Origin of the sequence: Mammaliicoccus vitulinus (assembly GCF_029024305.1) — a bacterium.
GTDB lineage: Bacteria > Bacillota > Bacilli > Staphylococcales > Staphylococcaceae > Mammaliicoccus > Mammaliicoccus vitulinus.
Genome location: NZ_CP118974.1, coordinates 2,421,738 through 2,479,408, shown reverse-complemented (window position 1 = coordinate 2,479,408; position 57,671 = coordinate 2,421,738). Strand labels below are relative to the sequence as shown.

Here is a 57,671-nt window from a genome sequence, read left to right as displayed (position 1 = left end):
ATCAAGAATCTGTAGTAACAAAACACTTATCAGAAATAGAAACAAAAACACCTAGAAACAGATTGGACTTGCCAGATGAAGTTCTGCAGCAATTTGAAAAATGGAGAAGAAATAACAAATAAACATTATTTTTTGAAGTTTGATTAAAAAGTACTGTGCTCTGTAAAATATGTTCATCACTAATACGAGGAATGGACATCATGTATGACATAATTACAGAGCAACAACTTTTAAAATGGATTCATGCTATACAACAAGGTGAAAAAGAAACATTTAATCAACTATTAAATGTTTTTGAAAAAGACATCATAAAAAGATTGAACGCTTTAAGGTTATCTATTGAAGATAAAGAAGATATTGCACAGGTGATTAGATATAAATTATATAAGCAAGCGCTGACTTTTGATTTTCAAAAGGAGGAGTCTTTTGCTCATTGTGTGAACGTTATTATTAAAAATGCTAAAATTGATTATATACGTAAAACAAAAAGCGAGAAATATAAACTGCATACAGAATCGTTGCGTATAGATGAGCTAAGTAGTGAATCGTATAGTTTAGCGGAACGTATCTATGATATCAATGCTCCGTCGTTTGAAGATGCTATGTTAATAGAAAGTTTTCTATTATATTTATTTAAATGTAAAAAGTTAACTACTATGGAAGCAAACGTAGTAAAATTAACTTTGCAAGGAAAAACAAAAAAAGAAATATCGACAGAATTAAATATCCCAGTGAAGCATATATATAACGCACAATACCAATTAAAAAAGAAACTCAATAAAGCTGAAATTACTTCAGCTCTGTTTGACAATTAGGTGTTTTGTTTTGTATATTAATCTAGGATTAGAATGAATTAGGTGATAAGATGAGAAAAGTCCCTTTAAATTGCGAGAAATGCGGAGCTAGGAATTATACAGTCCCTAAAAAAGATACAGATGAACGATTAGAGCTAAAAAAGTTTTGTAAAACTTGTAATACGCATACATTGCATAAAGAATCCATCTAAAAGGAGGAAAATCAATGGCTAAAAAAGAAAACTTCTTTCAAGGCGTAAAATCCGAAATGCAAAAAACAAGTTGGCCAACAGGCAAAGAACTTGTTAAATATACAACGATAGTGGTGTGTACAGTAATCTTTTTCTTAATCTTTTTCTATGCATTAGATTTAGGAATTACAGAATTAATTAATTTTATTAGATAGTAAGGAGTGGCAAAATGTCAGAAGATATAGGCGCTAAACGATGGTACGCAGTCCACACTTATTCAGGTTATGAAAATAAAGTTAAAACTAACCTTGAAAAGCGTGTAGATACAATGAATATGCAAGAACAAATCTTTAGAGTTGTAATTCCAGAAGAAGAAGAAACTTCTATTAAAGATGGTAAAGCGAAAACAACAATTAAAAAGACATTTCCAGGTTATGTATTAGTAGAATTAATCATGACAGATGAATCATGGTATATTGTCAGAAATACACCTGGTGTTACAGGATTTGTTGGATCTGCAGGTGCAGGTTCTAAACCTAACCCACTATTACCTGATGAAGCGAAATTTATTTTGAAACAAATGGGTATGTCAGAAAAAACAGTCGATGTTAAAGTTGAACTAGGTGAGCAAGTTCGTGTAACAAGTGGTCCGTTTAGTAACCAAGTTGGCGAAATTAAAGAAATAGATGTTGAGAAGTATAAATTAACTGTACTTGTAGATATGTTTGGTAGAGAAACACCGGTTGAAGTAGAATTCGACCAAATTGAAAAGTTGTAAAAAAACACTTGAAATTTTAAAATTTCAATGTTATTATTTAAAGGTCGCGCTCGGACTATGCGCAACCATTTCATTACGAAATGAAGAGTGGGAGGGTAAAATATCATTACCCCATGACCACATCACGATATCAAGGAGGTGCACATCGTGGCTAAAAAAGTAGTTAAAGTAGTTAAATTGCAAATTCCTGCAGGTAAAGCGAATCCAGCACCACCAGTTGGTCCTGCATTAGGTCAAGCCGGTGTGAATATTATGGGATTCTGTAAAGAATTCAACGCTCGTACACAAGAGCAAGCAGGTTTAATCATTCCAGTTGAAATTACAGTATTTGAAGATCGTTCATTTACTTTCATCACTAAGACACCACCTGCAGCAGTATTACTTAAAAAAGCAGCTAAAGTAGAAAAAGGTTCAGGTGAACCTAACAAAACTAAAGTTGCAACAGTAACTCAAGACCAAGTACGTGAAATTGCTAACACTAAAATGCCTGACTTAAATGCAGCATCTGAAGAAGCAGCTATACGTATCGTTGAAGGTACTGCACGTAGTATGGGTATTGTCGTAGAATAATTGAAATTTTAAGTTTAAGCAGGCGGCTGTTTCGCTGTCTGCTATTGCATTGTCTTTATAGCAATGCACGTGGGAGGTAACATTCCGCTAAAACCACTAAAGGAGGAAAAACAATATGGCTAAAAAAGGTAAAAAGTATCAAGAAGCAATTGCTAAAGTTGACCGTAATTCAACATATGAAATAGAAGAAGCGATCAAATTAGCAAAAGAAACAAGTACTGTTAACTTTGATGCATCTGTAGAAGTTGCATTTCGTTTAGGTATTGATACTCGTAAAAATGACCAACAAATCCGTGGTGCTGTAGTATTACCACACGGTACTGGTAAAACACAACGTGTATTAGTATTCGCTAAAGGCGATAAAATTAAAGAAGCAGAAGAAGCTGGAGCAGACTATGTAGGTGAAGAATACATTAATAAAATCAACCAAGGTTGGTTCGAATTTGATGTAATCGTAGCTACACCTGATATGATGGGTGAAGTTGGTAAACTTGGTCGTGTATTAGGACCTAAAGGTTTAATGCCAAACCCTAAAACTGGTACAGTTACTATGGATATCCAAAAGGCAGTCGGAGAAATTAAAGCAGGTAAAGTAGAATACCGTGCTGAAAAATCTGGTATTGTTCATGCATCTATTGGTAAAGTATCATTTGAAGAGCAACAATTAGTTGAAAACTTCAAAACAATCAAAGATACATTAACAAAAGCTAAACCATCATCATCTAAAGGTACTTACTTCAAGTCTGTTGCTGTTACAACAACAATGGGCCCTGGTATCAAAGTTGATACTTCAAGCTTCAAACTTTAAAATATAAATATATTGACTTCACGTCCGAAACGCGTTATAGTTTTTGATGTGTAATATTTAACCTAAGACAGTAGGAGTTCATTTTGGGACTTAAAAGTTAATCCTACCGAGGCCTAAATTGACTTGAACGTATAAATTTCAAGCACTTTTTGCCGTAGGTAAAAAGTGCTTTTTTGTTGAGAAACCTCATCATAAAAGCACGTGATAAATAATATGGAGGTGTAAAGATGTCTAATTCAAAAATCGTTGAAGTGAAACAACAAAAAGTTGATCTAATTACAGAACAATTTAAAAATTCTGTTTCAACAATTCTTGTGGATTACCGTGGTTTAACAGTTGCGCAAGTTACTGAATTACGTAAACAATTACGTGAAGCTGGTATCGAATATAAAGTTTACAAAAATACTTTAGTTCGTCGTGCTGCTGAAGCTGCTGGAATCGAAGGTTTAGAAGAGTCATTAACTGGTCCTAACGCAATTGCTTTTTCAAATGAAGAAGTTGTTGAGCCAGCGAAAATTCTTGCTGACTTTGCTAAAGCAAACGAAGCATTAGAAATCAAAGCAGGTGTTATTGAAGGACGAGTTGTTTCTGCAGAAGAAGTTAACACAATCGGTTCATTACCATCAAAAGATGGTCTTGTATCAATGTTACTATCTGTATTACAAGCTCCAGTTCGTAACTTTGCTTATGCAGTTAAAGCTGTCGGAGAACAAAAAGAAGAAAGTGCTGAATAATTCAGCAACAAATAAAATCAATTAATGGAGGATATATATCATGACTAATGAAAAAATTATCGAAGAAATCAAAGAAATGTCAGTATTAGAATTAAACGACTTAGTAAAAGCTATTGAAGAAGAATTTGGTGTAACAGCAGCAGCTCCAGTAGCATCAGCTGGCGCAGCTGGTGCAGACGCAGCAGCTGAACAAACTGAATTCAACGTTGAATTAACTTCAGCTGGAGATTCAAAAATTAAAGTTGTTAAAGCAGTTAAAGAAATAACTGGTTTAGGCTTAAAAGAAGCTAAAGAAATCGTAGACAACGCTCCTAAAGTTGTTAAAGAAGGTTTATCTAAAGAAGACGCTGAAGCTTTAAAAGAAAAATTAGAAGAAGTTGGCGCATCTGTAGAAGTAAAATAATCTCCGTATTAAATCAAAAACCCGTTATTATCATGATAACGGGTTTTTCTTTACTCATTAAATGCAATAAAGAGGTGGCGTAATGAGTCATTATTTTGATAATGATCCAAATGTGAAGTCGGAACGAGAAAATTTCGATTATTTCTACCGCGACATCAAACTCTCCCTTCAGACAGATCATGGTGTTTTCTCAAAAGGGAAAATAGATTTTGGATCTGATTTATTAGTTTCTACTTTTTTAAATGCTAACCCCCCTGGTCCTAAAAAGAAAATATTGGATGTAGGTTGCGGATACGGTCCTATAGGTTTAATGTGTGCAAAAGTACTTCCTCATAGTGAAATAACATTAGTGGATGTTAACGAACGCGCATTGGACTTAGCGAAAGAGAATAAAAAGATTAATCAAATTAGCAATGCAGACATAAAAACGAGCAATTGTTTAGATGCTGTATTAGATTTGAAATTTGATTATGTACTAACAAATCCACCTATAAGAGCTGGAAAAGAAGTTGTACATCGAATAATTGAACAAAGTGATGATGTATTAACTAGTGGTGGAGAGCTTTGGGTCGTAATTCAAAAGAAACAAGGAATGCCTTCTGCGAAGAAGAAAATGCAAGCCCTTTATGGCAATGCAGAAACAATAGAAAAAAGCAAGGGTTATTACATTTTAAAAAGTGTAAAAGCTTGATTTTGGTGTTTTGTTCTGATATAGTAATAGAATGTTAAAAATTATATTCAATAAGTGTGTACTTTTGCGTCGCCCTTAATTGAATGTTAGGAATAAGTCGTACGAAATAGAAAATGGAATCATTGACTTTCCGTTTTCTTTTTGTCTTATTATATTTATTTTGTAAGGCGCAAAGTTATATTCACAATATTTGAGGGGTGAATCTGTTGACAGGTCAACTTATCCAGTATGGAAGACATCGTGTTCGTAGAAGTTATGCGAGAATTTCCGAAATTTTAGAACTACCTAACTTAATCGAGATTCAAACGAAATCATATCAATGGTTTCTTAAAGAAGGTTTACTTGAAATGTTCCGAGACATTTCTCCAATTGATGACTTTACAGGTAACTTATCTTTAGAATTCGTAGATTACCGTTTAGGTGAACCGAAGTATGATTTAGAGGAGTCTAAAAACCGTGATGCGACATATTCCGCGCCATTACGCGTTAAAGTCCGTTTAATCAATAAAGAAACAGGCGAAGTAAAAGACCAAGAAGTATTTATGGGTGATTTCCCATTAATGACTGACACTGGTACTTTCGTAATTAATGGTGCAGAACGTGTTATTGTATCTCAACTTGTACGTTCACCATCCGTTTATTTCAATGAAAAAGTTGATAAAAACGGTAAAGTGAGTTTTGGAACAACTGTAATTCCTAACCGTGGTGCATGGTTAGAGTATGAAACAGATGCGAAAGATGTTCCTTACGTAAGAATAGATAGAACTCGTAAATTACCAATTTCAGTATTAGTCCGTGCACTAGGTTTCTCATCTGATCAAGAAATCATTGATTTACTTGGTGATAACGAATACCTTAGAAACGCATTAGACAAAGATAATACTGAAACAACAGATCAAGCATTGCTTGAAATCTATGAGCGTTTACGTCCGGGAGAACCACCAACAGTAGAGAACGCTAAAAGTTTATTATATTCACGTTTCTTCGACCCAAAACGTTATGATTTAGCAAGCGTAGGTCGTTATAAAATGAATAAAAAATTACATCTTAAACACCGTTTATTCAACCAAACGTTAGCTGAACCTATCGTTGATGTTGAAACAGGTGAAATTGCAGCTGAAGAAGGTACTGTACTAGATCGTCGTAATTTAGATAAAATTATTGACGTATTAGAATCTAACGCTAATATTCATGTATATGAATTAAATAGTGGTGTATTAGATGAACCAGTTGAAGTACAAGCAGTTAAAATTTACATTCCTGGTGATGAAGAAAAACGTACAACAACAGTGATTGGTAATGCGTTCCCTGATGAAGCAGTGAAATGCATTACGCCAGCAGATATTATTTCTTCATTATCATATTTCTTTAACTTGTTACATGGTGTAGGTTATACAGATGATATTGACCACTTAGGTAATCGTCGTTTACGTTCAGTAGGCGAATTATTACAAAACCAATTTAGAATTGGTTTATCACGTATGGAACGTGTCGTACGTGAACGTATGTCAATTCAAGATACTGAATCAATCACACCTCAACAATTAATTAATATTCGTCCAGTTATTGCGTCTATTAAAGAATTCTTTGGTAGTTCTCAATTATCTCAATTCATGGACCAAGCAAACCCATTAGCTGAGTTAACTCATAAACGTCGTCTATCTGCATTAGGACCCGGCGGTTTAACTCGTGAACGTGCTGGTATGGAAGTACGTGACGTTCACTATTCTCACTATGGTCGTATGTGTCCAATTGAAACACCTGAGGGACCAAACATCGGTTTAATTAACTCTTTATCAAGTTATGCGAGAGTTAATGAATTTGGTTTTATTGAAACGCCTTATCGTAAGGTTAATATCGAAACAAACCAAGTTACTGACAGAATTGACTATTTAACAGCTGACGAAGAAGACAGCTATGTTGTAGCGCAAGCAAACTCAGTACTTGATGAAACAGGTAAATTCGTTGATGATGAAGTACTTTGTCGTTTCCGTGGGGATAATACTACGAAACCTAAAGAACGTATGGATTACATGGATGTATCACCTAAACAGGTTGTTTCTGCTGCGACAGCATGTATTCCTTTCTTAGAAAACGATGACTCTAACCGTGCGCTTATGGGTGCAAACATGCAACGTCAAGCAGTGCCTTTAATGAATCCTGAAGCGCCATTTGTTGGTACAGGTATGGAACATGTGACTGCACGTGATTCAGGAGCAGCTGTAGTTGCGAAATTTAAAGGTAGAGTTGAACACGTTGAAGCTAAAGAAATTTTAGTTAGACGTATTGTTGAAGAAAATGGTAAAGAAATCGAAACGGAATTAGACCGTTACCCATTATCTAAATTCAAGCGTAGTAACTCTGGTACTTGTTATAATCAACGTCCAATCATTTCGAGTGGTGACATTGTGGATAAAGGTGAAATTTTAGCTGATGGTCCTTCAATGGAATTAGGTGAAATGGCACTTGGTCGTAACGTAGTTGTTGGTTTCATGACATGGGACGGTTATAACTACGAGGATGCTGTAATCATGAGTGAACGTTTAGTTAAAGATGACGTTTACACTTCAATTCACGTTGAAGAGTATGAATCAGAAGCTCGTGATACTAAATTAGGACCTGAAGAAATCACACGTGATATTCCTAACGTTTCTGATAATGCACTTAAAAACTTAGATGATCGTGGTATTGTTTACGTTGGTGCAGAAGTTAAAGACGGGGATATTCTTGTTGGTAAAGTAACGCCTAAAGGTGTAACTGAACTAACTGCTGAAGAAAGATTATTACATGCAATCTTTGGTGAAAAAGCTCGTGAAGTTCGTGATACATCATTACGTGTACCTCATGGTGCAGGTGGTATTGTATTAGATGTTAAAGTATTTAATAGAGAAGAAGGCGATGATTCATTATCTCCAGGTGTTAACCAATTAGTACGTGTATATATCGTTCAAAAACGTAAAATACATGTCGGAGATAAAATGTGTGGACGTCATGGTAACAAAGGTGTTATTTCTCGTATTTTACCAGAAGAAGATATGCCTTACTTACCAGATGGCACACCAATTGATATCATGTTAAACCCACTAGGTGTACCTTCTCGTATGAATATCGGACAAGTATTAGAACTTCATCTTGGAATGGCAGCTAAGAATTTAGGTATTCATGTTGCTTCACCAGTATTTGATGGTGCAAACGATGATGATGTTTGGTCAACTATTGAAGAAGCAGGTATGGCCCGTGATGGTAAAACTGTACTTTACGATGGTCGTACTGGTGAACCGTTTGACAACCGTGTATCTGTAGGTGTTATGTATATGCTTAAACTTGCACACATGGTAGATGACAAATTGCACGCACGTTCTACTGGACCATACTCACTTGTTACACAACAACCACTGGGCGGTAAAGCACAGTTTGGTGGACAACGTTTCGGTGAGATGGAGGTATGGGCACTTGAAGCTTATGGTGCTGCATATACTTTACAAGAGATTTTAACTTATAAATCTGATGATACTGTAGGTCGTGTTAAAACTTACGAAGCCATCGTAAAAGGTGAAAACATCCCTAAACCGGGTGTTCCTGAATCATTCCGCGTGTTAATGAAAGAGTTACAAAGTTTAGGTCTAGACGTTAAAGTTATGGACGAACATGATAACGAAATCGAAATGCGTGATTTAGAAGATGAAGAAATGATGGACAAGAAAGTTGAGTTAGGTGTTTCACAAGATGCAGCAATAGAAGGACAACAAGTAACTGATTAAAAGTTAATAAAGCGCATTTGGTAAGACATTTGCGCTTTTCATTTGTTATACATTATCAATCAACCGGCACAACTAATTTAAATTGAAGGAGGTAGGCTCCTTGATTGATGTAAATAATTTCCATTACATGAAAATAGGACTTGCTTCACCTGAGAAGATCCGTTCTTGGTCATTTGGTGAAGTGAAAAAACCAGAAACAATTAACTACCGTACGTTAAAACCAGAAAGAGATGGCTTATTCTGTGAGAAAATTTTCGGTCCAACTAAGGACTGGGAATGTAGTTGTGGTAAATATAAAAGAGTACGTTATAAAGGCATGGTTTGTGACAGATGTGGTGTAGAAGTTACGAAATCAAAAGTGCGTCGCGAAAGAATGGGGCACATTGAATTAGCAGCACCAGTTTCTCATATATGGTACTTCAAAGGTATCCCAAGTCGTATGGGACTATTACTTGATATGTCACCACGTTCACTTGAAGAAGTTATATACTTTGCTTCTTATACTGTAATCGATCCAGGTCCAACTGGGCTAGATAAGAAACAACTATTAACTGAAGGCGAATATCGTGAATACTACGATAAATATCCTGGTAAATTCTCAGCAAAAATGGGTGCAGAAGCCATCCGTGATTTATTAAATAATATTGATTTAGAAAAAGAATTAAAATCATTACGTGAAGAATTAGAATCAGCAACTGGACAAAGATTAACTAGAGCAATCAAACGTTTAGAAGTTGTTGAATCATTCCGTCACTCAGGTAACGAACCATCATGGATGATTTTAGATGTGTTACCAATTATCCCACCTGAAATCCGTCCAATGGTTCAATTAGATGGTGGCCGTTTCGCAACAAGTGATTTAAATGATTTATACCGTCGTGTTATTAACCGTAATAATCGTTTGAAACGTTTATTAGACTTAGGTGCACCTGGTATTATCGTTCAAAATGAAAAACGTATGTTACAAGAAGCTGTAGATGCGTTAATCGACAATGGTCGTCGTGGTCGTCCTGTTACAGGACCTGGTAACCGTCCATTGAAATCACTATCACATATGTTAAAAGGTAAACAAGGTCGTTTCCGTCAAAACTTACTTGGTAAGCGTGTCGACTATTCAGGTCGTTCAGTTATCGTAGTTGGTCCTAACCTTAAAATGTACCAATGTGGTTTACCGAAAGAAATGGCGCTTGAATTGTTCAAACCTTTCATCATGAAAGAGCTTGTTGAACGAGAAATAGCGACTAACATCAAGAATGCAAAAGGCAAAATTGATAGAATGGAAGAAGAAGTTTGGGACGTACTAGAAGATGTTATCAAAGAACATCCGGTATTACTAAACCGTGCACCAACGCTTCACCGTCTAGGTATCCAAGCGTTTGAACCTACATTAGTAGAAGGTCGTGCGATAAGACTTCATCCACTTGTTACAACTGCTTATAACGCTGACTTTGATGGTGACCAAATGGCTGTCCATGTTCCTTTATCTAAAGAAGCACAAGCAGAAGCGCGTATGTTAATGCTTGCAGCACAAAACATTTTAAACCCTAAAGATGGTAAACCAGTTGTTACACCTTCTCAAGATATGGTACTAGGTAACTATTACTTAACACTTGAACGTAAAGGTGCAATGGGAGCTGGAGATATCTTTAGTGAAACAAATGAAGTTATTAAAGCTTACGCAAATGGATATGTACATTTACATTCACGTATAGCAATTCAAGCAAAATCATTAAAAAATCCAACATTCACTGAAGATCAAAATAACAAACTATTACTTACATCTGTTGGTAAAGTTATCTTTAATGAAATTATGCCGGAATCATTCCCATATTTAAATGAACCGACTAATTTCAATCTAGAAAAATCAACACCAGATAAATATTTTGTTTCACCTACTGATTTACCAGAAGGTGGCTTGATTGAATACTTAGAAGATGTTGAACTTGTTAAACCATTCAACAAAAAATTCTTAGGTGAAATCATTGCTGAAATCTTCAATAAATTCCATATTACAGATACTTCAATGATGCTAGATAAGATGAAAGATTTAGGATTTAAATATTCATCTCGTGCTGGTATTACAGTTGGTGTTTCTGATATCGTGGTTCTTCCTGAGAAAGAAGAAATTATCGGAGAAGCAGATCTTAAAGTTGAAAAAGTACAAAAACAATTTGGCCGTGGTTTAATCACTGAAAGCGAACGTTATGCAGCAATTATTGAAATTTGGACTAAAGCGAAAGATGATATTCAAGCTAAATTAATGATGTCATTAGACAGCTTAAACCCAATCTTCATGATGAGTGACTCAGGAGCGCGTGGTAACGCATCTAACTTCACTCAGCTAGCTGGTATGCGTGGTTTGATGGCTAACCCATCTGGTAAAATTATCGAGTTACCGATTAAATCTTCATTCAGAGAAGGTTTAACAGTACTTGAATACTTCATCTCAACTCACGGTGCTCGTAAAGGTCTTGCCGATACAGCACTGAAAACTGCCGATTCAGGTTACTTAACACGTCGTCTAGTTGACGTAGCACAAGATGTTATCGTCAGAGAAGAAGACTGTGGTACTGACCGAGGATTATTAGTTTCTGATATAAGAGAAGGTTCAGAATTAATTGAGCCATTTATTGAACGTATAGAAGGTCGTTACTCTAAAGAAACATTACGTCATCCAGAAACAGACGAAGTGATCATTAAAGTTAACGAACTTATAACAGCAGAAATTGCTAAAATAATCATTGATGCTGGTATTACTGAAATGCATATCCGTTCAGCATTCACTTGTAACACACGTCATGGTGTATGTGAAAAATGTTATGGTAAGAACTTAGCAACTGGTGAACAAGTTGAAGTTGGTGAAGCAGTTGGTACAATTGCTGCACAATCAATTGGTGAACCAGGTACTCAGCTTACAATGCGTACATTCCATACCGGCGGTGTTGCAGGAGCCGATATTACCCAAGGTTTACCTCGTATTCAAGAGTTATTTGAAGCGCGTAATCCTAAAGGTCAAGCGGTAATTTCTGAAATTAACGGTGAAGTAACTGAAATTACTATCGTTAAAGATCGTCAACAAGAAATTAAAGTTAAAGGCGAAAATGAAATCCGTACTTATAACGCTCCTGGTACTTCTCGACTTAAAGTTGAAGAAGGACAATACGTTGAACGTGGTGAAGTAATGACAGAAGGTTCAATTGAACCTAAAGGATTACTAGCAGTAGCAGGATTAAATGCTACACAGAAATACTTACTTAAAGAAGTGCAAAAAGTTTACCGTATGCAAGGTGTTGAAATTTCAGATAAACACGTTGAAGTTATGGTTAGACAAATGCTTCGTAAAGTAAGAATTATCGAAGCTGGAGATACTAAATTATTACCAGGTGCATTAGTTGATATTCATACATTTACTGATGCTAACAGAGAAGTATTCGCTACACGTAAACGTCCGGCGACTGCAAAACCTGTATTACTTGGTATTACTAAAGCATCTCTTGAAACTGAAAGTTTCTTATCAGCAGCTTCATTCCAAGAAACAACAAGAGTTCTTACAGATGCTGCCATTAAAGGTAAGCGTGATAACTTACTTGGACTTAAAGAAAATGTTATCATCGGTAAATTGATTCCTGCTGGTACAGGCATGAGAAGATATACTGGCGTTGACTTTGAAAAAGTTGAGAAAAAAGTTTCACCTCAAGAACCAGTCGTTACTGACTAATATATATAGCTGTTCTAGTATCTAGAACAGCTTATATTTTATTATAAAAACACCTTGAAATATATTGACTTTACGACTGTACGATGTTATTATTGTTAAGGTTGATGAAAGCAGACGCTTTGGAGGATATCAAATGTCTAATGAAAAAGCCTTAAGCTTAAATCAAGACAGTTATGTCATTGGTTTAAAACAGACCACTAAAGCATTATTGAAGCATGAAGTACGTAAAGTAATCATTGCTCAAGATGTAAATATTCATATTTTGTCTAAAGTGTTAACTGTAGCATTTGAGACAGACGTTCCAATAAGTTATAGTCCTAGTAGACAAGAACTTGGATCGCACTATGGAATAGAAGTAAATGCGACAGTTGTTGCATTGCTCAAATAAATTTGTAAGCTGTGCTTACTATTTTTATTTACCTTTAAATGAACCACCTGGATGTGTGGAATTAAGAAATGAAGAGAGGAGGACATTAAAGATGCCTACTATTAACCAATTAGTACGTAAACCTCGTACTAGTAAATCACAAAAATCAAACTCACCAGCGTTAAACAGAGGTTACAATAGCATGAAGAAAAAAATGACTACTGTATACTCTCCACAAAAACGTGGTGTATGTACTCGTGTGGGAACTATGACACCTAAGAAACCTAACTCAGCTTTACGTAAATATGCTCGTGTTCGTTTATCAAACAACATCGAAGTTAACGCGTATATCCCTGGTATTGGCCACAACTTACAAGAACACAGTGTTGTACTTATTCGTGGTGGACGTGTAAAAGATTTACCTGGTGTGCGTTATCATATCGTACGTGGTGCTTTAGATACTTCTGGTGTTGATGGACGTATGCAAAGTCGTTCACATTATGGTACTAAAAAACCAAAAGCTGCAAAAAAATAATCTAACGTTAAATTTCTGTAAATAACAGTTTTTTAAATGACGATAAATCAAATAAACTTTATAATAAGGAAGGAGGATTACGATTATGCCTCGTAAAGGTCCAGTTGCAAAAAGAGATGTATTACCAGATCCAATTCACAACTCAAAATTAGTAACTAAATTAATCAACAAAATCATGCTTGATGGGAAACGTGGTACTGCTCAAAGAATTCTTTATTCAGCATTTGAACTTGTTCAAGAACGTTCAGGTAAAGATGCAATCGAAGTATTCGATGAAGCTATCAACAACATTATGCCTGTACTTGAAGTAAAAGCTCGCCGTGTAGGTGGTTCAAACTATCAAGTACCTGTAGAAGTACGTCCAGAGCGCCGTACAACTTTAGGTTTACGTTGGTTAGTTAACTATGCTCGTCTTCGTGGTGAAAAAACTATGGAAGAGCGTTTAGCTAATGAAATCTTAGATGCTGCCAACAATACTGGTGGCGCAGTTAAGAAACGTGAAGATACTCATAAAATGGCAGAAGCTAACAAAGCATTTGCTCATTATCGTTGGTAAGATAGAACTTAGGACCCTAAGCGTTAAAATCATAAAGATCCCTTTACTAAGGTCATCTCTAGTTTTTTAAACTCTTAGGGTATCAAAGTATCTATACAAGCAACAACCAAATATCCAATGTTTTGGAAGGAGTAAGAATACTATGGCAAGAGATTTTTCTTTGAAAAACACTCGTAATATCGGTATCATGGCACACATCGATGCTGGTAAAACAACGACTACTGAACGTATTCTTTATTACACAGGCCGTATCCATAAAATTGGTGAAACACATGAAGGTGCTTCACAAATGGACTGGATGGAACAAGAGCAAGAGCGTGGTATTACAATCACTTCTGCTGCGACTACTGCACAATGGGATGGTCACCGTGTAAACATCATCGATACACCAGGACACGTAGACTTCACAGTTGAAGTTGAACGTTCATTACGTGTACTTGATGGTGCTGTAACTGTACTTGATGCGCAATCAGGTGTTGAACCTCAAACAGAAACTGTTTGGCGCCAAGCTACAACTTACGGAGTACCACGTATTGTATTCATTAATAAAATGGATAAAATGGGTGCGAACTTTGAATATTCAGTTGGTACATTACATGATCGTTTACAAGCAAACGCTCACCCAATTCAATTACCTATCGGTGCGGAAGATGATTTCAGCGCTATTATTGACTTAGTAGAAATGAAATGTTTCCAATACAATAACGATTTAGGTACTGAAATTGAAGAAGTTGAGATTCCAGAATCTCATAAACAACAAGCAGAAGAAGCTCGTGAAGCTTTAATCGAAGCTGTTGCTGAATCAAATGACGAATTAATGGAAAAATATTTAGCTGGAGAAGAAATTTCGGTCGAAGAGCTTAAAGCGGCTATCCGTCAAGCTACTTGTGACATTGAATTCTACCCAGTACTTTGTGGTACAGCATTCAAAAACAAAGGTGTTCAATTAATGTTGAACGCAGTTATTGATTACCTACCATCTCCATTAGATGTTAAACCAATTGTTGGACATAGAACTGACGGAGACGAAGAAGTAATTGCTAAACCTGATGACTCAGCACCTTTCGCTGCATTAGCGTTCAAAGTAATGACTGACCCATTCGTAGGTAAATTAACATTCTTCCGTGTATATTCAGGAACAATGGAATCAGGTTCATACATTAAAAACTCTACTAAAGGTAAACGTGAACGTGTAGGTCGTATCCTACAAATGCACGCTAACTCTCGTGAAGAGATTTCTACTGTATATTCTGGTGACATTGCTGGTGCTGTTGGTCTTAAGGATACTTCAACTGGTGATACTTTATGTGATGAAAAAGATGACATCATCTTAGAATCAATGGAGTTCCCAGAACCAGTTATCCACTTGTCAGTTGAACCTAAATCTAAAGCTGACCAAGATAAAATGACTAATGCATTAGTTAAATTACAAGAAGAAGATCCAACATTCCATGCACACACTGACCATGAAACTGGACAAGTTATCATCGGTGGTATGGGTGAATTACATCTTGATATTTTAGTAGACCGTATGAAACGTGAATTCAAAGTTGAATGTACTGTTGGTGCTCCAATGGTATCATACCGCGAAACGTTCAAAACATCTGCTCAAGTACAAGGTAAATTCTCTCGTCAATCAGGTGGACGTGGACAATATGGTGATGTTCATATTGAATTCACACCTAACGAACAAGGTGGCGGTTTCGAATTCGAAAACGCTATTGTCGGTGGTGTAGTTCCTCGTGAATACATTCCATCAGTTGAAGCTGGTCTTAAAGATTCAATGGAAAACGGTGTATTAGCTGGTTATCCATTAGTTGATGTTAAAGCTAAACTTTATGACGGTTCATATCATGATGTCGATTCATCAGAAATGGCCTTCAAAGTAGCTGCATCATTAGCACTTAAAGAAGCAGCTAAAAAATGTGATCCAGTAATCTTAGAGCCAATGATGAAAGTTGAAATCGTTATGCCTGAAGAATACATGGGTGACATCATGGGTGACGTAACAAGTCGTCGTGGACGTGTTGAAGGTATGGAAGCACGCGGTAACGCTCAAGTTGTTCGTGCATTTGTTCCACTATCTGAAATGTTCGGTTACGCTACAAACTTACGTTCTAACACTCAAGGTCGTGGTACTTATACTATGGTATTTGATCACTACGAAGAAGTACCAAAATCAATTTCAGAAGAAATTATCAAGAAAAACAAAGGTGAATAATTAATTCATTTTAATAAATTGATTTTTTCATCGAAATGATTTATAAATTAGATATAAGTTTCCTCATGATGGTGAGTAACCATCATGAGGCTTAAATAAAAAATAATTTTAATATGAATAGGAGAGATTTCATAATGGCTAAAGAAAAATTTGATCGCTCAAAAACACATGCCAATATTGGTACTATCGGTCACGTTGACCATGGTAAAACTACTTTAACAGCTGCTATTGCAACTGTATTAGCAAAACGTTCTGGTGACGGGGAAGCTCGTTCATACGCTCAAATCGATAACGCTCCAGAAGAAAAAGAACGTGGTATTACAATTAATACTTCACATATCGAATATGAAACTGAAAAACGTCACTATGCTCACGTTGACTGCCCAGGACACGCTGACTATGTTAAAAACATGATCACTGGTGCTGCTCAAATGGACGGCGGTATCTTAGTAGTATCTGCTGCTGACGGCCCAATGCCTCAAACTCGTGAACACATTCTTTTATCACGTAACGTAGGTGTTCCTGCATTAGTAGTATTCTTAAACAAAGTTGACATGGTTGACGACGAAGAATTATTAGAATTAGTTGAAATGGAAGTTCGTGATTTATTATCTGAATATGACTTCCCAGGCGACGACGTTCCTGTAATCGCTGGTTCAGCATTAAAAGCTTTAGAAGGCGAAGAAGCTTACGAAGACAAAATTATGGAATTAATGGATGCAGTAGATTCATTCATCCCAACTCCAGAACGTGATTCTGACAAACCATTCATGATGCCAGTTGAGGACGTATTCTCAATCACTGGTCGTGGTACTGTTGCTACAGGCCGTGTTGAACGTGGTCAAATCAAAGTTGGTGAAGAGATTGAAATCATCGGTTTAACTGAAGAATCTTCTAAAACAACTGTAACTGGTGTTGAAATGTTCCGTAAATTATTAGACTTCGCTGAAGCTGGAGATAACATCGGTGCTTTATTACGTGGTGTTGCTCGTGAAGACGTTAACCGTGGTCAAGTATTAGCTAAACCAGGTTCAATCACACCTCACACTAAATTTAAAGCTGAAGTTTATGTATTATCAAAAGAAGAAGGTGGACGTCATACTCCATTCTTCACAAACTACCGCCCACAATTCTATTTCCGTACTACAGACGTAACTGGTGTAGTTAACTTACCAGAAGGCGTTGAAATGGTTATGCCTGGCGACAACATCGAAATGAATGTTGAATTAATTTCACCAATCGCTATTGAAGACGGTACTCGTTTCTCAATCCGTGAAGGTGGACGTACAGTTGGATCAGGTGTTGTTTCAGTTATCGAAGCTTAATTCGATATTGAACAATCTTGATTAAACAAATAAAAGCTTGCTATGAGTTTTCTCATAGCAAGCTTTTTTTATTGTTCTAATTCTGAACTATGTTCAATTATTGATAAAAAGAGTTTAACGCTATTTTGTAGAGCTTGTTCATCTAGATCAAACTTAGGATGGTGGTGAGGATAATTTGCTTTAAGTGTTTCATTTCCAACACCTGTGAAGAAATAAGTTCCCGGTACATGTTGTAAGAAATAACCAACATCTTCTCCGCCGAGTGATGGAGGGAAATCATAAGCTTCTTCAACAGTATCAATTTCAGCTGCAAGGCTTTTAGCCCACTCTGTTTCTTTTTTATGGTTAATAACAGGTGGATAACCATCATGATAATTCAAATGACATTTAACACCATAGCTTGATTCGATGCCGTTTAATATACCATTCAATCGTTCTTTAATTTGTTCTTTCACGCTAGGTAAGTATGTTCTAATTGTGCCTGTCAGTTGTACTTTATCAGCGATAACATTGAATGCATTACCACCTTTAAATGTACCAAATGTGACAACGGCAGACTCTAAAGGATCTATCGTTCTAGATACAATGCTTTGTGCTTGAACGATAAGTGAAGACGCTGCAACAATTGGGTCTTTAGCTAGCTGTGGCATGGCACCATGACCACCTAAACCTTGGATATCGATTTCAAATGAATCAGCCGCTGCATATGCTGGTCCTGAACAAAAACCAACTTTATTTGCCTCTATATGACTTGCAGTGTGCGTACCAAAGATATAATCTACACCATTAAGCGCACCAGCTTCTATCATAGATTTTGCGCCACCTGGAAGTGACTCTTCGGCATGTTGATGGATTAAGACGACATTACCGTGAATGTCTTTTTCATGATTTTTAAGAATTTTAGCAGTTATTAATAAACTTGCTGTATGTGCATCGTGACCACAAGCATGCATGACACCGTCAACTGTCGATTTATACGGTACGTCTTTTTCATCTTGAATAGGTAACGCATCAAAGTCAGCTCTTAAAGCGATAGTCGGACCTTCATGGCCACCTTTAATATATCCTAAAAGGCCATTACCACCTACATCTTTTTTAACTTCAATACCTAAATTCTCAAGGTAATCAGCGATATATTTTTTTGTGTTTTCTTCTTGAAAAGATAATTCAGGATGTTGATGCAAATGTCTTCTAATATCTATTAATTCATCCATATATTCTGTAACTTCAGACGTTAAATTCATTTTGATAATTCCTTTCCATAAACTTAAATGTAGTTAATAAAAATACTCGTACGGCATTAATGAGTCCTTGTTCATCAATATCGAACTTAGGGTGATGGTGTGGATAGTCCGCTTTAAAATGTTCGTTTCGTGTTCCTGTATAGAAAAATGCACCAGGTACACGCTGTTGATAATAAGAAAAATCTTCTCCACCTAAACTTGCTTCCAATTCCACTAATTCTTGAACACTGGCTATTTCTTTAGTAGCTTCTAATATTAAATCAGTTTCTCTTTCAGTATTTACAACAGGCGGGTAACCTTTACTATATTTTAAATCGTATGTGACATCTGTAGAAGTTGCGATACCTTCGAGTACTTTTTTAAATCCTTCAATCACGCTCGTTTGAGTATTGGCGTCGAAAGTTCTAATCGTACCACCAATCTTACAAGTATCAGGTATGACATTATTTGTTTCTCCAGCATTAAACATTGTGATAGATAATACAGCAGGGGACAAAGCACTTGTTTTACGTGAAACAATATATTGTAAATCATTACATAATTGGATACCTGCAGCTAATGGATCAATAAGTTGATCAGGGTGAGCGGCATGTCCACCTCTACCTTTTAAAGTAATCCAAAAGTCATCTGGGATACCTGTCGTTGTACCATATTTATAGCCTATTTTCCCGACATCTAAGCTACTTGATACATGTTGTCCAATGATGGCATCAACGCCTGTTAAACAGCCGTCAGCGATCATTTGGATGGCACCACCAGGATCTACTTCTTCAGCATGTTGATGAAGAAATACGACACGGCCATTAATTTCATCTTTATGTTCAGATAATATTTTAGCGGTCATCAAGAGCACTGCAGTGTGTGCGTCATGACCACAAGCATGCATGACGCCATCAACGGTAGATTTGTATGGTGCGTCTTTTTCATCTTGTATAGGTAGAGCATCAAAATCAGCGCGCAAGGCTAATGTTGGACCTTCTTTATCTTTGTTGAGCGTGCCAACTACACCTCGGCCACCAACACCTTCTCGTACATCGATACCTAAATCTCGTAAATAGTTAGCGATATAAGCAGGTGTTTTAACTTCTTCAAAAGATAGTTCTGGATACATATGTAAATGTCTCCTGATTTCTATCATTTCATCATAATAATCTTCAACTTTTTGTAATAGTATATTTCTCATGATTATAGAACACCTTCTATCTCAAGAACTTTGATAAACATTTCAGTTGTGGTCTTCATTGCTTCTTCATCTAAATCAAACATAGGGTGATGATGAGGTGCTAATGAAGCTTTGTCCTCATTACCGCTACCAGTTAAGAAGAAACAGCCTGGACGATTGAGCAGATAATAGGAGAAGTCTTCGCCAATCATCATGGGTGAAATATCTTCGTAAGTTAAATTTAACGATGATGCTGCTTCTTTTACGACATTATATTGAGCATCGTGGTTTACAACTGTAGGATAACCTCTGCGATAATTAAATTCATACGTGGCGTTATTGGCTATACATAAACCTTTTAATAAGCGTTCAAGATCTTTTTCAATCGTGTCTTTAACTTCAGGTTTAAAAGTTCTAACGGTACCTTCAATTGTAGCTGTATCACTTATTACGTTAAAAGCACTTCCTGCGTCTATTTTACCAACAGTTATAACGCCTCTATCAATCGGATCGATATGACGAGATATGATTTTTTGTATGCTAGAAATATATTCAGCTACAATAACAATTGGATCAATTGAAGTATGTGGTTTGGCACCATGTCCGCCTTTACCTTTAATCGTTATTTCGAAAAAGTCAGGAGAAGCCATCATTTCAGCAGGCTTTGTCTTGATTGATGATGTTTCATGACCACTCCAAAAATGGTTTCCATAAATTTTATCCACGCCATCTAGTGCGCCATCATCCACCATTGCTTTTGCACCACCGGGATTTAATTCTTCAGCATATTGAAAAATAAAGACAACATTACCTTTAAGTAAATGTTGATGTTCATGAAGTAATTCGCAAAATGTTAAAAGTGTTGCCGTGTGACCGTCGTGACCACAAGCATGCATAACACCGTCGACAGTTGATTTATATGGAACGTCTTTTTCGTCCTGTATCGGTAAAGCATCAAAATCAGCTCGGAATGCGATTGTTTGACCAGGTTGATTCCCTTCTAACTTGGCGACAATACCACGCTCTCCAACGCGCTCTCTAATAGATAATTTATCTAACTTTTTTAGTTCAGATAAAAGAAAATCATGAGTTTTTTCCTCATGAAATGATAGTTCTGGATTCTTATGCATATATCGTCTGATGTCGACTAAACGATCGAATTTATTTTCTACTTTTTCTTTCCAATTTACCATGAATAAACCTTCTTTCAATTCCATCAAAATATAGTATGCCTATTGTAGCAAAGTTTATAGAAAATTTAAACAATTCAATTTGCAATGATAACGCTTAATTCTTTGATTTTGATGTGTTATGATTGATGAAAAGTGCTAAAGGAGACAGTGAAAATGGTCCAAACATTAAATACATTCTTAACAACTAACTTAAATGAATTGAAGGACAATGGTTTATATAATGAAATTGATATCGTTGAAGGTGCGAACGGTGCTGAAATTACAATCGGCGGTAAAAGTTATATCAACTTATCATCAAATAACTATCTTGGATTAGCTACAGACGAAGATTTGAAAAAAGCTGCTAAAGCTGCTATTGATACACATGGTGTAGGTGCCGGTGCAGTTCGTACTATTAATGGAACATTAGATTTGCATAGAGAATTAGAAGAAACGTTAGCGCAATTTAAAGGTACGGAAAGTGCGATTGCATATCAATCAGGATTTAACTGTAACATGGCTGCTATTTCAGCTGTCATGAATAAAAACGATGCAATACTATCTGATGAATTGAATCACGCGTCAATTATTGATGGGTGTCGTTTATCTAAAGCGAAAATCATTCGTGTGAATCATTCAGATATGGAAGATTTAAGAGCTAAAGCGAAAGAAGCCGTTGAATCTGGACAGTATAATAAAGTAATGTATATCACAGACGGTGTATTCTCAATGGATGGGGACGTTGCTAAGTTACCTGAAATTGTTGAAATAGCTGAAGAATTTGGCTTAATCACATATGTAGATGATGCGCATGGTTCAGGTGTAATGGGTAAAGGTGCCGGAACTGTTAAACATTTTGGTTTACAAGATAAAATAGACTTCCAAATTGGTACACTTTCTAAAGCTATTGGTGTAGTAGGGGGCTATGTAGCAGGTACTAAAGATTTAATTGATTGGTTAAAAGTTGCATCAAGACCATTCTTATTCTCTACTTCTTTAGCTCCTGGAGATACGAAAGCAATTACAGAGTCAGTTAAAAAATTAATGGCTTCAACTGAATTGCATGATAAATTATGGGATAATGCTCATTACTTAAAAGAAGGCTTAAAAACAAAAGGCTTTGATATTGGTCATTCTGAAACACCTATCACGCCAGTTATTATTGGTGAAGAGAAGGAAGCTCAAACATTTAGTAAACGATTAATGGATGAAGGCGTATATGCGAAAGCAATTGTATTCCCAACAGTTCCAAAAGGTACTGGCCGTGTGAGAAACATGCCAACTGCTGCACATACTAAAGAACAACTTGATCAAGCCATTGAAACTTACGAAAAAATTGGTAAAGAATTAGGATTAATATAAATTTAATTTTTAACAAAGGGATGGGATATTAACATCCTAGATTAATGTAAAAGAGCGTAAATTCTTGATTTTAAGAATTTGCGCTCTTTTTAGTTTATCTTCTGAGTCTTCGTGCGATTTGGCTGTGAATTTATCAAGTCACGTCCCACATGATAAATAGCAAAAATTCTTTATAATATTCCTCACGATTTTGTGAAGTGCTGACGCCCAGGGGAATAGTATGTGAGAGAGACTACAGGCTCGAACCATACCCCTAGGCAAGCATGCACGAACAAAATCGTAAAATTTTTAAAACATATCACACTATATACTAAAAACAGTATCGTGATCTGTTGTTTTTATGTATTAAGTAACTTTTTTATCTTCGTTGTGTACTTCTGAAGTATACAAAATCGTTAAAATAATGTAGAATGACATTAAAGAAAGCGCTTTTGTTTTTCTTGGGAGTACAAATGAACATTCCAACAATACAGGAGGATTTTAAAATGAAAAAGATCATAATCACTGGAGCGTTAGGGCAAATCGGGACTGAATTAGTGATAAAACTAAGAAAGAAATATGGTAACGATAATGTTCTAGCAACAGATATTAGAGAACCAGAAAGTGATAGTGAAATAAATAACGGTCCGTTTGAAATATTAGATGTAACCGACCATGATAGATTTCAAGTATTGGTAAAGGAATTTGAAGGAGATACTTTAATGCATATGGCTGCATTACTTTCAGCTACAGCAGAAAAGAATCCATTATTTGCATGGAACTTAAATATGGGTGGATTAGTAAATGCACTTGAAATAGCACGTGAATTCGATATGCAATTCTTCACACCAAGTTCAATTGGTGCATTCGGACCTAATACACCTAAAGATATGACACCTCAAGTTACCATACAAAGACCAACATCTATGTATGGTGTAAATAAAGTATCAGGTGAATTATTATGTGATTATTACTTCACTAAATTTGGCGTAGATACAAGAAGTATGAGGTTCCCTGGCTTAATCTCTTATGTAAAAGAACCAGGTGGAGGTACAACGGATTACGCAGTTGAAATTTATTTCAAAGCGATACGTGAAGGCAGATACGACAGTTACATTGCGCAAGATACGTATATGGATATGATGTTTATGGATGATGCAATCGATGCAATTATTCAGTTGATGGAAGCGGACAGTGAGCGATTAATCAATCGTAATGCATATAACGTTAGTGCGATGAGCGTTGATCCGGAAACAATCAAAGCATCTATTCAAAAGAAAATGCCTGAATTTGAATTAGGTTATGATGTTGATCCAGAACGCCAAGCAATTGCTGATAGCTGGCCAAACGCTATTGATTCAACTTGTGCTAAAGAAGAGTGGGGATTTTCACCAAATTATGACTTAGATAGTATGACTGAATTAATGCTAAAAGCGATTAAAGAAAAAGATAATTTAGCAAGAAGCTAACTTTATCGTGTTTATTTTTTAAATTTTCCAAAAATTCATTGAATAACGCCTCCATGACTGATATACTTGTTAACATTAATTATTAATTAGCCTAGGAGGAATCATTATGTCAGAAACATTTTACGTAGAAAAGCGTGAACAGCTCAAAGAAAAACCGGACTTTCAAAATTTGGTCTTTGGCGAAATCTTTACTGATTATATGCTATCTATGTCATATAAACAGGGTGAAGGCTGGTCAGAGCCTAAAATTATTCCATACGGGCCGATTACTTTATCACCAAGTGCGCAAGGTCTTCACTATGGCCAAACAGTATTTGAAGGTATGAAAGCATATAAAGACGGCGATGATGTTACATTATTTAGACCGGATCAAAATTTCAAGAGAATTAATTTATCTTTAAAAAGACTTGAAATGCCTCAAATCGATGAAGAAAAAGTGCTGAATGGTTTATTACAACTTGTAGATTTAGAGCGTGATTGGATTCCAAGTGGAGAAGGACAATCTTTATATGTTAGACCATTTGTATACGCTACAGAACCTTACTTAGGTGTGCGTTCTTCTACGGACTATGAATTTTTAGTGATTCTTTCTCCAGTAGGCGCTTATTATGGTGCTGAGCAAATGAAACCAACAAGCATTTATGTAGAAGACGAATTTGTGCGCGCAGTAAGAGGTGGCGTTGGCTTTGCTAAATGTGGAGGTAACTATGCGGCTAGTTTAATTGCACAAACACGTGCTAATGAATTAGGTTTCGACCAAGTATTGTGGTTAGATGGTGTTGAACAAAAATATATCGAAGAAGTGGGAAGTATGAATATATTCTTCGTTATTGACGGTAAAGTTGTAACACCTGAATTAAATGGCAGTATTTTACCAGGTATTACTCGCAAAACTGTACTGGAACTTGCTCAAGAAATGGGCTATGAAACTGAAGAGAAACGATTATCTATCGATGATATTATTAATGCACATCAAGACGGTCGTTTAACAGAAATTTTCGGTACAGGAACAGCAGCAGTTATTTCTCCAGTTGGATTTTTAAAATACGACGATGTAGAAATTACGATTAATAATAATGAGACTGGTCCAATTACTCAAACGTTATTTGATGAATATACAGCAATTCAAACAGGTAAAAAAGAAGATAAACATGGTTGGAGAGTTGTAGTAGGAAAAGAAAGTCATATCGAAACAGTATAAGAGCTGAATAATCTTGAGCGGCCTACTAAATGTAGTGTCGCTCTTTTTAAAGGAGAAAAAAAGATGATTAAATGGTTATTGTTTGATAAAGACGGTACATTGCTTGAATTTGATGAAACGTGGTCAGAAATTTCATTAGTTATGATAGACCGATTTGTAGAAAAATATCACATTGATCATAAGCAATCTTTACAAGAAGAACTAGGTTATGTAAATGATAGATTTTTATCAAGTGGCATACTAGCATCAGGCACATTATCAGATATCATTAATGTGTTTACGAAATATGCACAAGAAAACGACAAACAAGAACTTGAAAAATGGACGGTTCAATTAAGTAAAGACTTAATAAGTGAATATGAACCTGAAACAATTGTTATTGAAGGATTGTTGGATACATTAAAAGCTTTTAAAGACAAACAATATAATATTGCAATCATTACAAGTGATGACATAGACGGTACAGAAAGATTCATTAAAGATGCAGGTGTCGAACATTTAATTGATGAAAAAATCACAGCATCCATAAATGGCTATCAAAAGCCAAATCCTAAAATGGTAGAAGACTTTTATAAAAAATGGGACGTATCACCAAATGAAATTGCGATTATAGGAGACACACCAACTGATATTCAAATGGGTAAAAACGCACACTTCAGAGCAGTTGTCGGTGTCCTTAGCGGTACGGGGAATAAAGAAGATTTAGCAGACGCAGATTATATTTATCAAGATATTAATGAATTTTATAAGCAAGAAGCGGAATGGAATAAATAACATGTCTTTCTTTATAAAAAGATCTCTTCACTAGCCTTAACTAATGAAGAGATCTTTTATTTTGAGAAAGGGATTGATGTCCCAAGCTTTATTTTATTTTACTCGTGTATCAATTGAACGATGAGTTTCAATGACATGAGCGATTTTATCTATAATGTGATTGATTGAATCTGGATCTTCGTATAAATCATAGTCATTAATATTTACACGAACGACGGGACATTCTGTGAAATTGTTAATCCAGTTATCATAGCGTGAGAATAGTTTTTTCCAATATTCTTCATCTGTTTCAATTTCCATTTGTCGACCGCGATTTTGTATACGTTGTATTACATCGTTATAATCACATTCTAAGTATATTAAGGCATCCGGTTTAGGGAAATATGGTGTCATAACCATTGCTTCAAACAAATCTCTATAAGTCGCATAGTCTTCTTTAGTCATTGTTCCTTGTTCTTCATGCATTTTTGCGAATATATCAACGTCTTCGTAAATTGAGCGGTCTTGTATAAACCCTCCACCGTATTCAAACATTCTTTTTTGTTCTTTAAAACGTTCAGCTAAAAAGTATATTTGTAAGTGAAAACTCCAACGTTCAAAGTCGTGGTAAAATTTTTCTAAATAGGGGTTGTTATCGACTTTTTCAAATGATGTTTTAAAGTTTAGTCGTTCGCTAAGTGCTTGTGTTAAAGATGATTTTCCAACACCAACAGTACCAGCAATTGTGATAATAGCATCACTAGGTATGACTTTATTTGTCATGTGTAATCTCTCCAATCAAAGGTTGTAATAATGTTAATACTTGTTGATAATCTGTGGTGTTATTGACGAAATCTAAGTGAGATGTATCTATTTGAATAGTATCAATTTCACTTTTTACTTCTTCATAGAATTGATTATAATCACTTTTGAGTTGTGCTAAGTAATTATTTTCAATTTGTGTTTCATAAGATCTATTTCGATGAGCAATGCGTTGTTGAAGGACTTCTAATGATGCATCGAGAAAGATAATTTGGTCAGGCATGCGAATATCTTCAGTTAAGATATCATAAATTCTACTAAATTTATCAAATTCAGTATCGTTTAAAGTGTTTTTTGCGAAAATTTTATTTTTGAAAATGTGATAGTCACTAACGATACCATTAATATTTTCTAAATCAGTTAACTGTTTGTAGCGATGGCATAAGAAGAACATCTCTGTTTGAAAACTCCATTTAGAAATATCTTCATAGAAATTACTTAAGTATGGATTTTCATCAACAATTTCAAATTCTTCAGTGTAATTTAGAGCTTTAGCAAGCTTTTTAGTTAAGGAGCTTTTCCCGACTCCTATTGGTCCTTCTATTGCGATAAAGGTTTTTTTCATATATATCTCTCCAGATGTTAAAATAGACATACTTATTCTATCACAAATTAAACGGAGTGAAATGTAGCGTGCATGAAAATTATATGAAACTTGCAATTCAAGAAGCGAAAAAAGCTTGGGAAATGGATGAAGTGCCAATTGGTGCGATTGTCGTATATAAAGGTGAAGTGATTGGTAAAGGACATAATTTAAGAGAAAATGATCAAAGTCCGATTGCACATGCTGAAATGATTGCGATACAAGAGGCGGCGAAATATCTTAATTCATGGCGATTAGAAGAAACGACATTATATGCTACTTTAGAGCCTTGTGTCATGTGTTCAGGTGCAATTGTAATGAGTAGAATACCTCATGTTGTCTATGGTGCAACTGACCCTAAAGGTGGCTGTAGTGGTAGCCTTATGAATTTAATAGAAGATACGCGCTTTAATCATCGCGCTACGGTTGAAAGAGGGATACTTGAACAAGAATGTGGTGACATGCTTCGAAACTTTTTTAGAGAAAAAAGGAACTTAAAAAAACAAATTAAACAGAATAATACAGATTCATAGAGATTATTACTTTTATTTGTTAAAATTTATGTTGAATATAAAGAAAAGAGGTTACTTTCATGATAAGGTTAATCGCAACAGATATGGATGGTACTTTATTGAACGCAGCACATGAAGTTTCTAATGAAAATTACGAAGCGATAAAATATGCACAGTCTAAAGGTATAACTGTAGTTATTGCTACTGGTAGAGCGTTTTACGAGGCAAATGGCCCGATTGAAAAAACAGACTTATCGTTACCATATATTTGTTTAAATGGAGCAGAAGTAAGGGATGAGGAATTTAATATCGTCCATACTTCTAAATTAACACGTCCTTTAATCAATAAAATCACGGGAGTTTTGAAAAAAGAAGATATTTATTATCAAGTTTATACGAACTTTGGTATCTACACTGAAGATCCAGAGAAAGACTTGGAAATATATGTAGATATAGCTGAAAAAGCTGGTCAAAAAGCTGACGTTAAAAAGATTCGAGCAAACATTCAAAGTAGAATTGATAATGGCACGTTAAAAACAGTGGATAGTTATGATGAAATCGAAAATCGTCCAGGAGAGATTATCTTGAAAATATTAGCCTTTTCAAGTGATTTATCTAAAATTGATAGAGCTAAATCGGAAATTTCAGAATCTCAAAGTTTAGCCGTTTCATCATCTTCAAGAGGGAATATTGAAATTACACATTCTGATGCACAAAAGGGTATCGCATTAGAAGAAATTGCTGATCAATTAAACATTCCAATGTCAGATGTCATGGCAATCGGGGATAACTTGAATGATGTATCAATGTTAGAAAAAGCAGGTTATGCTGTTGCAATGGAAAACGGAGCACCTGAAGTAAAAGAAATGGCTGATTATATTACCGACAGTAACGAACATAGTGGTGTAGGGAATGCGATTATACATGCATTAAAAGATTATGATCGTTAATACATCCTCCATAAGAATGATTTTTCTTGAAAATCAAATTCTTAGTTTTTTAGTATGTTATAATGATACGTAATGAAATATCATTAAAATTTTGAGGTGACAACAGTGAAAGTATTACTTATTGTAGGTAGCGCAAAACAATATTCACATACACATGCCCTTGCACAATTTGTTCGAGGAAACTTAGAAGACGAAGGTGCAGAAGTAACTTTGTTTGATTTATATGACAAGCCAATACCGTTCTTAGATGTATCAGGTCGACATTTAAATGATGAACGTATTAAAATTAATGTGAATGAATTACGACAACAAGCTGAAGAAGCAGATGCAATTATCATTGGTACACCGAATTACCACGGTTCATATTCGGGTGTTTTGAAAAATGCATTAGATCATTTAACAATGGATCAATTTAAAATGAAACCTGTTGGCTTAATATGTAATAGTGGTGGTATGCGCAGCACAGAACCGTTATCACATTTGCGAATCATTATGAGAAACTTATTAGGGATTGCAGTTCCAGTTCAAATCTCTACACAAGATGCTGATTTCGGTAAAACTGAAAGTGGCACATATTATATTGATGTAGATGACATTAAATTGCGTGTTAAATTATTTACAGAGCAAATTACGAAACTGGTTAAAAATAATCCGTGGGCTGAAGCAGAAGAAGAAGAAGTGAATTTATAAATACACAAAAAGGCAACAGCGAGCGCTGTTGCCTTTTTTGTATGATTTTATACTATTTCGTATATTTTAATCTTGCAAATGCATCGTGTTGATGTATGGATTCTTCGTTACGACATTCTATTTCGAATCCTTTTATCCAGTCGAGTTCTACTAAATCAGCAGCTACTAATCTAATTAAGTCTTCAACGAATCTTGGATTTTCATATGCTCTTTCTGTTACGGCTTTTTCGTCTGTACGTTTCAATATTGGGTATAACATTGAACTTGCGTTAGCCTCCATACCGTCTAATACGATATCTTTGTAATTATCAGGTAAGTCTATCTCAGGGTTCAAATCAATTAGGACTGTGATAATTCCGCGTTGGTTATGAGCGGAGTATTCACTAATTTCTTTAGAACATGGACATAAAGTTGTGACTGGCACTTCAATGCCTAAAGATTTTTGAGTCACTTTATCATCTGAAACAGAAAGGATATATCTGATATCTGCATGACCGACTGCTTTTTGGTTAGTGATAGGGCTATAACGATTGAAGAACCATTTAGCTGTAACATCTAATGAAGCAGTATTTTGGAGCATAACAGATTGAAGGGTATTTAATAATGTAGTTAAATAATCGAACTCTAATTTCACACCGTTATCATAATGTTTTTCAACACTTTCTATAATACGGCTCATATTAATACCTTTTTCATCTTGGTTTAAACTTGTTGAAAATTCAAAGTTCCCAACAGTTTGAAAATCATCTATTCTGACAGGGTAAATTAAGTTTTTAATACCAACATGTTCAATCTCGAAAAGGAAATCTTTCTTAGAGCTCTGTAAGTCAGGCATTTTTTCTTTTTCAGTTGGTTTATTGCCTTTGATAGGGTCAACTGAACCAAAGTGTTTCCATCGCGCTTCACGTGTTGATAAATCTAATTGTGTCATTCACATTGCCTCCACTATCTATTCAATATGATATGTCCAGAAATGTTCTGTCTTCAACCACATATCTTTAGCCGCTTCACCCTCTTGTGTATTTGAAGCGAGGTTTTGTAACATTGGACCGGTTTGAGACGCATGAGCTTGAAGGACCTTCATCTTGCGCTCTTCATAACCAGTAATATCTATATTTATATCCGGTTCTCCTAAATCACGATATGTGTCATTGCTAAATGCTACTAAATGTAATTTAGGTCTAGCTGATTCATCCATACGACTGACCGTTCTTATAACTGAATCTGCAGTTGCTTCATGGTCAGGATGAACAGAATAACCAGGATAGAACGAAATAATAAGTGATGGATTAAGTTCATCTATTAATGATTTTACCATACTATCTAATTCATCTTTAGGTTCAAATTCAATTGTTTTATCTCTGTAACCCATTTTTCTTAAATCTGTAATACCAATTGCTGCTGCCGCTGCATCCAATTCACGTTCTCTAATATGTGGTAAAGATTCACGTGTAGCAAAAGGTGGATTACCAAGATTACGTCCCATTTGTCCTAAAGTTAAGCATGCATAAGTTACAGGCGTCCCATTATCTACAAATTTACTGAGCGTACCAGATGTACCAAATGCTTCGTCATCAGGATGTGGAAAAATAACTAATACTTGTCTTTCATCATTCATTGTATTCACCTCTTAATCCTTGAAAGGATTGCTACTTATTTCTAATGTTGCAGCAAGCTGTCCTTCATAATTTAGTCCTGCTAATAATAGTTCTTTATCTTCAGTTACCTCATAATGTGTTAAACCTTGTACATAGACCCAACCATTGTTGTCTAATTTTAATCCAACACGATAAGGTTCTTTATTCCCACCAGTTAAATGAGCATGTGTAAATGTAACTTGGATGTTTCTCAAAAATGTGCCAGCATTAAATACTTTGTTATCAAAATGGTTAGCGTAAGCACCATTTGTTGTTTCTACATGGAGATATACTGGCTTATTTTCATACTCTGATATTAGCGTTTGTACTTGATCTACTTGAATTAATTCCATGCCTTTCACTCCTCATAGTATATACTTTACTATTCTACTAAATTCTCGAGTAAATTTATATACAATCTGCTCACAACACTAAGATTTATTATCTTTTAATATAACTTCTCTAGTGTGTTGATAACGATTCATATTATTTGGACGTTCTAACAACATATAACTCACAACATCAATCAGAAAATGTGCGGAAATTTGAGTGTTAATAAACTGTTTGTCGTTTACTCTTGTTTGATCAATTGTCATGATGACAATATCAGAATTTGCGGTAAGTTCACTACCAGCATAGTTTGTAATAGCGATGACAGTAGCATTTTGTGACTTTGCAATTTTTGCAGCACTAATCAGTTCCTCAGTCTTCCCGCTATTAGAAAATGCGATAAGTGCGTCGTTCTCTGATAGTAATGATGCACCTATTTTCATTTGATGAGCATCTGTTACGGCACTACCATTTAAGCCCATTCTCATTGTTCGATAGTAAAACTCTGTTGCAGTTAAGCCAGAACTTCCTAAACCAGCAAACAGCGTTTGTTCGCTATTGGATAGAATATCGATCAATTGATTAATTTTTTGATTGGATATGAATTCGCCCGTTTGTTGAATGAGCGTTTGGTGATATTCGTGAATTCTTTTGATAAGTGGAACATTTTGAATATCAGATTTTTCATAAGTGTGTTGTATATTAAACTTCATATCTTGGAAGTGTTGATAGTTCAATTTATGGCTAAATCTTGTGATGCTAGAAGTAGACACTTCGATTGCATGTGCCAATGATGTGATTGTAGAAAAATGGTCTCCTACAGGATGATCAAGAATATAACTTGCTATTTTTTCATCAGCTTTTGTGAAAAGGTATGAAAATTGTTGAATACGATTTTCAAAATTCATGTATTACACCTCAATTTATATAATAATGATTAGTATAATTGAAAAGGTTTTTCAAAACAAATAATAATATTGACTATGTTTTTCACGGTGTTATATTTAGGCTAAACAGGGAGGTAGGTGTTCACATGAGTAAAGTTTTTGATAAAGCACAACAATTCGGGAAATCATTTATGTTACCAATCGCTATTTTACCAGCAGCAGGTCTGCTATTAGGTATTGGTGGCGCTTTGAGCAATCCAAACACAATAAAGGCATATCCAGTTTTAGATATTGATTTGTTGCAATATATATTTATATTAATGTCGTCAGCAGGTAATATCGTTTTCGCTAACTTACCAGTATTATTTGCAATCGGGGTAGCAATAGGTTTAGCGAGAAGTGATAAAGGAACAGCAGGTTTAGCCGCTATGCTCGGTTTCTTAATTATGAATGCTACTATGAACGCTTTATTAACCATTACGGACAATGTCGCGGCACAAGAAGGATTAGCTAAAGCTGGTCAAGGGATGGTGTTAGGCATTCAAACTGTTGAAACAGGTGTGTTTGGCGGAATTATTGTAGGTATTATGACGGCAATGCTACATAATAAGTACAACAAAATTTCATTGCCACCGTTTTTAGGTTTCTTCGGCGGGTCAAGATTTGTACCTATTGTCACTTCTGTTGCTTCTATAGGACTAGGTGTCATTTTATTCTTTGTTTGGCCAACGATTCAAGGTTGGATATTCAATGCGGGTGGTCTAGTTAATAAAACAGGTGTTGTCGGTACATTTATTTATGGATTTATTCTACGTATGCTTGGACCATTTGGTTTACACCACATATTCTATTTACCATTCTGGCAAACTGCATTAGGTGGCACGATGGAGATTAATGGGAAGGTCGTACAAGGTACTCAAAACATCTTCTTCGCACAATTGGGAGATGCTAATTTAACGCATTATTATTCAGGTATTTCTAGATATATGTCTGGTCGATTTATTACAATGATGTTCGGACTACTAGGGGCGGCGCTAGCAATTTATCACACGGCTAAACCAGAAAAGAAAAAAGTCGTTGGTGGTTTAATGCTTTCAGCAGCTTTGACGTCATTTTTAACTGGAATTACAGAGCCATTAGAATTTAGTTTCTTATTTATAGCGCCAGTTTTATATGTGATTCATGCAATATTTGATGGATTAGCATTCATGATGGCGGATATATTTAACATAACTATAGGACAAACATTTAGTGGTGGCTTTATTGATTACATTCTATTTGGTGTGCTACAAGGCAATAGTAAGACCAACTTCTTACTTGTTATTCCAATTGGTATTGTTTGGTTCTTATTATACTATGTGACATTTAGATTCTTAATTACGAAGTTTAATTTTAAGACACCTGGACGTGAAGATGAAGATGCTATACAGTCTGTTGATGCAAGCGATCGTGCAAAGACAATTATCAAAGGTTTAGGCGGAAAAGAAAATATAGATATTGTGGATTGTTGTGCAACAAGACTTAGAGTAACCATTCATGATGAGAAGCTTTTCGATGAAGATGTGATTAAATCAACTGAATCGAGAGGTGTTGTGAGAAAAGGGACAGGTGTACAAATTATATACGGTCCACATGTTACGACAATAAAAAATGAAGTAGAAGAAGCTTTAGAAGAATAAAGAAGGAGTGTTATATAAATGTTACCTCAAGGATTAATTGTTTCATGCCAAGCTTTACCGGGAGAACCATTGCATTCATCATTTATAATGAGTAAGATGGCATTAGCAGCATATCAAGCTGGTGCTAAAGGTATCCGAGCAAATACGAAAGAAGATATTATAGCAATAAAAGAAGAAGTGGATTTACCTGTGATCGGCATTGTAAAGCGTGATTATAAAGACTCTAAAGTTTTTATTACAGCTACTTCAAAAGAAATTGATGAATTAATTGCAAGTGGTTGTGACGTGATAGCTTTAGATGCAACAAAACAAGAAAGACCTAAAGAATCACTAGAAGAGCTTGTTTCATATATTAGAGAACATGCACCAAATGTAGAAATCATGGCAGACGTATCAGATTTAGAAGAAGCGGTTTATGCTGATAAGCTTGGGTTTGATTACGTTGGTACGACATTAAGAGGTTATACGGATTATACTAAAGGACATGTTCTATACGAAAATGATTTTCAATTTTTAAAAGATGTGCTAAGCCATGTGGATGCAAAAGTCATAGCTGAAGGCAATGTTATGACACCAGAAATGTTTAAACGTGTTACAGATTTAGGTGTGCACTGTACAGTAGTTGGAGGCGCAATCACAAGACCTTTAGAAATAGCAAAGCGATTTATTAAAGAAATAGAGGGATAATAATGCAAATCATTAATTTAGGTTCTAAAGAGGAAGCGTGTCATTATGTTGCTAATGAGTTATTAAAGCAAATTATTTCAAATAAAAAAAGTGTTCTAGGTTTAGCGACTGGTGGAACGATGGTTCGTGTATACGAACAGCTCGTTAACTTAATTAGAATTAATGAGCTTGATTTAAATGAAATCACAACTTTTAACTTAGATGAATATATTGGAATAGATTATGACCATTCTGAAAGTTATTATACGTATATGCACGATGTTCTGTTTAATCACTTATCAACTTGGAATGAAGAACGTATTCATTTACCAAATGGTTCAGCTGAAGATCTTCAACAAGAAACAAAACATTATGAAAGTTTGTTAGATAAAGAAGGTCCGATTGATGTTCAAATACTTGGAATTGGTGAAAATGGACATATCGGCTTTAATGAACCAGGAACATCGTTTGAAAGTTTAACAAGTATTGTAGATTTAACAGAGTCTACAATTGAAGCAAACAGCAGATACTTTGAAGCGATTGAAGAAGTGCCTAAACAAGCTATATCAATGGGTATTCAATCAATATTAAAAGCAAAACGTATTATTCTATTAGCTTATGGACCTAAAAAGGCTGATGCCATTCGCAAATTAATGACTGGTGAAATTACAACGGATTTACCAGCATCAGCTTTGTATAATCATCCTAATGTGGAAATTATATTGGATAATAACGCATACTTGAGCGAAGATGATGAATAGCCGTTATTAAAATTCTCTTGAATGATTATAAGCTTTAAAGTACAATTACTACTGAGATTAGCCTTAAGAAATGGCGGGTGGAAGTAGTGGAAACAATGCGTATTTCATTTAATGATGAAGCGGTATTGGATTATTGTAATATTATGGGGTATCAGTATTATGAAGAAGTACCGGTACAATATTTGTTAAGTATTCTTCGAGAATTCAATAGTTTCAAGCCGTTTATGGGCAATAATACGAAACTCAAACAGATTAAAAGTGAATTCGAACAAACTGAGCGTATTATGACATTAGAAAATTACACTGCAGAATTAGCATGCCTTAAAGAAACTAAGCATGAAGACAATGCATTTTATCAATACCAAATGACATTATTTAAGAGTCGTAAAGTTGTAGCCAAAGTTACAGCAGAATTTAGCATAATGAATTAATAATGAAGCTGGGATAGAAATTCTAGCTAAAAAGAGAGCCGATTGAACAATGCAAATTCAATCAGCTCTCTTTTTTTATATTTTTTTTGTTTGTTTTATAAGTACATGCTCTATGTTGCAAGACTGGGGAAACAAGCAACATAGGAGGTCCGAATGTTGCAAGACTGAACGAACAAGCAACATAGAAAGTCCGAATGTTGCAAGACTGACGAAACAAGCAACATAGGAGGTCTGAATGTTGCAAGACTGATCAAACAAGCAACATAGAAGCTCTGAAAGTTGCAAGACTGACCAAACAAGCAACATAGAAGCTCTGAAAGTTGCAAGACTGACCAAACAAGCAACATAGAAGCTCTGAAAGTTGCAAGACTGACCAAACAAGCAACATAGAAGCTCTGAAAGTTGCAAGACTGGCCAAACAAGCAACATAGAAGGTCCGAATGTTGCAAGACTGACGAAACAAGCAACATTCAGATTCCAATCTGCTCCTACCCGTTCCTGCCACACACCAACCTCATCCAATTATAAAATAGATAGTTATAACGATTTTGTAAAGTGCTGACGCCCGGGGGAATAGTATGACGCGCGCGACTACAGTATCGAACCATATTTATAAAGCAACCACAGGCAAGCATGCACTTTCAAAATCGTAAGATTTTATAAAAAAAATAACAACTCATTTCTAGCTGAATAAATCAGTGAAATGAGTTGTTATTGATTTTGAGCTGAGAACGATGTTCCAGTCTCTCTTATTACACTTCTTCAGTGTATACTTCGATTTTTTCAATGCGATTTGAAGCACCGTGATCGACTGGTCCTACAAAGTCATTCATTTTCCAACCGTTTTTAATTGCAGATGCAACGAACGCTTTAGCGTGTTTAATGGCTTCTTCTGGTGTTTCACCATTTGCTAAATTAGCTGTTGTTGCTGCTGCGAATGTACATCCTGCACCATGATTATAACTAGATTGGAATTTGTCAGTAGAGAGCAGTATATGCTTTTGACCGTCATAGTATAAGTCATAAGCTTTATCTGATTCTAATGCTTTTCCACCTTTAATAACAATATATTGAGCACCTAATTCATGGATTTTTTCTGCTGCTTTTTTCATATCATCAATTGAAGTCAGTTTACCTAAGCCTGAAAGTTGACCTGCTTCAAATAAGTTAGGTGTCACGACTGTTGCTTTTGGTAATAGTTCTTTAATCATTGCTTCAGTATTTCCTGGGTTAAGTACTTCGTCTTCGCCTTTACAGACCATTACAGGGTCTACTACAAAGATTTCAGATCCAGATTCATCATATGCTTGACGCGCACGTTTAATAACTTCTTCTGAACCAAGCATACCTGTTTTTATTGCATCAGGACCTATTGAAATAGCAGTATTTAACTGTTTATCTAATAAATCAAGAGGTAATGGCGTTACGTCATGCGCCCAAGTTTGTGGGTCCATTGTAACGACTGCTGCTAATGCAACCATTCCATAAGTATCGTGTTCTTGGAATGTTTTTAAATCAGCTTGCATTCCAGCTCCAGCACTTGTGTCAGATCCTGCGATTGTTAAGACTTTTTTTAATGCCATTGATGATTCCTCCCAATATTTCATATGTTTTATCATATCATGTTTTTTAATTGTAAAAAATAGTTATGACCTTTTCATTAGTGCTATGTTATCATTTTTATTGAGGTGAATTATATGGATTGGCAAGAAATATTTCACAATATAAAATCTGAGCATGACTTTTCTGAAATGGAGTCATTTTTAGAAAAAGCTTATCAAAATAAAACGATTTATCCAGATAAGGAAAATATTTATCAAGCGTTTGATTTAACACCTTTAGATCGCGTGAAAGTTGTCGTACTTGGTCAAGACCCGTATCATGGTCCTAATCAAGCACATGGCTTAGCTTTTTCGGTGCAACCAACTGGGAAGTTTCCGCCTTCTTTAAGAAATATTTATAAAGAATTAGAGGCAGACATAGGGTGTCAACGAGAAACACCTCATTTACAAGATTGGGCTAAGGAAGGTGTGTTGTTGTTAAACACTGTTTTAACTGTAGAAGCACATCAAGCACATTCTCATAAAAATATTGGCTGGGAAATATTCACTGATGAAATTATTAAAAGTGTTTCTCGTGAGTTGGATGATGTTGTATTTATCTTATGGGGTAAACCGGCACAATCTAAAATTAAGCTGATTGATACTGAACGACATCATATTATACAATCAGTGCATCCAAGTCCGTTGTCAGCATACAGAGGCTTTTTTGGGTCTAAACCATTTAGCAAAACGAATGAATATTTGATTGCAAGCGGGAAGGAACCTATAAATTGGTGTGGAGGTGACAATTTATGATTAGTAGAGATCAATTAATTGCGGCCATTGAAGAAGAATTAGTAGGCGCTGATAACGCCTCAACAAATGAAATTTTTAATCGACATATGCATGCAATTCATACTTTAAGTGGATTATTTGATAAAGAAGAGGGTATTAAACACGATATAAAAGTGGAACAAAACTTCTCTTCAACTCGAACAAAGCCAGTTAAAAAAGAAAAACCTCAAGTTTCTAATGAAGAAATTAGAAAAATGGGTGGAAAAGTATCTCATTCATCATCAGTTGATGCGAATGATAAGCAGTTAACAACAGATGATGGAATAGGTAACGGAGATTCACTATTTGAGTTTTAAGAATAGAAAGGAAGGTAAAAAATGAAATTATTTATTATTATTGGTGCAATTAATGCAATGATCGCAGTAGCAGCTGGAGCGTTTGGTGCGCATGGATTAGAAAATAAATTATCAGCTAAATATTTAGATATATGGGAAAAAGCTACAACATATCAAATGTATCATGCTTTAGGTTTAATTTTAATAGGTATTATTACAGGGACAACTTCAGCTAGTTTAAATGTCGCTGGTTGGTTGATGACATTTGGTATCGTATTCTTTAGTGGTTCATTATATATATTAGCTGTTACACAAATTAAAATATTAGGCGCTATTACACCAATTGGTGGCGTGTTGTTTATTGCAAGTTGGATATTACTTGTAATTGCAGTTTGGAAAGTTTAAGAAGAAGTTTAATGACGTTTCACGAAATTTAAATATAAGGGTGGAACATTTATGGCAAGGAATAAGAAAGATTTATCAAGAGGAAATTTAGATAAAAATTTATCAGAAAAATTTGTATGGGCTATTGCATACGGTTCGAGTATCGGGTGGGGTGCATTTATACTACCTGGTGATTGGATTGCTCAAGCTGGGCCTTTAGGTGCATCAATCGGTATCTTTATCGGCGCTTTACTAATGATTGTTATCGCAGTAAGTTATGGCGCACTAGTTGAGAAGTTTCCGGTTTCCGGTGGCGCATTTGCTTTTGGATATTTAGGATTTGGTAAATATGTATCCTTCTTCTCATCTTGGTTTTTAACATTTGGTTATATATGTATCGTTGCATTAAATGCTTCGGCATTTAGTCTGCTTTTCAAATTTATTATGCCAGGATTTTTAGAACAAGGTAAATTATATACAGTCGCAGGTTGGGACGTGTACATAACAGAAATTTTACTATCTTCACTTATTCTATTAATTTTTGCTTGGATAAGTATAAAAGGCTCAAGTTTTTCAGGTAGTTTACAGTATGTATTCTGCGTGATTTTAGCAGTTGTCGTTATATTGTTATTTGCAGGTTCATTTTTTACTCAAGATTTTTCATTCTCTAACCTTAATCCAGTCGTTAATAATGACGAAGGATGGCTCTCGTCTATTGTAATCATTTTAGCTGTTGCACCTTGGGCATATGTAGGGTTTGATAATATCCCTCAAACAGCAGAAGAATTTAACTTTGCACCAAGTAAGACATTTAAGTTAATCGTATTTAGTTTAATCGCTTCAGCATTAACTTATGTCATGATGATATTGTTGACAAGTTGGTTATTTAAAGACGCATCAGCAGTTGGTGGAAACTTATGGATAACTGGATCAGTCGTTCAAGAAGCCTTCTCGTTCGTAGGGTTAGCAGTGTTAGTTGTGGCAATCATGATGGGCATATTTACAGGTTTGAACGGATTCTTTATGAGTTCTAGTAGATTGTTATTCTCTATGGGTAGAGCATCTGTTATGCCAAGTGTCTTTAAAAAATTACACCCAAAATATAATACGCCATATATCAGTATTATATTTATATTAGTGCTTGCATTAGTAGCACCTTGGTTAGGTAGAACGGCTTTAACATGGATTGTAGATATGTCTTCAACAGGCGTATCAATCGCATATTTCATAACATGTTTATCAGCATTCAAACTGTTCTCATATGACAAAAGAAGTATGATGTATCATCCGAAATATAAAACATTTGCGATCATCGGGGCGGTTATCGCAGGGATATTCTTATGCTTATTACTTATTCCAGGATCACCCGCAAGTTTATCATTACCATCTTACATTGCATTATTTGTCTGGTTAGTGCTTGGAATTGTATTCTTTATGATCAGATACCCATCACTTAAAAAAATGACAAACGATGAATTAAACTACTTAGTCTTAGATAAGACTAAAGAAGAAATGATAGATTTAGAAGCCAAAACAGATGTGAAAAAATAGATAAAACAACAAAACAGACTGCCAACAAAGTCACTTAAAGTGAACATGTTGGCAGTCTGTTTTATTGAGTCTCAATTAAAACTTTGAGTTCAACGTTCTATTTGAATAAGATAGTTGATAAGCAACTGAGACATAAATGTCCTAACTTATAATGATTTTGTAAAGTGCATGCTTGCCTGGGGTATGGCTCGAGCCTGTAGTCGCATGCGGCATACTATTCCCCCGGGCGTCAGCACTTTACAAAATCAGCACAAAAATGACAATTTAAGTATGTACAAAAATGTCTTGGATTAACTTTGGATTTAACTCACGACATAGGCAAAGTCTTGGATTAACTTCGGAATAAACTCACGACTTGGGCAAAGTCTTGGATTAACTTTGGACTTAACTCCCGACATAGGCAAAGTCTTGGATTAACTTCAGACTTAACTCACAACATTGGAAATGATAATTTAAGTATGTACACTTTTGATTGTTTAAGTATGTACAATTTTAAATTTGAAAGTCTGGAAGACCACAAACAAAAAAACAAACTAGAAACTAGTCTGTTTTTTGTTTGTTTTTTAAGTACATATAAACCGGAATACCTATTGCTAATATTATCAATGAATATAATGAGCCCATAAAGTCTGAGATGAGTGTATTGATAATAATAAAAGCGCCACCTAGCAGTGCTAATAATGGAATGAAAGGATACAACGGTACGGAATATGCTCGTTTAACGTCTTTGTTGCGTTTTCTAAGAATAAATAACCCTACGAATGCCATCATATAGAAAATATAAATAATAAATATGGTTACTTCTGATAAATAGTCTGCATTCACTGTTTCTGGGAATAACAATGTTAAGATGATGAGCAAGAATGAAATCCCGAATACAGTTGTTAATGCGCCTAATGGTGATTTGAATTTAGGACTAATATATCCCACAAACTTATGCATTGGTAATAAACCATCTTCAGCCATAGCAAATGGAATACGTGGGAAGGTAATGATTTTTCCGTTTAAACAACCGAATATTGAAATGATGACACCGATATTCACAATTTTTGAACCTATGTCACCGAATAATGTTTTTGCAGCTTCTGCACTAGCTGTGTTTCCTAATCCTACTAATTCTGCTGCAGGTATCACATGAAATACAGCGATGTTAATGAGTACATAAGCAAGTGTTACGATTAATAAACCGATTAACATTGCCAATGGTAAATTTCTTTGTGGCTTTTTCATTTCTCCAGTCATATTCGTCAACATGATCCAACCGTCATAGGCAAATAACGTTGCAAGGACAGCACGACCGAAGTTTATTTCTCCGTCCGTTTTAATGAGTGATGTTACATCTTGACCGAAAATACCTTCGTTACCCCAAAGTAATCCGAATATGATAATTGCAAATACAGGAATGAGTTTAGCGATAGTTGTGACGTTTTGCATGAGTCCGCCAAACTTTGTACCTAAAATATTTACAATTGTTAAAAAGATGAGTGCGAGTAATCCAACCCAAACGCTCATATTGTTACTAATACTAAAGAAATTTGTGACAAGTATACCGAAAAATAATACAAGTGATACGATAATGGCCGGTCCATATATAATCGTTTGAACCCAACCTGTTAAGAAGCCCCAAAATGGACCGTAAATATCACGAATATAGGCATATAATCCACCTGTTTTGGGAATTTGAGCTCCGATTTCAGAAATTGTTAAACCAGCAGCTAAAGTTAATACGCCCCCAACAACCCAAGCAAGAATTGCCATATTACTAGTACCAGCATATGTTAAAACAACAGCTGGTTTCACGAATACACCTGATCCGATAATCGTACCAACAACAATAGTAATAGCAGTCATTAATCCGATTGATTTCTGTAATGATTGTTCTTGATTATGTTTCATAACTACTCCTTATGTATAAAATTTCAATGAATGATATATCTTTATATAGCCTAATATACACGATACAGCATATTTGTATATCGGAAATTTTAATATTAAAGAATTTTTTATTTGATGTATTAATATCTGAAAATTTAGATAAATATATAGTTTGAAAATTTATTTTATTTTAAAAAATACATGGTAGATTTTTTAATAATCGGTATGTATAATGTTCATCATGGATTGAAAGCGATTTCTTTAAAATTGATAAAGCACAATAGAAATAATGTTGTTGTTTAAGGAGGAATGTAAAATGTTAGAGCTCGATGCTATTACAACATTGGCACTAGCATGTATCCTACTTTTATTAGGAGAAGCGGTAGTAAGTAATGTTTCTATTTTGAGACGTTTATGTATTCCTGCTCCAGTAATTGGTGGATTATTATTTGCAATATTAGTAGCAATTTTACAATCAACAAATATCATAACGATTAAGTTAGATTCTGATTTTATTCAAAACTTCTTTATGCTCGCTTTCTTTACAACAATAGGTTTAGGAGCATCATTAAAATTATTAAAACTTGGTGGTAAAGTGTTAATACTATACTTCGTCTTTTGTGGCGTATTAGCATTTTGTCAAAACGTTATAGGTGTTTCATTAGCAAAAGTATTAAATATACCACCTTTACTAGGCTTAACTGCTGGTTCTATGTCGATGGAAGGTGGACATGGGAATGCAGCAGCTTATGGTCAAACTTTAGAAAGTTTAGGTGTTAATTCCGCTGTAACAGCAGCACTCGCAGCAGCTACATTAGGGTTGGTTGCCGGTGGATTAATTGGTGGACCAGTTGTTAAATATTTAATTAAAAAGTTCGATCTAAAACCTGAAGACGCTAAAGATTCTGGTTTAGATTATAGTGAAGTAGAATACAATGAAAATTTACATAGTAGAATGAATCCAACTACAGTGTTTATCGTTCAGTTTACAATTATCGCTGTTTGTATGGCTATTGGTACATTTATTGGCGAAGGATTTACGGATTTAACAGGCATCAATATTCCAGTTTATGTAGGCGCGATGTTTGTGGCAGTAATTATTAGAAATATCTCGGATTATGGTAATTTAAATATCATTGATATGAAAATTACCAATCGAGTAAGCGACGTTACATTAAGTTTATTCTTATCAATCGCATTAATGAGTATTGAGTTAACAGAAATATACCAACTTGCTCTACCATTAACGATTATCGTATTAGCTCAAATCGTGTTTATCGTACTGTTCTCAGTCTTTGTCGTATTCAGAGGACTAGGGAAAAATTATGACGCAGCAGTTATGATCGGTGGATTTATTGGCCATGGATTAGGTGCAACACCGAATGCGATGGCAAACTTAGATGTTATTACGAAGAAATTTGGTGCCTCACCAAAAGCTTATTTAGTCGTACCAGTAGTTGGCGCATTCCTAATTGATTTATTAGGTGTTCCAATCGTTACGTTATTTATTAATCTATTTAGCTAAAAACTAGTATGATATAAATGATTCATACAAAAATCATAAGATTGAATAAAAAATAAACATATCACGATATACTGTGCAAAATCAGTAGCGTGATATGTTTATTTATTTTAAGCTGAGCGTAATGTCTCAACTACTAGATATTAATTTAATTGAAAGAATGTATCTAATTCATCAATATTTAAAATGTTACCTACATAGAATGCACCGAAGTCACCATATTTAGCTGAAACTTCATCAAAACGCATTTCATAGATTAATTTTTTGAATTGTAACATGTCATCACTAAATAATGTTACGCCCCATTCGTAGTCGTCTAAGCCTACAGAACCCGTAATGAATTGTTTTACTTTGCCTGCATAGCTACGTCCAATTAAACCGTGAGAACGCATTAAGCTACGTCTGTGATCCATATCTAGCATATACCAGTTATCATCACCGTCACGTCTTTTATCCATTGGGTAGAAACACACGTATTCAGAACGTGGAACTTCTGGATATAATCTTGCTTTTACATGTGGATTTTCATATGGATCTTCATCAGAATCACCAGCAAGATAGTTTGAAAGTTCTACTACTGAAACATAAGAATAAGTAGGAATTAAGAAATCACTGATGTTTAATTTGTTAAATTCATTTTCTAAAACGTTCAATTGCTTAACGTCAGGACGTAAGAACCATAACATTAAGTCTGCTTTTTGACCTGTAATGTTGTAGAAAGCATGTGAACCTTCTTTGTTATTATGAACTGTTTCTAATGCTTCAAGGAAAGTTTTGAATTCATTAATCATTGTAGTTCTATCATCTTCTGGTACAGTTTTAAGGCTAGTCCAATCTATTGAATAAAATAAATGCAAGCTGTACCAACCATCTAATGTTTTTGCTGCTTCGTTCATTTTACTTTCGCTCCTTTTAGAAAATAATATCTTCTTTATAAGTCTATCATACTAGAAAGCGATTATATGACTCAACTCTTTACATTGTTGTGAAAGGAAAATATCATGAAAATGAAATTTATTGACATTGATTATCGATTTCAATTATTGGATAATGATTATAGAATCGATTTTAAAAATATTAACTAGGAGTAAAAATTTGTATAAATTAGAAAATGTATCAAAAAAATATAACGATAAGTATGCTGTTCAAAACTTTACTTTAACTATAGAATCAGGGTCTATAACAGGGATTGTAGGAAAGAGTGGATCAGGGAAATCGACTTTATTAAAGTTGCTTAATTTTATAGAGCAGCCAACTGAAGGTCAAATTATTTTTGAAGATAAAGCAATTAATGATGCATCTAAAAAGGTCATTCGAAAATATAAAGAAAAAATCGGTATGGTTTTTCAAAATTATAATTTATTGAATAACTTGAATGTTTATCAGAATATAGCTTTACCTCTGAAAATTATCAACAAAGAAGATCAGCATAAAGTGAATGAATTGATACAGTTTGTTGGCTTAGAAGATAAAGCGAAAAGCTATCCTTCACAATTATCTGGAGGAGAGAAGCAACGTGTTTCATTAGCACGCGCTTTAGTTAGAAATCCAGATATTCTATTATGTGATGAAGCAACGAGTAGTTTAGACGAGAACAACACTGAAACCATTATTAAAATGCTCAAAAATATTAATCATGAATTCAATATTACAATCATCTTTGTTACACACGAGTTGAGCGTTGTGAAACAATTATGTGAAAAAGTTTGTGTTATGGAGGACGGTCAATTGCTAGATATTATTGAGAATAGAAATAAAAGTGCAGAAAAGAACACTGCTTCTTATTTAGAAAACGTTAAACGGAGTATTGAAGGATGACTTTTTTAGAAAAAATCAATTATTATTTACCGGAACTGATTCAATCATTACAAGAGACTTGTATTATGCTAGGGTACTCAATGATTATGACTTTATTAATAGGTCTACCTCTAGGAATTGCATTGTTTTTATCGAATCCAAGTATTAGAGAATTAAATATCAACTATTATTGGTCTTTTAATTTCTTGATTACTTTTATTCGCTCATTCCCATATTTATTATTTGTAATCAGTTTAATACCATTAACGCGACTCATTTTAGGAAGTGCTTTTGGGCCTTATCCTTCTATAATACCGTTGAGTATTGTTGGTATCGCGATATTCTCAAGATTAGTTGAGCAAGTATTGCTAGATATACCTGGTGATATTAAGACGTTGGCAGAATCATTAGGCGCTACCAAACTAAAATATATTTGGAATTTTATATTAGTAGAATCACGTAGTGGTATTATATTAGCTTACACGACGACAACTGTGAGTATGGTTTCTTATTCAACTGTTATGGGCATTGTTGGCGGAGGTGGCATAGGAGATTTTGCTATTCGCTACGGTTACCAAAGTTATGAAAATGAAGTGATGTATTTTTCAATTATTATCATTATTATTAGTGTATTTATCATTCAAATGTTGGGGAACAATCTTTCCCGAAAATTAGACAAAAGGAAGTAGTGTAGATATGAAAAAAAGTTTATTTGTTTTTATATTAATGTTTAGTGTAATCATTTCTGGTTGTGGCGCGAATAAGAAAGACAATGAAGACAAAGTTATTAAAGTCGCTTCACAAGCACCTCCTATGACAGATGTTGTAAAAGAAGCAGCTAAAGAGGCTAAAAAAGACGGATGGGAAATCAAACTCGTACAAGTTAACGATAATGTTGCTTATAACGACATGGTTAGTAGTAAAGAAGCGGATGCAAGTTTCGCTCAGCATAAACCCTTTATGGAAAAATACAATAAAGAAAGAGATGCTAACTTAGCAACGATACAACCGATTTACGATGCAAAAGTAGGTTTTTATTCTAAAAAATATAAAGATATTAACGCGATACCAAAAGGAACTAAAGTTGCGATACCTAATGATATCTCAAACGAGGGAAGAGCTTTAGCAATTCTTGAAGAACAAGGATTAATCAAATTAAAAGATGGCGTTGGCGTCAACGGAACAACTAAAGATATTATAGAAAATCCTAAAGATTTTAAATGGTTAAAAGTAGACTTACTTAATTTAGCAGAAACTTATAGTGAGAAAGATGTATCGCTTGTTTATAACTATCCAACTTATATTTCAAAAATAGGATTAAAACCAGCTGACGCATTATTCTTAGAAAAAAATATTGATAACCGCTTTTCTATACAATTAGTTGCGAGAGAAGATAATAAAGATTCCGATAAAATTAAAGCATTAAATAAAGCAATGAAAAGTGACGCAGTGAAAAAATATTTAAAAGAACAACATAAAGATACATTAATACCGTCATTCTAAACGTACAATATTTACTTTTCGATATATATTGAATAAGTTGATTAATCGTATATAATTGATAATAGTTATCAATTAAAAGAAGAGGTGCAATAAATGAAAAAAATATTAAGCTTTGTGTTGTGTTTATCTTTATTATTGGCTGCTTGCGGGAATAAAAATGAAGCTTCTAGTAGTAAAAATGATAGCAAAGAAAGAACGTTTACTACTGAAAGCGGAGATAAAGTCAAAATACCTAAAAATCCTAAACGTATTCTATTGCTTACTGCTAATTATGGTAATCTGAAAAAATTAGGAGTAGAACCAATCGGGATAACGAGTGTATTTCCAAATTCGAAATATTTAGACATGAAAGATGTTAAAAAAGTGGATCCAGAAGATGTTGAAGCTGCAGCAAAACTTAAACCAGATTTAATTGTTACATATAAAGAGAACAAAAATAATAATAAGCTTTCAAAAATTGCACCGACTGTTTCATTAAAAGTACAAGATACTGATTATAAAGGTACGCATATTGAATACGGTAAATTAGTAAACAAAGAAGAAAAAGCAAAAAAACAAGCTGAAGAACTGTCAGATAAACTATTAAAAGATGGCAAAGAAATTAAAAAACATATTGGTGAAGATAAGACTGCATCAATAATGGACGTACAAGCAAAAGACATTTATCAATTCGGAGCTCGATTTGGTAGAGGTAGTGATGCCATATATGACGGGTTTAAATTGAAAGAAGATCCAGAAGCGAAAAAAGCAATGCCAGCTGAGAAATTCATGAAAGTTCCAAAAGAAAAATTTAATGATTATTCAGGTGACTACTTATTCATCCCAACTACAGATGGTAAGAAGCCTAATATAGAATTTACTGAATCAACAATTTGGAAAAATAATAAAGCAGTGAAAAACGGAAATGTTATTTATTATACAAGTGATGAAGCCATATATGGTGACTTAATTTCCGTTGAGAAACAAGCTGAAACATTTAAGAAAGAACTATTGAAAAAATAGAATATAATGTTGAAGCGTTTGAAATATCAAACTTTAATATATCTCCCAATCCATTGGATTTAACAATTGGATTGGGAGATTTTTATATGTCCTTTTGTAAAGTATGTCTAAAGGTAGTTTCGGATCTGTAGATTCATACATCTTCAATTGCGTAACTTAAAATGATATTCATACAATACTCATACTATCTTTACAAAAGGTTAACTTACGGTTGATACACTTCTTTATATAGCGCATTTAAAATCACTAGGGTTAATTAGGAGGAAGTGTACATATGTATAATCAGTCAATAGCAAAACGATTCTTAAGTGGTACAGCATGTATGATGTTATTATTAGGGATTTCGACATCTGGAACGGCAGAAGCAAGTGGATCAGGAAATCCGGGAGTAAGCACATTAGAAACAGTGGATAAGGCGAATGATTCTGAAATTAAAGTGACAGCTCAAAAGCCTGAGGTAGCACCTGTGCCGAAGAAAAATCAACCTAACCGTATTATTACGAACTTTAAAGGTGATACTAAAACGGAAATGGCTTTTAATTGGTATACAACTGATCAATTTAAAGATGCTAAAGTATGGGTTTCTGAAACGGGTCAATTTGATGACGCACGTTCCTTTGATGCTACATCTAAAAAAGTTAATTCCAAATATGTAGAGCGTGATAAGAATGGGAATTTCATCTTTGCAGATTTGGAAAAAGATGACGAAGGTGAACCAATTAAAGATGAGAATGGGAAAGAAAAGATAAAAGGCTATTACACAGATAAAAATGCTGAAGGGCCAGAATGGACACGCGGTGATAAACACGGAAAGTCAGAGTTAACGACAGTTCCAGAATATAGCTATAAAGCTGAAGCAAATGATTTAAAACCAAATACTACATATTATTATCGCGTTGGTAGTGCGAGTGGTCCTCAAAGTGAAGTTGGTCAATTTAAAACATCAGGAAACAAAGGAGATCACTTCCAATTTGTTCAATATACAGATACTCAAAATGCATACTGGAATGAAAATGTAAGGAATGAAGCGCAATTTGGTGCTGATACACTAAGTAATGCGATTCAAACAGCTGGTAACCCTAACTTTGCACTTCATACAGGAGATTTTGTAGAGACTGCTGAGATTGAAGACGAGTGGGGCGATTTATATGATCAATCACGTCCATCATTTATTTCATTACCGATAGCTTCTGCACCTGGTAATCATGATGAATATGCACTAAGCGAAGATGATGAAAAATTGTTAACGACTTATAACGATCATGTCAATGTGCCGAAAGAAAATAACGCAGTAAATGGTGGTTCATATTATTCATTTGATTATAATGGTGCACATATGGTTGTCGCTAATACGAATGACAATAAAAAATCAAAAGATAATCCAGATGAAAAAGCAATTGGGAAAGAGCAGATGGAATGGATTAAACAGGATATCAAAGATGCAAGAAAGAATGGTTCGAAATGGGTTATTTTAAACCTTCACAAACCGATGTATTCTAAATCTTATCATGCATTATCAGATGAAGATGTCGCTAAAATTCGTGATGAACTGACTAAACAAATCGATGATTTAGATGTTGATTTAGTGCTTCAAGGTCATGACCATGTACTTTCTCGTACTAAACCACTTGAACATACAACGACAAAAAATAGCTTTGTAAATGCGAAAAAAGAAGATGCGAAACAAATACGTGGCAAGGATAATGTGACGTATTATGATAATCCTAAAGGTTCTGTGTATGTATTACCTAACACAGGGGGAACTAAAGCATACGATAGCATTTATGATCGTCCGTTAGAACATATTAAAAAGGTAAGACCTGAATTAAAAGACTTAACACAAGAGCAATTAGATCACTATAATAGTTTGTTTGCATTAGGTGAGCAACCTCATAAAACAGATGCATTTAATGATAGTCATGAAAATAACCGTGATTCATCTGACCAAAACTTCTCAGTTTATGATGTATCAGGTGATGAACTCGTAGTTAAAATCTATCAATTGCATGGAGATATTAGTAAAGGTGAACAAAGACAAGTTAAATTAGTAGATGAATTCGGCATTAAGAAGTAAGCATCATTGTTAAAGTGATATCAACATAAACATGAGACGTCTCCTGCAAATAATTTTTTGTGGAGACGTCTATTTGTAAATAGAAGGAGAGATTATTTTGCAACATAAATTTAAATACTTGAGCGCTTTTATCATGTTAATTTGTTTAATAAGTGGTTGTAGTAATGAATCAACTGAAAAGAAAGAAACGCAGCATAAAATGGAAACAAACGAAGTTAAAGCTAAAGAAATTAAGTTGTCGGATAAAGAGAAAGATGCATTAAAGCAAAAAGTACTAAACTATGTTGACCAATATGGCGAAGAAAAAGGTTTAGCGATATCTAATCGTTATTTTAGCAGTAGTGAACACACTAAAGGTGATGGCTATGCAATGACTGAAGATGGAGAAATACAAATTACGAATCATGACAAACCAGGAGAAAAAGCTTTTAAAATACATAATGTTGTTGGGGTTTCTGCATATCATTCTAACAATCAAGTGAAAGGCTACGATGAACAAGCTCAAGATTTAACGAACATTCAAGGTTATAATGACGTGGCAGATGTGAGCAAACCAATTACTAAATATTTGTTTGCAGATAATGGGAAAGTATATCAACATCAATTTACTCAAAATGAAGATGTTACGTTATCTACCGGATTTGCCGCTAAAGATTATAATGGCAAAGATCCCAACTTAAAACCGAACGTTATGTTTACAGAGGTTAAAGATAAAGAATTAGTTCAAGAATGGAAAAAAATATTATCAAAATAAAAAATATAATGTCTGCTATTTTTACAAAGCCAATTCAAGGTTCGTATACGTGAAAATTTATGAAAAAATGTTATAATGATGAATGGAAAAATAATAGCAATCATATATAGGAGGCAATTATGTCTAATTTACTTAATGTCCTAAGTGACAAACTATCAGGTAAGAATGTTCGTATCGTATTACCAGAAGGTGACGATGCTCGTGTATTAACAGCAGCGGTTAAATTACAAGCTACAGATTTGGTTGCACCAATCGTACTTGGAAATGAAGAAAAAATTAAAGAAACTGCAGCTGGTGCTAATTTATCAATCGATGGCATCACAATTATCAATCCTGAAAAAAGCGAATTAAAAGCTGATTTAGTAGAAAAATTTGTTGAACGTCGTAAAGGTAAAGCAACTGTAGAACAAGCTGAAGAAGTATTAAACAATGTAAACTACTTCGGTACAATGCTCGTTTACACTAACCAAGCAGATGGACTTGTAAGTGGTGCTGCACATTCTACAGCTGATACAGTGCGTCCAGCATTACAAATCATTAAAACAAAACCAGGCGTTACTAAAACATCAGGTGTATTCTTCATGACTAAAGGTGAAGAACAATATGTATTTGGTGATTGTGCGATAAACCCAGAACTTAATGCACAAGATTTAGCTGAAATTGCAATCGAAAGTGCTAAAACTGCTCAAGCATTTGGCATGTCTCCTAGAGTTGCAATGTTAAGCTTCTCAACTAAAGGTTCAGCAAAATCACCTGATACTGAAAAAGTATCTGAAGCTGTTACAATTGCACAAGAAAACTTGAAAGAAACAGACTTGAAAGATGTTGTATTAGATGGAGAATTCCAATTTGATGCTGCAATCGTACCAGAAGTGGCTGCTAAAAAAGCACCAAACTCTGATATTCAAGGTGATGCAAACGTATTTATTTTCCCTAGCTTAGAAGCGGGTAACATTGGATATAAAATTGCGCAACGTTTAGGTGGATTTGATGCAGTTGGTCCTGTATTACAAGGCTTAAACGCGCCAGTTAACGATTTATCACGTGGCTGTTCAGCAGAAGACGTATACAGTCTTTCTATTATTACAGCTGCTCAAACAATATAATCATGGCAACTTTGCAAGATTATTTTACACAAGAATGGCGATACATTGACCACACTTCAGGACTGCAGCCGATGCAGTCCTTTAGTTTCGATGATACATTTTGTGATCAAGTAGGAAATGATAAAAGTCCAAGTGTCGTAAGGACATGGATACACAACCACGTCGTGATATTAGGTATACATGACTCTAGATTACCTTTTTTAAAGGATGGTATTGAATTTTTAAACGATGTTAAAGGATATAGTGCAATCGTAAGAAATTCAGGCGGTTTAGGCGTTGTGTTAGATAAAGGTGTCCTAAATATATCTTTGATTTTTAAAGGTAAGCATGATGTATCCATTGATACTGGATATGAAGTGATGTTACGTCTCATACGTGAAATGTTTAAAGAAGAAACAAATACTATTGAAAATAAAGAAATCACGGCATCATACTGCCCAGGTAGCTATGATTTAAGTATCAATAATAGAAAATTTGCAGGTATATCACAACGAAGAGTTAAAGGTGGTATAGCAGTACAAATTTATTTATGTGTTGAAGGGTCTGGAGCAGAACGCGCAGAAATGATGAAAGAATTCTATCAACATGCACTTAAAAACGAAAAAACAAAATTTATCTATCCAACAATCATTCCTGAAAGCATGGCATCATTAAATGAGTTGTTAGATAAAGAATATACGACCAATGACATACTGTTCAAACTGTTAGGAAGCCTAAAAACATTAGGCGCAACATTAAATATGAATCCCGTCACAACAGAAGAGTGGGCACTATATGATAAATATTTCGAAAGAATGATTGAGCGAAATGATAAAATGATTCGAAATATGAAAAAACAATAAAATGACATTCTCAAACAACTGTTAAGGTGGTATAATAATTTATTGCTAAAATAGAAAATGAGAAAGGTGGGGAAACAAATGCGAAATAAATTCCAAGTCTGCGATGATTGCCAAGCTGTCAATTTACCGTCACTACTGAAAAAATTAAAGAAATTAGATCCAGAAGCGGAAGTAGAAGTAGCATGTCAGTCTTATTGTGGACCGGGCAGAAGAAAAACATTCGCATTCGTTAATAACCGCCCATGTGCTGCATTAACAGAAGAAGAACTTATGGAAAAAATCCAAAAACAACTTCAAAAGAAACGCGATCCAGAAGAAGAAGAAAGATTGCGTCTTAGAAACGAAGAACGAAAACGCCGACAAAAAGAGCTCGACGACAAGTTGAATAAAAAGTTGAATAAATAAAAAGAAAATTACGAGCTGGAATCAGTTCGTAAAAAGAGATTAGGACATTATTCCCTTTCTCAAAAAAAAATCACCCAACCCGTTGTATTCCCTTTCGGATTGGGTGATTTTTATATTACTGATTTTGTGAAGTCCTTCTATGTTGCAAGATTGAGCAAACAAGCAACATAGAAGGTCCGAAAGTTGCAAGACTATCCAAACAAGCAACATAGAAGGTCCGAAAGTTGCAAGACTGACCAAACAAGCAACATAGAAGGTCTGTAAGTTGCAAGACTGACTAAACAAGCAACATAGAAGGTCTGAATGTTGCAAGACTGACTAAACAAGCAACATAGAAGGTCTGAATGTTGCAAGACTGACTAAACAAGCAACATAGAAGGTCTGTATGTTGCAAGACTAACTAAACAAGCAACATAGAAGGTCTGTATGTTGCAAGACTGAGCAAACAAGCAACATAGAAGTCTCTCGATAGAAATGAGTTGTTATTTTTTAGGAAAGCTACGATTTTGTAAAGTCCATGCTTGCCTGGGGGTATGGCTCGAGCCTGTAGTCTCTCACTCATACTATTCCCCCGGGCGTCCGCACTTTACAAAATCAGCACAAAAATGACGATTTAAGTATGTACAAAAATGTCTTGGATTAACTGTGGACTTAACTCACTACTTGGTCTATGTCTTGGATTAACTGTGGATTTAACTCACGAGTAGGGCAATGTCTTGGATTAACTTCTGGCTTAACTCACGACTTGGTCAATGTCTTGGATTAACTTCGGACTTAACTCACGACTTGGTCAATGTCTTGGATTAACTTCAGACTTAACTCACGACTTAGGCAATGTCTTGGATTAACTCCAGACTTAACTCACGACTTGGGCAAAGTCTTGGATTAACTTCGGACTTAACTCACGACTTAGGCAATGTCTTGGATTAACTCCAGACTTAACTCACGAGTAGGGCAATATCTTGGATTAACTGTGGACTTAACTCACGAGTAGGGCAATGTCTTGGATTAACTTTGGACTTAACTCACGACTTAGGCAATGTCTGTACTGAACCCAAAAAGTTGAACTTTTTTAGTATGATATTTTAAAGGTTTGTTTCCTGAATTTTTTAGGAGATAAGCCTTTTAATTTTGATTTGATTCTTTCATTATTATAAAAATGAATATAACGATGTATAGCTTGTTCTAGTTGCTGAAAATCTTCGAATTCTTGACCATAATACATCTCTTGTTTAAGTAGTCCGAAAAAGTTTTCCATAACTGAGTTATCTAAACAATTACCTTTTCTAGACATACTTTGAAATACTTTATTTGCTTTTAATAATTTAGTGTATTGCGAATGTTGATAATGCCAACCTTGATCTGAGTGTATCGTTAAACGATAGCTTAAATCTGGACGCATAGCTATCATTTCTTTTAGTGGATTGATGACAATCTCTAACGAAGGACGTTTTGAAATTTCAAAACTAATAATCTCCGAACTATATAAGTCCATAAAAGGAGATAAATATAATTTTTGGCCATTCTTCAACTTGAATTCTGTAATATCTGTCACTATTTTTTGAAAAGGGACATGTGTTTTAAATCTACGATTTATTATATTTTTAGCGACCTTACCAACTTTACCTTTGAATGATCGAAATTTACGCCCTCTATGCGTAAATTTCGAACAAGATAACCCTAATTCTTTCATTAATCTTCTTACTTTTTTATGATTTACTTTGATACCTCTATTACTTAAATCTTGTGTAACTCTTCGATAACCATAGGTATAATTAGATTCCTTACATATTTCTTTTATTACTTTAATCAGTTCATCATCTTTATTAGGTTTATTGAACTGATTTATCCAATAATAATATACAGATTTAGCTAATTTAGCGACTTTGAATAAAATACTCAATTTTATATTAAGTGTTTCGTGTAGTTCCGTAATGATCTTTACTATTTCTGATTTTTGCTTCCGTATATGTCGGTCAAGGCTTGTAACTTTTTTTGATAAGCAATACCTGCCTTTAACGTTTCAACTTCATTGCGAAGTCTTTCGAGTTCTTCACGTTCATTTTCATTTAGAGATGAATTTTTATTATCAGTTTCCGAATATTTTTTATCCATATTGATAGACCGTCCCTTTTGTTTATTAGCTAGATCAAGACGACACTTTTCATCAAATTGATGTTGCCAATTGGCAACCATTATAGGATTAATAATCTTAAAATGATTAGCTGTTTCTCGATAAGACAACATATTTTCTTGTCTAAATTTTATAACAGATAATTTAAATTCGCTAGTATAAACAGTGTTTCTTCTTTTTTCTTGTAAGCCATCTTCTCCAAACTCTTTATATTGATTGACCCATATTTGAATGACAGATGAACTGGAAATGTCATGTTTTAAGGTAAGTGCTTTATAACCTGATTGACCATCTAAGTACTCTTTTACTAATTTTAATTTAAAGTTAAAATCATATTTTTTTCTCATAAATAATGCACCCCTATAAGCTAGATTTGAGGTTCAACTTTTGGGGTGCACATCAGTCTTGGATTAACTGTAGACTTAACTCACGACTTGGGCAAAGTCTTGGATTAACTCCAGACTTAACTCACGACTTGGGCAAAGTCTTGGATTAACTTCGGACTTAACTCACGACTTGGGCAATATCTTGGATTAACTTTGGACTTAACTCACGACTTCAGCTATGTCTTGGATTAACTTTGGACTTAACTCACGACTTGGGCAAAGTCTTGGATTAACTTTGGACTTAACTCACGACTTAAGCAAAGTCTTGGATTAACTTTGGACTTAACTCACAAAGACTCAGGAGATATCATGCTCAACTTAAAAAAACAAATATTTATACAGCTGAAAAAGATTATAAACACATCTCATATTTACATGACAAACTTAGATATTAAATTTAAACTGTATGATGTGTTAACTTACTTAACAAATAATACATTTCTAAAGGGTTTTCGGGTATAATTAAGTATTCTGAATATTATAGTTTTTAATATATAAATGATATAATTATCTATAATGGTAGATATAAAGTTATTTAAAATCTACACAGTGAATATAGTGAAATACAGGGAAGATTCAAACTTAGAATAATAGACATCAAGTGTCTCACTTGATGTGGAAGGTAGATAGAGGAGAGATATTTATGGCAAATGTAAGAAAAGCAACGATAGAAGATTATTCAGGCATTAAAAATGTAGCATCTAAGGCTTGGTATGACACGTATACCAATATTTATACGGCTAGTACTGTGACGGCATTCTTAAATGCGTCATACTCTAAGGAGATGCTTCAGAAGCGTATTAATGATTCGGATTTCTTTGTCGCAGAAGATGGTAATAAGATTGTTGGTTTTGCTAACTTTATTAAAGGTACGGAGCTATATCTATCGTCTCATTATGTTCTACCTGAAGCGCAGCGTGAGGGATATGGTCAAGCGCTCCTTTATGCTGGTCTAGATCAATATAAAGGTTTATACAATGAGGTTTACTTAGAGGTTGATGGCAAGAACGATATTGGTATTGCCTTTTATAAAAAGGAAGGCTTTGAAGTAATACGTGAGTACGAAGAGTTATTGTTTGGCGATACAATGTGTACAACGCTAATGAAAAAAACTTTTTAGGAGGTCGTTTGTAATGGAACAATCACTAAATAAATGGGTTTCTCAGTTTTATGAAGCATATGAAAATAAATCAATTATTCCAAATGGTATTTTACCTTCGAATATTACTGAATATGCGGCATACGATATTCAAGAAGGTGTGTTGCAACGTAAGGAAGAGACGGAGATTCATAAAGGCTATAAAATTAGTTTAACGAGTCAAGAAACGAGAAATATATTCTCATCAGCGACGCCTTTATATGGCGCGATGGGTGAGACGACTATTTTTGGTCCACGTATTTATTTAAATGATTTAAACGAACCTTTAGCAGAATTAGAATTAGTCTTTATCGTGCAAGAGGAATTGACGGAAGAAGACAGTTTAGAAGACATTATGAATAAATGTCTTATTGCTCCAGGAGTCGAAATTCCAGATTCTCGATTTTCTAATTGGTTCCCTAATTTAACTGTCACGGAGATTATTGCAGATAGTGCGGTTAGTGGTGGCATTATTTATGGTGAACCTAAGAAATTAACATATGAAGATATTGATAATATAAAAGGAACATTGTTGTTAGATGGTAACGAGATTGCATCAGGTTATAGTACAGAAGTAGAAGGTCATCCTGCTAAAGCTGTTCAATGGCTCATTTCTAAAATTAAAGAATATAACCGTTCTTTAACGCCTGGAATGTTTGTATCAAGTGGGACATTTATTTTACCAAAACCATTAACAAAAGGTGTTTATAAAGCAGAATATGAAAATGTGGGTGACATTGAATTTACGGTTGAATAATGAGAAGAAATGGAGGGAACAGAGTGAC

General features: G+C 34.6%; 59 protein-coding genes and 1 other annotated feature (2 of these 60 cut by a window edge). Of the genes, 45 read left to right on the top strand and 14 right to left on the bottom strand.

What is annotated here, in order from left to right; genetic code table 11:
• From PYW35_RS12425 to tuf, 17 genes are all read left to right on the top strand, one after another.
• Window positions 1–122, top strand: partial view of an NYN domain-containing protein gene (locus PYW35_RS12425; protein WP_016911165.1) — the end only. 397 nt of this gene lie to the left of the window's left edge; 122 of the gene's 519 nt are visible here — the last part of the coding sequence; its start codon lies off the left edge, out of view; it ends in the stop codon at window positions 120–122.
• Between the two features lie 78 nt (window positions 123–200).
• Entirely contained in the window at window positions 201–815 is a 615-nt protein-coding gene (locus tag PYW35_RS12420; protein ID WP_103322208.1) for an RNA polymerase sigma factor, read from the top strand.
• A gap of 50 nt (window positions 816–865) precedes the next feature.
• Window positions 866–1,006 carry a 50S ribosomal protein L33 gene (gene rpmG / locus PYW35_RS12415; protein WP_083840509.1) on the top strand — a complete coding sequence of 47 codons (141 nt, stop codon included), beginning with the start codon at window positions 866–868 and terminating at the stop codon, window positions 1,004–1,006.
• Between the two features lie 14 nt (window positions 1,007–1,020).
• Window positions 1,021–1,200 carry a preprotein translocase subunit SecE gene (gene secE, locus PYW35_RS12410; RefSeq protein WP_016911163.1) on the top strand — a complete coding sequence of 60 codons (180 nt, stop codon included), beginning with the start codon at window positions 1,021–1,023 and terminating at the stop codon, window positions 1,198–1,200.
• Between the two features lie 14 nt (window positions 1,201–1,214).
• Entirely contained in the window at window positions 1,215–1,763 is a 549-nt protein-coding gene (gene nusG / locus PYW35_RS12405; protein WP_016911162.1) for a transcription termination/antitermination protein NusG, read from the top strand.
• Window positions 1,764–1,910: 147 nt separating this feature from the next.
• Complete coding sequence (rplK, locus tag PYW35_RS12400; protein ID WP_016911161.1) at window positions 1,911–2,333, top strand: 50S ribosomal protein L11; 423 nt, start codon at window positions 1,911–1,913, stop codon at window positions 2,331–2,333.
• A 115-nt stretch (window positions 2,334–2,448) separates the two neighbouring features.
• A complete protein-coding gene (gene rplA / locus PYW35_RS12395) occupies window positions 2,449–3,141 on the top strand; it encodes a 50S ribosomal protein L1 (RefSeq protein WP_016911160.1) in 693 nt (230 codons plus the stop codon).
• Window positions 3,142–3,184: 43 nt separating this feature from the next.
• Window positions 3,185–3,325: a sequence feature (ribosomal protein L10 leader region), on the top strand.
• Between the two features lie 43 nt (window positions 3,326–3,368).
• On the top strand, window positions 3,369–3,875 hold the full coding sequence (rplJ, locus tag PYW35_RS12390; protein ID WP_016911159.1) for a 50S ribosomal protein L10: 507 nt from the start codon (window positions 3,369–3,371) through the stop codon (window positions 3,873–3,875).
• 40 nt (window positions 3,876–3,915) lie between these two features.
• Window positions 3,916–4,278, top strand: a complete 363-nt coding sequence (rplL, locus tag PYW35_RS12385; RefSeq protein ID WP_413481869.1) for a 50S ribosomal protein L7/L12 — start codon at window positions 3,916–3,918, stop codon at window positions 4,276–4,278.
• An 82-nt stretch (window positions 4,279–4,360) separates the two neighbouring features.
• Entirely contained in the window at window positions 4,361–4,969 is a 609-nt protein-coding gene (locus PYW35_RS12380; protein ID WP_016911157.1) for a class I SAM-dependent methyltransferase, read from the top strand.
• Window positions 4,970–5,175: 206 nt separating this feature from the next.
• The gene (gene rpoB, locus PYW35_RS12375; RefSeq protein WP_016911156.1) at window positions 5,176–8,730 is read left to right on the top strand and encodes a DNA-directed RNA polymerase subunit beta; all 3,555 of its coding nucleotides are present in this window, start codon (window positions 5,176–5,178) and stop codon (window positions 8,728–8,730) included.
• 100 nt (window positions 8,731–8,830) lie between these two features.
• Window positions 8,831–12,448 carry a DNA-directed RNA polymerase subunit beta' gene (gene rpoC, locus PYW35_RS12370; RefSeq protein WP_103322206.1) on the top strand — a complete coding sequence of 1,206 codons (3,618 nt, stop codon included), beginning with the start codon at window positions 8,831–8,833 and terminating at the stop codon, window positions 12,446–12,448.
• 133 nt (window positions 12,449–12,581) lie between these two features.
• A complete protein-coding gene (locus PYW35_RS12365) occupies window positions 12,582–12,836 on the top strand; it encodes a ribosomal L7Ae/L30e/S12e/Gadd45 family protein (RefSeq protein WP_016911154.1) in 255 nt (84 codons plus the stop codon).
• Between the two features lie 91 nt (window positions 12,837–12,927).
• Window positions 12,928–13,350 carry a 30S ribosomal protein S12 gene (gene rpsL / locus PYW35_RS12360; RefSeq protein WP_016911153.1) on the top strand — a complete coding sequence of 141 codons (423 nt, stop codon included), beginning with the start codon at window positions 12,928–12,930 and terminating at the stop codon, window positions 13,348–13,350.
• A gap of 85 nt (window positions 13,351–13,435) precedes the next feature.
• Window positions 13,436–13,906: a 30S ribosomal protein S7 gene (gene rpsG, locus PYW35_RS12355; protein WP_016911152.1), complete on the top strand. Its 471-nt coding sequence runs from the start codon at window positions 13,436–13,438 to the stop codon at window positions 13,904–13,906.
• A gap of 142 nt (window positions 13,907–14,048) precedes the next feature.
• The gene (fusA, locus tag PYW35_RS12350; protein WP_103322205.1) at window positions 14,049–16,127 is read left to right on the top strand and encodes an elongation factor G; all 2,079 of its coding nucleotides are present in this window, start codon (window positions 14,049–14,051) and stop codon (window positions 16,125–16,127) included.
• Window positions 16,128–16,261: 134 nt separating this feature from the next.
• Complete coding sequence (gene tuf, locus PYW35_RS12345; RefSeq protein ID WP_016911150.1) at window positions 16,262–17,452, top strand: elongation factor Tu; 1,191 nt, start codon at window positions 16,262–16,264, stop codon at window positions 17,450–17,452.
• Window positions 17,453–17,520: 68 nt separating this feature from the next.
• On the opposite strand, the gene PYW35_RS12340 is transcribed toward tuf, so the two are convergent.
• From PYW35_RS12340 to PYW35_RS12330, 3 genes are read right to left on the bottom strand one after another with little or no spacing between them, the layout of a single operon-like run.
• Window positions 17,521–18,696: a M20 metallopeptidase family protein gene (locus PYW35_RS12340; RefSeq protein WP_016911149.1), complete on the bottom strand. Its 1,176-nt coding sequence runs from the start codon at window positions 18,694–18,696 to the stop codon at window positions 17,521–17,523.
• Window positions 18,680–19,879: an amidohydrolase gene (locus PYW35_RS12335; RefSeq protein ID WP_103322204.1), complete on the bottom strand. Its 1,200-nt coding sequence runs from the start codon at window positions 19,877–19,879 to the stop codon at window positions 18,680–18,682. Before PYW35_RS12335 ends, PYW35_RS12340 begins: the two co-directional genes overlap by 17 nt.
• 2 nt (window positions 19,880–19,881) lie before the next feature.
• Window positions 19,882–21,051: an amidohydrolase gene (locus tag PYW35_RS12330; RefSeq protein ID WP_103322203.1), complete on the bottom strand. Its 1,170-nt coding sequence runs from the start codon at window positions 21,049–21,051 to the stop codon at window positions 19,882–19,884.
• A gap of 153 nt (window positions 21,052–21,204) precedes the next feature.
• On the opposite strand from PYW35_RS12330, the gene PYW35_RS12325 reads away from it, so the two are divergent.
• The 4 genes from PYW35_RS12325 (at window position 21,205) to PYW35_RS12310 (ending at window position 25,815) form a co-directional block, all read left to right on the top strand.
• Window positions 21,205–22,392, top strand: a complete 1,188-nt coding sequence (locus PYW35_RS12325; protein WP_103322202.1) for a glycine C-acetyltransferase — start codon at window positions 21,205–21,207, stop codon at window positions 22,390–22,392.
• A 485-nt stretch (window positions 22,393–22,877) separates the two neighbouring features.
• Window positions 22,878–23,840: an L-threonine 3-dehydrogenase gene (locus PYW35_RS12320; protein WP_103322201.1), complete on the top strand. Its 963-nt coding sequence runs from the start codon at window positions 22,878–22,880 to the stop codon at window positions 23,838–23,840.
• A 106-nt stretch (window positions 23,841–23,946) separates the two neighbouring features.
• Window positions 23,947–25,041 (top strand): branched-chain amino acid aminotransferase, encoded by a 1,095-nt coding sequence (locus PYW35_RS12315; RefSeq protein WP_016913184.1) that lies wholly within the window; start codon window positions 23,947–23,949, stop codon window positions 25,039–25,041.
• Between the two features lie 63 nt (window positions 25,042–25,104).
• Window positions 25,105–25,815 carry an HAD family hydrolase gene (locus PYW35_RS12310; RefSeq protein WP_103322200.1) on the top strand — a complete coding sequence of 237 codons (711 nt, stop codon included), beginning with the start codon at window positions 25,105–25,107 and terminating at the stop codon, window positions 25,813–25,815.
• Window positions 25,816–25,908: 93 nt separating this feature from the next.
• On the opposite strand, the gene PYW35_RS12305 is transcribed toward PYW35_RS12310, so the two are convergent.
• Complete coding sequence (locus PYW35_RS12305; RefSeq protein ID WP_016912566.1) at window positions 25,909–26,577, bottom strand: deoxynucleoside kinase; 669 nt, start codon at window positions 26,575–26,577, stop codon at window positions 25,909–25,911.
• Window positions 26,567–27,181 carry a deoxynucleoside kinase gene (locus PYW35_RS12300; RefSeq protein ID WP_103322199.1) on the bottom strand — a complete coding sequence of 205 codons (615 nt, stop codon included), beginning with the start codon at window positions 27,179–27,181 and terminating at the stop codon, window positions 26,567–26,569. The genes PYW35_RS12305 and PYW35_RS12300 overlap by 11 nt, the downstream gene beginning before the upstream one ends.
• Before the next feature lie 68 nt (window positions 27,182–27,249).
• Between PYW35_RS12300 and tadA the strand changes: the two genes are divergently transcribed.
• The 3 genes from tadA to PYW35_RS12285 all read left to right on the top strand — a co-directional run bounded on the left by tadA (window position 27,250) and on the right by PYW35_RS12285 (window position 29,351).
• Window positions 27,250–27,732 (top strand): tRNA adenosine(34) deaminase TadA, encoded by a 483-nt coding sequence (gene tadA / locus PYW35_RS12295; RefSeq protein WP_103322198.1) that lies wholly within the window; start codon window positions 27,250–27,252, stop codon window positions 27,730–27,732.
• Window positions 27,733–27,791: 59 nt separating this feature from the next.
• Window positions 27,792–28,661: a Cof-type HAD-IIB family hydrolase gene (locus PYW35_RS12290; RefSeq protein ID WP_016912564.1), complete on the top strand. Its 870-nt coding sequence runs from the start codon at window positions 27,792–27,794 to the stop codon at window positions 28,659–28,661.
• A gap of 105 nt (window positions 28,662–28,766) precedes the next feature.
• Entirely contained in the window at window positions 28,767–29,351 is a 585-nt protein-coding gene (locus PYW35_RS12285) for an NADPH-dependent FMN reductase (RefSeq protein ID WP_016912563.1), read from the top strand.
• 52 nt (window positions 29,352–29,403) lie between these two features.
• On the opposite strand, the gene folE2 is transcribed toward PYW35_RS12285, so the two are convergent.
• The 4 genes from folE2 to PYW35_RS12265 all read right to left on the bottom strand — a co-directional run bounded on the left by folE2 (window position 29,404) and on the right by PYW35_RS12265 (window position 32,226).
• Window positions 29,404–30,282 (bottom strand): GTP cyclohydrolase FolE2, encoded by an 879-nt coding sequence (gene folE2 / locus PYW35_RS12280; protein WP_103322197.1) that lies wholly within the window; start codon window positions 30,280–30,282, stop codon window positions 29,404–29,406.
• Window positions 30,283–30,300: 18 nt separating this feature from the next.
• Entirely contained in the window at window positions 30,301–30,969 is a 669-nt protein-coding gene (gene bshB2, locus PYW35_RS12275; RefSeq protein ID WP_103322196.1) for a bacillithiol biosynthesis deacetylase BshB2, read from the bottom strand.
• A gap of 12 nt (window positions 30,970–30,981) precedes the next feature.
• Window positions 30,982–31,341 (bottom strand): YojF family protein, encoded by a 360-nt coding sequence (locus PYW35_RS12270; RefSeq protein WP_016912560.1) that lies wholly within the window; start codon window positions 31,339–31,341, stop codon window positions 30,982–30,984.
• A 78-nt stretch (window positions 31,342–31,419) separates the two neighbouring features.
• The gene (locus PYW35_RS12265; RefSeq protein WP_103322195.1) at window positions 31,420–32,226 is read right to left on the bottom strand and encodes a MurR/RpiR family transcriptional regulator; all 807 of its coding nucleotides are present in this window, start codon (window positions 32,224–32,226) and stop codon (window positions 31,420–31,422) included.
• Between the two features lie 125 nt (window positions 32,227–32,351).
• Between PYW35_RS12265 and PYW35_RS12260 the strand changes: the two genes are divergently transcribed.
• The 4 genes from PYW35_RS12260 to PYW35_RS12245 all read left to right on the top strand — a co-directional run bounded on the left by PYW35_RS12260 (window position 32,352) and on the right by PYW35_RS12245 (window position 35,742).
• A complete protein-coding gene (locus tag PYW35_RS12260; RefSeq protein ID WP_103322194.1) occupies window positions 32,352–33,884 on the top strand; it encodes a PTS transporter subunit EIIC in 1,533 nt (510 codons plus the stop codon).
• Between the two features lie 18 nt (window positions 33,885–33,902).
• A complete protein-coding gene (locus tag PYW35_RS12255; protein WP_103322193.1) occupies window positions 33,903–34,571 on the top strand; it encodes an N-acetylmannosamine-6-phosphate 2-epimerase in 669 nt (222 codons plus the stop codon).
• A 2-nt stretch (window positions 34,572–34,573) separates the two neighbouring features.
• A complete protein-coding gene (gene nagB / locus PYW35_RS12250) occupies window positions 34,574–35,311 on the top strand; it encodes a glucosamine-6-phosphate deaminase (RefSeq protein WP_103322192.1) in 738 nt (245 codons plus the stop codon).
• A 95-nt stretch (window positions 35,312–35,406) separates the two neighbouring features.
• On the top strand, window positions 35,407–35,742 hold the full coding sequence (locus PYW35_RS12245; RefSeq protein ID WP_213017701.1) for a hypothetical protein: 336 nt from the start codon (window positions 35,407–35,409) through the stop codon (window positions 35,740–35,742).
• A gap of 752 nt (window positions 35,743–36,494) precedes the next feature.
• On the opposite strand, the gene thiD is transcribed toward PYW35_RS12245, so the two are convergent.
• Window positions 36,495–37,325, bottom strand: coding sequence for a bifunctional hydroxymethylpyrimidine kinase/phosphomethylpyrimidine kinase (gene thiD, locus PYW35_RS12240; RefSeq protein WP_103322671.1), 831 nt, complete (start codon window positions 37,323–37,325; stop codon window positions 36,495–36,497).
• 114 nt (window positions 37,326–37,439) lie between these two features.
• Between thiD and PYW35_RS12235 the strand changes: the two genes are divergently transcribed.
• Genes PYW35_RS12235 through PYW35_RS12220 form a run of 4 tightly spaced genes read left to right on the top strand, consistent with a single transcriptional unit; the run spans window position 37,440 to window position 40,348 of the window.
• On the top strand, window positions 37,440–38,099 hold the full coding sequence (locus PYW35_RS12235; RefSeq protein ID WP_016913134.1) for a uracil-DNA glycosylase: 660 nt from the start codon (window positions 37,440–37,442) through the stop codon (window positions 38,097–38,099).
• On the top strand, window positions 38,096–38,434 hold the full coding sequence (locus PYW35_RS12230) for a DUF5327 family protein (RefSeq protein WP_103322672.1): 339 nt from the start codon (window positions 38,096–38,098) through the stop codon (window positions 38,432–38,434). The genes PYW35_RS12235 and PYW35_RS12230 overlap by 4 nt, the downstream gene beginning before the upstream one ends.
• Window positions 38,435–38,455: 21 nt before the next feature.
• Window positions 38,456–38,818 carry a DUF423 domain-containing protein gene (locus tag PYW35_RS12225; protein WP_016913136.1) on the top strand — a complete coding sequence of 121 codons (363 nt, stop codon included), beginning with the start codon at window positions 38,456–38,458 and terminating at the stop codon, window positions 38,816–38,818.
• 51 nt (window positions 38,819–38,869) lie between these two features.
• Window positions 38,870–40,348, top strand: coding sequence for an APC family permease (locus PYW35_RS12220; protein WP_103322673.1), 1,479 nt, complete (start codon window positions 38,870–38,872; stop codon window positions 40,346–40,348).
• A gap of 540 nt (window positions 40,349–40,888) precedes the next feature.
• Here PYW35_RS12220 and PYW35_RS12215 read toward each other — a convergent pair.
• Complete coding sequence (locus PYW35_RS12215) at window positions 40,889–42,244, bottom strand: APC family permease (protein ID WP_103322674.1); 1,356 nt, start codon at window positions 42,242–42,244, stop codon at window positions 40,889–40,891.
• Between the two features lie 295 nt (window positions 42,245–42,539).
• On the opposite strand from PYW35_RS12215, the gene gltS reads away from it, so the two are divergent.
• The gene (gltS, locus tag PYW35_RS12210) at window positions 42,540–43,748 is read left to right on the top strand and encodes a sodium/glutamate symporter (protein WP_016912399.1); all 1,209 of its coding nucleotides are present in this window, start codon (window positions 42,540–42,542) and stop codon (window positions 43,746–43,748) included.
• A 140-nt stretch (window positions 43,749–43,888) separates the two neighbouring features.
• Here the strand turns inward: gltS and hemQ are convergent, their stop codons facing one another.
• Window positions 43,889–44,641, bottom strand: a complete 753-nt coding sequence (gene hemQ, locus PYW35_RS12205) for a hydrogen peroxide-dependent heme synthase (protein ID WP_103322675.1) — start codon at window positions 44,639–44,641, stop codon at window positions 43,889–43,891.
• Between the two features lie 199 nt (window positions 44,642–44,840).
• Between hemQ and PYW35_RS12200 the strand changes: the two genes are divergently transcribed.
• From PYW35_RS12200 to PYW35_RS12160, 9 genes are all read left to right on the top strand, one after another.
• Window positions 44,841–45,563, top strand: coding sequence for an ATP-binding cassette domain-containing protein (locus PYW35_RS12200; RefSeq protein ID WP_103322676.1), 723 nt, complete (start codon window positions 44,841–44,843; stop codon window positions 45,561–45,563).
• Window positions 45,560–46,231 (top strand): metal ABC transporter permease EmtB, encoded by a 672-nt coding sequence (emtB, locus tag PYW35_RS12195; protein ID WP_103322677.1) that lies wholly within the window; start codon window positions 45,560–45,562, stop codon window positions 46,229–46,231. The genes PYW35_RS12200 and emtB overlap by 4 nt, the downstream gene beginning before the upstream one ends.
• A gap of 7 nt (window positions 46,232–46,238) precedes the next feature.
• Entirely contained in the window at window positions 46,239–47,045 is an 807-nt protein-coding gene (locus PYW35_RS12190; RefSeq protein ID WP_103322678.1) for a MetQ/NlpA family ABC transporter substrate-binding protein, read from the top strand.
• Window positions 47,046–47,138: 93 nt separating this feature from the next.
• Window positions 47,139–48,047 carry an ABC transporter substrate-binding protein gene (locus PYW35_RS12185; RefSeq protein WP_103322679.1) on the top strand — a complete coding sequence of 303 codons (909 nt, stop codon included), beginning with the start codon at window positions 47,139–47,141 and terminating at the stop codon, window positions 48,045–48,047.
• Between the two features lie 274 nt (window positions 48,048–48,321).
• Window positions 48,322–50,121, top strand: coding sequence for a purple acid phosphatase family protein (locus PYW35_RS12180; protein ID WP_103322680.1), 1,800 nt, complete (start codon window positions 48,322–48,324; stop codon window positions 50,119–50,121).
• 97 nt (window positions 50,122–50,218) lie between these two features.
• Window positions 50,219–50,875 (top strand): hypothetical protein, encoded by a 657-nt coding sequence (locus PYW35_RS12175; RefSeq protein ID WP_233709595.1) that lies wholly within the window; start codon window positions 50,219–50,221, stop codon window positions 50,873–50,875.
• A gap of 119 nt (window positions 50,876–50,994) precedes the next feature.
• Window positions 50,995–51,981 carry a phosphate acetyltransferase gene (gene pta / locus PYW35_RS12170; protein WP_103322681.1) on the top strand — a complete coding sequence of 329 codons (987 nt, stop codon included), beginning with the start codon at window positions 50,995–50,997 and terminating at the stop codon, window positions 51,979–51,981.
• Window positions 51,982–51,983: 2 nt separating this feature from the next.
• Window positions 51,984–52,823 (top strand): lipoate--protein ligase family protein, encoded by an 840-nt coding sequence (locus PYW35_RS12165; protein ID WP_103322682.1) that lies wholly within the window; start codon window positions 51,984–51,986, stop codon window positions 52,821–52,823.
• A gap of 78 nt (window positions 52,824–52,901) precedes the next feature.
• Window positions 52,902–53,228: a YuzB family protein gene (locus tag PYW35_RS12160; RefSeq protein ID WP_016912389.1), complete on the top strand. Its 327-nt coding sequence runs from the start codon at window positions 52,902–52,904 to the stop codon at window positions 53,226–53,228.
• A 1,072-nt stretch (window positions 53,229–54,300) separates the two neighbouring features.
• Here the strand turns inward: PYW35_RS12160 and PYW35_RS12155 are convergent.
• Window positions 54,301–55,164, bottom strand: a complete 864-nt coding sequence (locus tag PYW35_RS12155; protein WP_233709614.1) for an IS3 family transposase — start codon at window positions 55,162–55,164, stop codon at window positions 54,301–54,303.
• A gap of 8 nt (window positions 55,165–55,172) precedes the next feature.
• Window positions 55,173–55,709 carry a helix-turn-helix domain-containing protein gene (locus PYW35_RS12150; RefSeq protein ID WP_103323507.1) on the bottom strand — a complete coding sequence of 179 codons (537 nt, stop codon included), beginning with the start codon at window positions 55,707–55,709 and terminating at the stop codon, window positions 55,173–55,175.
• Between the two features lie 682 nt (window positions 55,710–56,391).
• On the opposite strand from PYW35_RS12150, the gene PYW35_RS12145 reads away from it, so the two are divergent.
• The 3 genes in view from PYW35_RS12145 to PYW35_RS12135 are tightly spaced (at most 23 nt apart) and all read left to right on the top strand, a layout consistent with a single transcriptional unit that may run on beyond the window.
• A complete protein-coding gene (locus PYW35_RS12145) occupies window positions 56,392–56,868 on the top strand; it encodes a GNAT family N-acetyltransferase (protein ID WP_103323525.1) in 477 nt (158 codons plus the stop codon).
• A 13-nt stretch (window positions 56,869–56,881) separates the two neighbouring features.
• The gene (locus tag PYW35_RS12140; RefSeq protein WP_107536941.1) at window positions 56,882–57,643 is read left to right on the top strand and encodes a 2-keto-4-pentenoate hydratase; all 762 of its coding nucleotides are present in this window, start codon (window positions 56,882–56,884) and stop codon (window positions 57,641–57,643) included.
• A gap of 23 nt (window positions 57,644–57,666) precedes the next feature.
• Window positions 57,667–57,671, top strand: the start of a protein-coding gene (locus PYW35_RS12135) for an HD domain-containing protein (RefSeq protein WP_103323366.1). It continues 1,294 nt past the right edge of the window; only the first 5 of its 1,299 coding nucleotides appear in the window; it begins with the start codon at window positions 57,667–57,669; its stop codon lies beyond the right edge, outside the window.

Coding starts and splice junctions, on each gene's coding strand:
- PYW35_RS12150 (WP_103323507.1), bottom strand. CDS start 55,709: ATGAGAAAAAAATATGATTTTAACTTTAAATTAAAATTAGTAAAAGAG.
- PYW35_RS12220 (WP_103322673.1), top strand. CDS start 38,870: ATGGCAAGGAATAAGAAAGATTTATCAAGAGGAAATTTAGATAAAAAT.
- PYW35_RS12420 (WP_103322208.1), top strand. CDS start 201: ATGTATGACATAATTACAGAGCAACAACTTTTAAAATGGATTCATGCT.
- PYW35_RS12305 (WP_016912566.1), bottom strand. CDS start 26,577: ATGACAAATAAAGTCATACCTAGTGATGCTATTATCACAATTGCTGGT.
- tuf (WP_016911150.1), top strand. CDS start 16,262: ATGGCTAAAGAAAAATTTGATCGCTCAAAAACACATGCCAATATTGGT.
- PYW35_RS12215 (WP_103322674.1), bottom strand. CDS start 42,244: ATGAAACATAATCAAGAACAATCATTACAGAAATCAATCGGATTAATG.
- rplL (WP_413481869.1), top strand. CDS start 3,916: ATGACTAATGAAAAAATTATCGAAGAAATCAAAGAAATGTCAGTATTA.
- PYW35_RS12230 (WP_103322672.1), top strand. CDS start 38,096: ATGATTAGTAGAGATCAATTAATTGCGGCCATTGAAGAAGAATTAGTA.
- bshB2 (WP_103322196.1), bottom strand. CDS start 30,969: ATGAATGATGAAAGACAAGTATTAGTTATTTTTCCACATCCTGATGAC.
- rplA (WP_016911160.1), top strand. CDS start 2,449: ATGGCTAAAAAAGGTAAAAAGTATCAAGAAGCAATTGCTAAAGTTGAC.
- PYW35_RS12235 (WP_016913134.1), top strand. CDS start 37,440: ATGGATTGGCAAGAAATATTTCACAATATAAAATCTGAGCATGACTTT.
- PYW35_RS12190 (WP_103322678.1), top strand. CDS start 46,239: ATGAAAAAAAGTTTATTTGTTTTTATATTAATGTTTAGTGTAATCATT.
- PYW35_RS12225 (WP_016913136.1), top strand. CDS start 38,456: ATGAAATTATTTATTATTATTGGTGCAATTAATGCAATGATCGCAGTA.
- PYW35_RS12140 (WP_107536941.1), top strand. CDS start 56,882: ATGGAACAATCACTAAATAAATGGGTTTCTCAGTTTTATGAAGCATAT.
- secE (WP_016911163.1), top strand. CDS start 1,021: ATGGCTAAAAAAGAAAACTTCTTTCAAGGCGTAAAATCCGAAATGCAA.
- hemQ (WP_103322675.1), bottom strand. CDS start 44,641: ATGAACGAAGCAGCAAAAACATTAGATGGTTGGTACAGCTTGCATTTA.
- rplJ (WP_016911159.1), top strand. CDS start 3,369: ATGTCTAATTCAAAAATCGTTGAAGTGAAACAACAAAAAGTTGATCTA.
- PYW35_RS12310 (WP_103322200.1), top strand. CDS start 25,105: ATGATTAAATGGTTATTGTTTGATAAAGACGGTACATTGCTTGAATTT.
- PYW35_RS12160 (WP_016912389.1), top strand. CDS start 52,902: ATGCGAAATAAATTCCAAGTCTGCGATGATTGCCAAGCTGTCAATTTA.
- PYW35_RS12325 (WP_103322202.1), top strand. CDS start 21,205: ATGGTCCAAACATTAAATACATTCTTAACAACTAACTTAAATGAATTG.
- PYW35_RS12145 (WP_103323525.1), top strand. CDS start 56,392: ATGGCAAATGTAAGAAAAGCAACGATAGAAGATTATTCAGGCATTAAA.
- rpsL (WP_016911153.1), top strand. CDS start 12,928: ATGCCTACTATTAACCAATTAGTACGTAAACCTCGTACTAGTAAATCA.
- nagB (WP_103322192.1), top strand. CDS start 34,574: ATGCAAATCATTAATTTAGGTTCTAAAGAGGAAGCGTGTCATTATGTT.
- rpsG (WP_016911152.1), top strand. CDS start 13,436: ATGCCTCGTAAAGGTCCAGTTGCAAAAAGAGATGTATTACCAGATCCA.
- PYW35_RS12320 (WP_103322201.1), top strand. CDS start 22,878: ATGAAAAAGATCATAATCACTGGAGCGTTAGGGCAAATCGGGACTGAA.
- rpmG (WP_083840509.1), top strand. CDS start 866: ATGAGAAAAGTCCCTTTAAATTGCGAGAAATGCGGAGCTAGGAATTAT.
- gltS (WP_016912399.1), top strand. CDS start 42,540: ATGTTAGAGCTCGATGCTATTACAACATTGGCACTAGCATGTATCCTA.
- PYW35_RS12265 (WP_103322195.1), bottom strand. CDS start 32,226: ATGAATTTTGAAAATCGTATTCAACAATTTTCATACCTTTTCACAAAA.
- PYW35_RS12330 (WP_103322203.1), bottom strand. CDS start 21,051: ATGGTAAATTGGAAAGAAAAAGTAGAAAATAAATTCGATCGTTTAGTC.
- PYW35_RS12180 (WP_103322680.1), top strand. CDS start 48,322: ATGTATAATCAGTCAATAGCAAAACGATTCTTAAGTGGTACAGCATGT.
- PYW35_RS12290 (WP_016912564.1), top strand. CDS start 27,792: ATGATAAGGTTAATCGCAACAGATATGGATGGTACTTTATTGAACGCA.
- PYW35_RS12270 (WP_016912560.1), bottom strand. CDS start 31,341: ATGGAATTAATTCAAGTAGATCAAGTACAAACGCTAATATCAGAGTAT.
- emtB (WP_103322677.1), top strand. CDS start 45,560: ATGACTTTTTTAGAAAAAATCAATTATTATTTACCGGAACTGATTCAA.
- pta (WP_103322681.1), top strand. CDS start 50,995: ATGTCTAATTTACTTAATGTCCTAAGTGACAAACTATCAGGTAAGAAT.
- PYW35_RS12185 (WP_103322679.1), top strand. CDS start 47,139: ATGAAAAAAATATTAAGCTTTGTGTTGTGTTTATCTTTATTATTGGCT.
- PYW35_RS12245 (WP_213017701.1), top strand. CDS start 35,407: ATGCGTATTTCATTTAATGATGAAGCGGTATTGGATTATTGTAATATT.
- PYW35_RS12315 (WP_016913184.1), top strand. CDS start 23,947: ATGTCAGAAACATTTTACGTAGAAAAGCGTGAACAGCTCAAAGAAAAA.
- nusG (WP_016911162.1), top strand. CDS start 1,215: ATGTCAGAAGATATAGGCGCTAAACGATGGTACGCAGTCCACACTTAT.
- PYW35_RS12260 (WP_103322194.1), top strand. CDS start 32,352: ATGAGTAAAGTTTTTGATAAAGCACAACAATTCGGGAAATCATTTATG.
- folE2 (WP_103322197.1), bottom strand. CDS start 30,282: ATGACACAATTAGATTTATCAACACGTGAAGCGCGATGGAAACACTTT.
- thiD (WP_103322671.1), bottom strand. CDS start 37,325: ATGGCATTAAAAAAAGTCTTAACAATCGCAGGATCTGACACAAGTGCT.
- PYW35_RS12255 (WP_103322193.1), top strand. CDS start 33,903: ATGTTACCTCAAGGATTAATTGTTTCATGCCAAGCTTTACCGGGAGAA.
- fusA (WP_103322205.1), top strand. CDS start 14,049: ATGGCAAGAGATTTTTCTTTGAAAAACACTCGTAATATCGGTATCATG.
- PYW35_RS12365 (WP_016911154.1), top strand. CDS start 12,582: ATGTCTAATGAAAAAGCCTTAAGCTTAAATCAAGACAGTTATGTCATT.
- PYW35_RS12300 (WP_103322199.1), bottom strand. CDS start 27,181: ATGAAAAAAACCTTTATCGCAATAGAAGGACCAATAGGAGTCGGGAAA.
- PYW35_RS12335 (WP_103322204.1), bottom strand. CDS start 19,879: ATGAGAAATATACTATTACAAAAAGTTGAAGATTATTATGATGAAATG.
- PYW35_RS12165 (WP_103322682.1), top strand. CDS start 51,984: ATGGCAACTTTGCAAGATTATTTTACACAAGAATGGCGATACATTGAC.
- PYW35_RS12380 (WP_016911157.1), top strand. CDS start 4,361: ATGAGTCATTATTTTGATAATGATCCAAATGTGAAGTCGGAACGAGAA.
- PYW35_RS12340 (WP_016911149.1), bottom strand. CDS start 18,696: ATGAATTTAACGTCTGAAGTTACAGAATATATGGATGAATTAATAGAT.